The sequence below is a fragment of the Spirosoma knui genome, from assembly GCF_054780635.1.
Genome location: NZ_BAAGVY010000008.1, coordinates 113,295 through 170,965, shown reverse-complemented (window position 1 = coordinate 170,965; position 57,671 = coordinate 113,295). Strand labels below are relative to the sequence as shown.

The following is a 57,671-nucleotide window of genomic DNA, read 5'->3' as shown; positions in this document are numbered from 1 at the left end:
AGAAATTGTCGGAGCTATTTTAGCACGTAGCCAACACGTAACGCCAGCAAGGGGACAACGCCCGCACCCAGAATCGAATCGGTGCCTCCCCCTACAGCGGTGACGCTTAGCCCTAAAGCTGGCTCCAGCGAGATTTTTCGGTTAAACACCCATTGATAACCGGCAATTCCACCCAATTGAGACACAAATACGCTCTCCGAATAGGAGTCGCCGTAACTAAAGAAGCCTGACTCTTTTACCGTTACGTTCCAAAGCAGAGCCGTAGGTGCCACCCAGAAGCCTTCGGGCGCTTGTTTGGGGCTGCTTTTTATAAGCCCATAAAACCGATATTCGCCTTTCAGCCCAATCGCCGTCACCCGCGTTACATAGGCATTGACACTGTACAGACTAATACCTGCGTAGATAGATCGGTTATTGGCCAGCACACGTTCGTAGCCGAAGTTTGTCAGAGGGGCGTACTTGATAATTGATTGCGGATTGTCTATTGACTCAGTTGGTTGGATGGTTGGCCGAGATATAGGAGGATGCGTTTTCGTTCCGGTCTTAGATGGACCTGTTTCCAGACCGCTTTTGGGTACGTTGTACACATCCGATGAACCATCGGCAAAAACAACCTTCCACAGTTGTGCTTTCGCTATTTTCTGTGTGGCTGATGGAGTTGATGAGTCACGGTAGAATACGTCCAAGCTTGTTATTTCGACAACTTTTACGTTCAACGTAGTACGATCGAGCCGATATAAAACATCTGACTGGGTCGTTTGCGCGTTTGCAAAGCCCGCACTCATGCATAAGCAGCCAATGAATAGCCATTGAATAAAATAGTTTTTCATGGTTAATGGATAGAAATGAATCGAATGGAAAGATGGTGTAGATAGAAGTCAATACTGATTAGTTGAGAGTTAGACTTACTTTGCCTTCCTCCATACCGGTTACATCGAATTTGGGTGTTGGATTTTTGCCCAGAAGTTCGATCAGGTCGTCCGTTGTTCCTATGTGTTCAACATGTAACGATCCTTCTGTCCCTTTAAGCGATTTCTGGACACTCTTCACTTTCGGGTTTTTGGTCAGTATGCTGGTTAACGCCTGAAGTTTTGCAAAACTGGCATTTGCCACAGCAATGTCAGTCGCGTGAGCGGATGATCCAGTTGCTACTGCGCTGGCAGGACGTGAAACCGAAGCAGGTATGTTATTGGCAAACGTCAGATTGCGGGAACAAAGTTGTTCGAGCATGTACGTTGCCATTTTAGCACTAGCGCTCCTGATGGCTTTTTGGGCGGCAATGGATTCTGCCCTGTCATCCGCTGAGGCATTTTCGCTGTGGGTTGCCAGCACAATGGCATCTTCCGTCAGGAGTGCCCGAAGTTCGACCCGTCCCCGGAAAGAAAAATTTCCTTCCATCTTACTGGCCACCTGCTCGCTGTTGGCTTTACCCGTAATGACGATATCAGCCCCTAATTTCAGCCCAAGAGCGGCCATCTTTGCCAGATCATTCCCCTGCTCGCTATTCTGGTCGCGCAGTCGGCTGTACATGGATGGGTCGATTACCCGGAAACCTGCCTCGATAAATTGATTAATCAATGCTCCTTCGGCGGTGGCCTGTTCCAGCACCACGGTTTTCTTTGCATTATTATCGACAGCCGGTTGTGCAGCAGCATTGTTCTTTTTGCTGAGCGCACCAATAAACGTTTTCAGCATTTCCCGATTCTCCTGGCGCTCTTTGAACTCCTGTTCGCGTCGGGTAAGTTTTTTGTCAATGACAATTCCCCCCGTGGTTTGCGTTTCGGGGATCAGGATCATGATTTTGGGGCCTTTCCCATTTTTTAAAAGCGTACAGTTGGCAGGGCTAAACTTCTTGGCAGCCACCATCACGGGCGCTTCGATACGATCTTTCTGGTTCGCTAAAACTTCGGTAGCTTTAATAATCGCCTGCTCACTGGCATTCGCGACTGCCCCACTTAGCCGGGTTGTGGTAAAAATTTCCGACGAAAAACCAGTCGAAATACTTTCTCCGTTCACCGATTCAGAGAACAGAATATCGCCAGTCTGCGGGTTCAACACTTTGAGAATGAAACCCATGCTGACCTTATTTTTTTGAATACCAATCAGGCTGGTGTTCTTTTCACTAAACTCGGTCACTTCCCCTGTGACGACCAGCTGCGCGTCAATTCCGTCGTTAATATCGCCCATATTGCCGTCGGTTTCCAGTACGCGAAAGCAATTGACCTTATGCAGCGAGTTGGTAAGCATCGTAGCTAGCTCACCCCCAAATTCGCCCTGTTCCTGAGCGCGCGTATTGGAGACACTAAAACGGACTACTTTCACCGTCAGTCGTTTATCGCGCGGAAGGTCCTTGCATCTTTCAGCGATCTGTTCCAGGGTTATCTGAACGGGTTTGTTTTTTTGAGCCAGCGCAGGTTGAACAGCCAGACCAGCAGCGACACTTATCGGTAAGAGGATTCGGTAAACGAAATGTTTCATTGCTTGATCGAGTAAGGTAATTTTTGGTTCGTTGGTGATGTATACCCACGGATGGCCCGTGGGTAACGCGACATCAATAATTTTTGGGTAAATACGTTGGTCGATTAGCTTCTCCATAACTAACGGTTATTATTATACGTAGCATCAATCAGGCAACGGAGAGCAGTCATTGAAGTAGTGAATCAGGGCCTGACCAACGGCTTTTGTGACACCCAGTGCAACAACTGATTTAGCCGCCCAGCCAATACCGAGCAGGAAATCCAGGACAGAATGTGCGATTTTACTACCAATGAGCGGGGCCGCTACGGCCAAAAATACTTTCCCGGCTTTGTTCGCATCTACATTGACCCGGTAGATGTTACCAACCTGCGTAACCATTGCCAGATCGCCGACGGTCATGGCATAGTGCGAATCGGGTATCCAAGCAACTGAGGCAAATTTTAACGCCCATTTGTTAATCGCTGAACTCGCCAGCGCTTCTGCTTCCCGTTTGTTGTTTGCAGCCATTGTGATAAGAGTTTTTAACTGGTTCACGGGTATATGGTCTGCACAATCGAATTGTCGCTAGGAGTAGCAAACTTTTTTTTAGCGCCGGATAAAAATAAAATCACCGCCTTCATCACCCGCCTGCTGAACGTATCCGTACATTGGCACTTGTTTCAGGCTGCTGTTGTTGATGACTGCTTCGCGCATATTAATGAAGAGTTCGCTGGCTGTCAGGTACGATTTTGTGTTTTCAGTCAGGCGTTGTACCAGGTAGTTGATAAATACGCTCCGGTCGGGCACGACTGTATTGCCGGAACTGGTGATGGCCCGGCGGCTGCGTAAATTGTATAATTGCTGAATAGCCACAGAAGGCTGCGTTCCGCTACGTGTTGAGATGAGTTCGCCACTGAAACATGCATCAGAAATGACCAGTACGTGCTGGCATGCGAAGCGACGTAACTGATCGCGAATGGTGCTGTTGCTCAGCCAATCGTCGTTATAGTCGTTCTCAGCATCAGTCGGTAGCCAGTATCCCTGTTGGCTTTTTTCTTCCTGCCGACCGTGACCCGCAAAGAAAATGAGCAGGTTATCTTCCTTTCGCAGTTTGTACGTTAGGTCATCGAAGGCCCGGAGGATGGCTTTACGCGTCGGATTGCTTAACGTTGTTACGTGGCGTTCGTTAAAGGTATACTGATCGACCAGCACCCGTTTTAGATTTAGGCCATCCTGAATAGGGAAGGTCAAATCCGGTAATCGGCGGTCCACGTAGTCGTTCACCCCAATGATAAGTGCGTAGAAGTTGCCTTTCAGGGTTATTTTTCCTGATGGCTTAGGGCTTTCCAGCGTACTTTCGGTTCTCTGGGCGACCACGGGTTGTTCGGGTTTCGACGTAGCGGTTTCTTCATAAAATTGAAACACCCACATATCCTGTCGCTGGCTGTCTTTTATATTAGCCGTCTCAACCTTCAGATTGCGCCGTTGATACAGGTTTTTCAGTAGACCGGAACCTCCCGTAACCGCGCCCTGGTCCTGAAAATCGAACTTGCGAACCAACTGAAATTTTAAATTCGTGGCATGCTCGGGGCTATAGGTAGCGTAAGTTAGTGAACCGCTAGTGCAGTAGTTAACCCATTCTTCATACTCCTGATTGTACAAATCGGCCTGTGTCCGTCCGTATTGGTAGCAAGTTGTGGTCGTGCCAGCAATGTTGTGTTTACCCCGAAACACAAAACCATTGGTCTGCAAAACAACCCCGCGCCGATCGGTGGATAGGCTTACTAATTCCAGTAATTGCGCCATCGAGAGATGTTGCGAAAAGGCTAGTGCCGGGCACAGGAAGAATAAACCAATCAGTAGTCGTTTCATTATCGGATATGTATCGTTTTCATTTCAATACATAGCCAACACGTAGCGCGAACAACGGCAACACGCCGGCTCCTAAACTTGAGTCCGAGCCACTTCCCACGGCGGTTATGCTTAACCCCAGCGCCGGTTCCAATGAGACTTTTCGGTTAAAAATCCATTGATAGCCCGCAATGCAACCCAACTGTGTGATAAACACGCTTTCGGTTTCATCGAAACGGTCGCTAACGTGCCAGAGCAATGCGGTAGGTGCTACCCAAAACCCTTCGGGAGCCTGCTTGGGGCTGTCTTTGATGAGGCCGTAAAATCGATATTCCCCTTTCAAGCCGATGGCAGATACGCCAAAACCTAAGCTGTAGAGGCTAAGGCCCGCGTAAATGGAGCGTTTGCTCGATAAAACATGCTCGTAGCCAAAGTTCGTTAAAGGAGCGTATTTGATAATTGAATGTACTGGCCCACCTGCTTCCACCGATTCACTTTGCTCCGACGCTACGTCCGTAATGATGGTTCGGCTTGGGGTTGTAGCGTTCGTCGGCGGTTGGGTGCCTTCGCCCGAATTACTCAACATCACTACGTCGGGTCGGTGGCGGCTGCCATCGGGATACTCGACGTAGCCAATGCCGGACGTCGGTACGCGCGTGAGGGGAGCGTTCGCGTTGGCGCGGTAACTGATGGAGCGACCGTCGGCCCCAATGACCATATACGTAGCAGGAATCTTCTGGCCACTTTTGGTAACAATGGTGTAGACATCGTTTGTCAGTCCGACAAACCGCATTTCCACCCGGCGATTTTGAGCTCGACCCATATCCGTTTTGTTTTCGGCAATGGGTTGACGGCTTCCGTAACCCGCAGATTTAATACGTCGGCTCAATACCCCCCGGCTGATAACGTATTGCATCACCGAATTGGCCCGCTCCTGGGACAGTTGCAGGTTTGCCTTTTTGTTCCCGACATTATCAGTGTGACCGGCAATTTCCATGACCACCGTTGGTACACGGGTTAGAAAAACAGCGATTGTATCCAGGTATTGTTTATCCTCAAACGTCAGGTTGCTCGTTCCGCTAACGTAGTGAATGACACGTAGCGTGATCTTCTTGTTCTTCACGGCATCATAGCCGTTCGTTTGCAGCTCTTTGATTACGCCGTCCAGTTCATTCTGACGTGCTGTTTGTGCATCCTGAGCAAATATTCTAGTTCCCAGGAGCGTCAGAAGTAAACAAAGTAAAGTTGATCTCATGCGTTTTGGATTAGCAGCGGTTGGTTAGTGATTTTTAAAAAGGTATGGTGTAGATAGAACCGGTTCGTACTGTTATATGACCACGCCCCGGAAAAGGTCACGCTTGAAATCCGCATTTTTCTTTTTTGTTGACGTTTCTTTTTGGGTTCGGGTGGGAATACCAGGTAAAATCACCCGCAGACAAGTATGAGACAATTGGTTTATTACGGTTTACTAATCGTTTTTCTGAATGGCCTTTTGGCTCCGAACCTTCGTGCGCAGTCGTCTCATCTATCCTCAACTCATTATAAGTACCGTGTCGTGGAACGGCTCTGCCAGCAACTCAGTGCATCATTTGGCGAGAGCCGGCTCCCCCGTTTGATCATCATTAGCGATCCGAAAAGCCGACGCATTGCTCAGTTTGTGCCCAAACCAGAACCTACACTCTTTCTCGATGAGAAATTGTATGACCTGTGTCGGCAATTTGAGCCGGATTCGCTGTCTGCTCTGGCCTTGGTGTTGGGCCATGAATTGACTCATTACTACGAGAAACACGCAGACTGGTTTGGGTTTGCTCAGATGAACGGGGCGAAAAAGCCTACTAAAGCGCAGTATGAACGAACGCAGTGGCTGGAAGCTCAGGCCGACTTGCTGGGCTTTTACCATGCGTTCCTGGTAGGCTACGATGCGCGTCCGGTTAGTCGTAAACTGTATACGGCTATTTACGAGCAGTATCAATTGCCCGATCAGATGGCCGGTTATCCCAGCCGCACCGAGCGAATCACTCAGTTGGCGGCACAAGCCGCTAAAGCCAATACGTTGGGTATGGCCTTCGACGCGGGCGTTTTCTTCTTCCTAAATCAGCAATATTCGATTGCTGAGCGGTGTTTCACACACGTATTGGATGAATTGCCCACAAAAGAGTTGCTCAATAACCTTGGACTATGTCGGCTCTTATCAGCATCGCACGCCCTGACCCTGCGGGAAATGCCGTTCCGGTTACCATTTGAACTGGCTACTGACAATCGGCTCCGTCCAGAAGATAATCGGGGAAGCGCTCTTGATAAAGTCGATGCACTCAAACGAGCCGTTTCGTATTTTCAGCATGCCATAGAGCTTGACAATCAGTACGTAACGGGTTATATTAACCAGGCTTCGGCGTTGGTACTACTGGGACGTAACGGTAGTGCGAAAGAAGTGATCGACGAACTGGAAAGCGTACTACGTCAGACCAAAAAATCGTTGCCAGCCAACGCCCGATTGGTTCGTGCCATTGCGCTACTGGAAGCAGGCAAAGCAACGGATGCCACCGCCGAACTGGCCCTTAGTCGCGGAGCCCATGAACTAGCTTACAATCAAACCGTCGCCAACCAGTACGCTCAGCTACAAAAGGCTGACCCCACAACCGCGACTCTAACCCTAAATACGCTGGCGAACCATTATAAAAAAAAGGCACGAGAGTCAGCAACTTCTCCAGAGCATCGGGGCGGGGCGGTTTCGCTGCCTTTGTCGGCATCCGTTGCTTTTACAGAACAAGTAACCATACCGGAACCTCTGCTCGTTCGTATTCAGGGCGGTCATACACAGAGTGGTTTTGTTTATCGAATTCGACTGGCTGATGTAAGTATTGACCTGCTACGTTCGCAACCTGGAACTGTCACCCGTAGTGTAAGAGGTATTAAATCAGGCGATTCGGTTCAGGCGTTAATCGCGCAGTATGGTGAACCGCAACGGCTGGTGTCGGCAGGAAATGATGTAACGTATTACTGCTACCATACTTCCCAGTTTTTCGTAGCCGTTCAGTATGGGCAAGTGCGAAACTGGTTTGTTTTCGCAACCCAATAAAACCGCTACGTTTCTAGGGGGCCTGTTTTAGTGGCTGCTTACCTTGCAATCCTTTCACAATTTCGTAGCGCGTTTTACTTCTAATTAGATAATACGTATCAGTGTCCTGGCTGTAGACAAGAGACCATGCGGGATCAGCAGTTGGGAGGGTTGGCAGATAGATTTTTAGGGTGTCCTGAAATTCATAAGCCGGCTCTGACCCACGGCTGAACACTACAGTTTGATATTGCTTAACTTTCTGGTCTTTGCCAAAGCCAAAGCTCATGTCGTCGATTTCATAATAAGGCAGACGAGTTGGGCCTTGTAGTAACTTAGGCTTTATAGGTTTGTTCGCAACCGGCCCCTGAGGCTGTGGAAGCGGCATGGGAATTTCTGTAGGTTCAAGACGCTGCGTATCTTTTGGGACATTCGTTTTAACCGAATCGCGCCCATCCTTAGCAATGGGTTTAGGGTCGTATTTAACTAACTGCCAAACTATTAGCCCGAGCAGAGCGGCCAACAGGAGTGAAGCCGCTACCCTTACCCAGGGCCGTTGCCTGAAAGGTATAACTAAGGGTCCGGGACCGGCTTCTTCGGGATTCGGTTGAAACGGTACGTTAGGAATGATATTCGTTTCGTCGGTTTCAGTAAGCTGCTCGCGTTTAAATTCGGTGAACATACCGAGCAACTCCTGTCGTCGATTCAGTTGAACCTGTTGCATGAGCCTTTCCTGAAATTCATATTCCTGGCGAAACAGAGAGTCGTCGCGCCGGAGTTGCTGAACACGGGCTTCGTCAGTCGCGTCTAGTTCTTTCAGCAACGATTTTTCGATGAGTTCATCACGTTCGGCGTCGGTCATACGTCAATGATTGGAGAAGGCGTATTGGTATAACGTGGTTTGCTAGTAATTGCCTTTATTCAATTCGGTAAAAATAACCTTTAATTTTTCTTTGCATTTATAGAATTGATCGCGCACCCGACCATACTCCATCGGATACGCAACGGCAACCTGCTGATCCGTTAATTCCTCCCAGAATCGCATCCTGAAAAGCCTCCGACACTTCTCCGACAGTTTTTCCAACGCTTGTTGCAGTAGATTGTCACGGTCATACTCTCCCAATAACGCATTATCCTCAAAGGCCAGTTGTAGCAGTGCTAGTTCAGTTGCTTCGGCCTCGTTGTCTCCCAGGGCCTGCTGATCTAACTTGTCAAAATCATCCGTAAGTTGGGTAGGGTTTTTGCCCTTCTTTCGCCAGTGATTTTTCAAAAGCCGAATGGCGATGGAAATTAGAAAGACCGACAGTTTAGCTGTTAATACTAAGGTCTGCTTTCGCTTATCAAGTACGAGCAGCGTTTCATGGAAAATAACTTCAGCTAAGTCCTCCGGTGTATCCCGTCGACGCAGGTAGTTGATCACCTTTGACCGATTGTCGCTGTATATTTTCTTCCAGGCTTGTGGGTTGTCGGTACGTAAGTAATTGATAAGTTCCTGATCGGCATTCTCCGAAACATCGGGTGAATCCATATATAAAGTCGGGTATGGGTAGATCAAATATACCTACCTTCCTCATTAACACAAGAGCAGGCCCGAAAAATCAGACCTGCTCTTTACAGTACTAAGGTTTCTTGCCATCATCCACATCTTTAGGCGGATGGTCATCATCGTCGTCGTCCTGAATAGTGTTGTTAGTTTCAACTTGAGGCTTTGGCTGAACCGGCTCCGGTTGGCAGGACGTAACAGTCAGGGCGAATACGATTAGACAAAGTGCTCCCAGCCGACAAAATGCCGGTATTTTCACTAGCTTGAACATGATTTGATTGGGTTGAACGGAAATTAATCAGCTTACCAAGCCTGGGGCCCCTGTCTTGTCTGCTGGCTCTGTGCTTCAGAGTCAGAGGTGTATGGCGGGACGTATCGAATTGTCGCCAGCGAATTGAAAGTTTTTTTTACTTGGGCGTAACCTTCAGGGTAACTCTGGGAAGTAGGTAATAAATCATTGGTCTATGTCACAACTGCTACCCACTTCTGTTATTATCGCCAAGCTCCAGCGAGGAGAAGATGTCGACGGTATTACCCGGTATCTGTATAAAAATTATGGGCAGACCATCAAACGCTACGTCCAGAAGCGCGGTTGTCCGGCCGATGATGCCGACGACATACTCCAGGAGGTGATGTTGACCTTTTTGCGGCAGGTTCGGAGTGAACGATTTGAACAGCGTGATAATACCGATCTGGGTTCGTATCTGATTGGTATTACCCGCCGAAAATGGTTGAAAAAGCTGGAAGGCGATGGCCGACGAGCGGATCGGGAGGACCGTTATGCGCAGGACACCCTTGCCCCCGAAACGCCTGATGTCATTGTGGACAATGCCGACTATCAGCAGTGGGGGTGGTCACGTTTTCAGCAGTTAGGCGAGGTTTGTCGACAGATTCTGACGGCTTATTATCGGGATGAACTCTCGCTGGAGGAAATCGCGGTTCGCTTTGATTTAGGAACCGTGGGAGCCGTAAAGATGCGCAAGTTCAGGTGTATGCAAAAACTAGTAAAACTTGTTGACGTATGATATCAGAAGATCCAATGGAACGCTGGGAACAATTAGAAGACTATTTGATGGGTCGTATGGAGGAATCGCGAAGTCGTCAATTGGAAGAACGGATGAAAATAGATAGACAACTGACGGATGATTTCGACGAGGTACGCCGGGCACATTCGATGCTCAACGATGCTTTCGTTGAACAGCAAATGCGTGATACGCTCCAGCAACTCCGAACCGAACAACATCGGCAACCCACCGTATGGTATAACCACCTGAAGTGGAATCAAGTAGCTGTATGGACAGCTGCTGCCTGTCTGCTTCTAGTAGGCTATTTGTCGTTATCGCCGATTACGCTGCCCGACGCGGGCTATGACGTGCGCGCCTTGCGGGGTGTCGATACAACGCAGCTTCCACCCCAACAGCGAGCAGCCTTCGCCAATTTTTTTGAAGGCCAGGTAAGGATGGTCGAGGGCGACTACGTACTGGCCGCTCACCACTTCGAAAATGTGTTGCTTGTTGACGACCTGCGCCCGTATTTTCGTGAAGCTGCCGAGTGGCATCTGGCCGTATCATATCTCCGCAGCCGCCAGATTAACCGCGCCAGCCAACTCTACAAACGCCTGAAGGAATGCGAGCCCTGTGCGTATAAAGTAGGCTGGTTGGAACGGCGGAAAATGGAATGGCAACTGTTAATTGCCGATCTGACCCTGTAGCCGACCTGTTTGCTCCCATCGACCTTTGTACCTTTGCCGAACAACCCACACGCCAATCAAGCAGATCATAAACGCTAAAAGGCTCCAGATCATCGAGCTAGATAACCAGGGAGATTCGTAGACGGGTTGATTTGCCCCAATCAGAATGAGGTTAGCCCAATAATGCGGATGACCTGATTTTGAGTACAGATCGGATTCAAAATAATCCATTCGCATTCGCTGCAACGCCACATCAATGGGCAGGCCAGCTTGCAGATGTTTATATAACTGCTGGGCCAGGTATGCCGTGCTTTCATCATTGGCCTTCCAAAGCGTTGACACTACCGACGGGCAACCGGCATAAGCAAAAGCCTGCGCCAAACTGATAATTCCTTCGCCAGGCTGTAGTTTCCCATTGCCAGTCTCACATGCACTTAGCGTCACCAGCCGAGTATGGGGCAGCAATAGATTATATACTTCGCCAGCATAGAGCTTATCTGGTCCCCCGTTCGGATAAAAAGCAATAAACGACCGGGCCGGCTCTATATTGTCGGCGTAAGCATGAGTAGCTAAATGCAGGATATTGTAGTTGGCGTAACCGCGTATAAATCGGCCTTTCGTAGCGGCCTTTCCCAGCAACGTTTCGCCCGGCAATTGTTCAACTTCCGTTTCCGAAGCGGGCAGATAAGCTAATGACAACGGAGGATCGTTTGCATTAATAGGTTCGATGAACGGTGCCAGCCCCAATAAACTCGGTTTCTCCCTGACCGCTACGTCATTTGGGCGGTTGACCAGCGAATGAGCTGATGGAACGTAGCTTATAGCATATTGCTTAAAGAGAAAATCATCGACAACCCGGCCTGTCTCAAGTACGTCGAAGGGTAAACGGTGCAAATCGCTATCTTGGGAAATCAGCAATCTATTACGGTTTGTTAGAAAATGGACAATCGGCTCAATGAGCCAACCATACCCTGTAATGGCTGCCGACGTGCCGTTGTATTTACCCAAGCCTGGATTGGTATATAGCGCATTATCAAGCGTTTTTAAGGCCTGGGTCAATGTATTTAAATCACCGCTCTTCCTAATTATTGTTACATCATCGTGTGTCACAACAGCCATGTAGAGGGCATCCTGAGTCATTAGATAACTCAGATAGGCCATACGGGAATCAAGCGCGGTCTGCACTTTTCGGATCGATAGGGGTTGGGGTTGGTATTTTGCACGGTAATAAACTGGAAACTCCTTTTCAAATTTCTGTTGCAACTGCGCTAACTGAATTTGGGCGTCGATAAGCGTTGACGATGGCGCAGTTGCCCCTTCCAGCTTTTCTGTCGTTATGATACGTTGTAGTTTCTGCTCTTTCGCGAGTAGATCGGCAGGAACGTTGCCGGGTTTGATCTGTAGTTCTCGGGCAATATCCGCCAACGTGGCCGCTTTCGACCGTTCCATTAACCTGAACGCCCGTTCTTTATCAGCCGGTTTTCGGGTTTGGCTATACAGCAAATAAGCTGTTTCAAAGGCCTCCAGATAAGCCGGTCGAACTTGATTGGCAAAAAACCACTTTGTCTCCAGCACATTATAACTTTTTCGCATCGCATCCGCAACCGTAAGTGCCCGTTCGTAGGTTATACTGGCATTATGGAGGTCCGCTATTTTTTTTGACGCGTTGAAACGCTCTAAAAACAAGGTTGCTTTGAGTGATAAGGCCATAAACAAACCCTGTTCCAGAAGTGCCTGCGCTGAAGTAGGATTTGTTGCGATGTCCGCAGCGGTGAAATCTGTGCAGGAAGCTACGATTGCCTGCTGACAATAAACCAGTGCGCTGTCTATCTGTTGCTGACTTTGCTTAATACGAGCTAGCCCTATATAATTTTCGGCAACATTGCCTTTGTTTTCAGAATCCTGTAAGGCTTTTTTAAAATAGGTTTCGGCCTGGGTGAATTGCCCGACAGCATACGCACATTTCCCTAGGTAGTTTAAGGCGATACTTACGGATCGGCGAGTCGCTTGCGTGGACGTAGCCCGCATGATTGCTTTTGCGAGGGCCATTGCTTTGTTGGCGTACAAAATGGCTTCGTCATAGGCCTTTATTTGAAAAGCATCGCCGGCCAGACCATTATAAATTTTACAGACATACTCATCTTTTTTGGAATAATTATTCAAGGCTAATTTTCGAAGGTCGAACGCTTTCTGGAACTGACCTAATCGCTCATATAATCCGCCCAGATTATTCTGTAAGATCGCAACATCTTCTTTAGAACCGCCCTGTTTTTTCGTTATGGATAAGGCTTTACTTAAATAACCGAGTCCTTCTGTATAGGCATTGTTTCGTATATACATCATGCCCTGATTATTGTAGTGGTAGATTACGTATTCGGCGATGCGGCTTTCTAATTCAGGATGTTGCTGAAGAATGGTATTCGCACGTGAGAAATAGAGATAGCATGAGTCTGGTTTATTCAGCTTTTTATACATTTCACCCAAGCTGGAATTCAACTTAAACCACACCGAATCGGGCTGAGTCCGTGCTCGCCTGAGCAGCGCTGCTCCTTCATGACAAATGGCGGCCCCGCGTCGGTAGTCGTCCTGCATGTGATAAATAGAACTAATATCGACTGCCAAATTAGCCGCCTGCACAAAATCAAGGCGAGCCGCTAAACGATAGGCATATAGGTAATTCGTATAAGCGAGATTGTAATTACCCTGACTGTATTGTTCTTCCGCCCAATTACGATACCGATCAATATCGGCAATGGATTGGGCCTGTATAGTTGAATAGAGAGAAATTAAATAGATAAGTACCTGATAGAGAATGCTAAAGGTGTAGAATCTTTTCATACAAACGGAAGTAAAGATCTATACAATACAAGAGTTGACTGACGAATATATGTATTTTGACAATAGAAATAAGTGACGTGTGTCGTCGAGAAAAGGTTGACCGTTTTTCAAGATAGGTAGCCAGTTCGTTAAGGCCCCTCATTTACCAGACCACTCAACTAGTGAGGAAGAAACGTTGACCCGTCAACGTTTCTTCCTCACTAGTTGAGTGGTCTGGTAAAGCTATGTGATGATTCGTTGTCAGCGTTCTTGGACTGCCTTGTTGCGGCCTCATCGGAGTGCCGATGCGTCAAAACTATGGTGCCGGACAAGCGGCCTATCTGCCGAATGAAGCAATGGTCAGAGCGAGGGGCAATCAGGCTACCGGAGCAGTGACCAGAATCGAGCTCGTTAAGCGGGAGAGGTGTGGTCGAGCCAAAGGGGGCACTAGTCCCGATTGGGCAGCATATCAATGGTTTCCAGAATGTAGGGCGATAAGATTATGCCCCCAATGACTAATCGTTCTTTCCCGATGAGCACTTGTACGCTCACTAATCCAATGATCTGTTGAAAGCCTTTTGTGTTGTCGTACACTGAATTTCGCAACGTAAACGTGCTTATATTATACACGGGGCCTCCGCTATTCCCCTCGAATATTTCGGCATCATACAGGACGAGCGGATAGCGCTTTACCGGAAAAATGGGATAGGATGCGATGCGTCCGGTCCGGAGAATGGGGAATCCTTCTTCGTTGGCCGAAAACCCTTTTGGAAACCCTAAACTCAGTGATTCCTTACCAGGCTGTAAATCAAAATTTTCGATCAATTGCTTCTCGCTGGCCAATATGTTTGTGTTCAGCCAGGTAACGTAAGCCGCTGCCGGCAGAAAAACATACATCACCGCTACGTCCGCCGTAGGATGCCTTGTCCACAAGGGTACGCCATTCTTACGAACTGGAATTGAAACCGGAAAAATGACGAATGTTGAATCAACTCTCTTTTTCCGGAGGTATAAAACCGCCGAATCAGCCTTGATATTATCCAGAACGTGCGCAGCCGTAATCATAATTTTATAGCCTGACAAAGAATCCCGCTTCGATGGCTTGAGTAGCATGAATACGGTGCCTTTAGTGATTTGATTGCCAGTGGTATAACCCGCAATCTTGAAGGTAGACTCCATGGCCCAGGTGTTCATATTCTGGGCAAGCAGCGCGTTTGCTTTAAACAGCAGGCATTGACTGATTACGAAGCAGCAGATTAATCGACATAAACTGTTCATGCGTTATTGATGGACTTATCGGTGGACAGTTTTTAAAAGGCCAATAAATGGATGATGGCCTGATACGTAGCGTGGAGAAATTAGTTTTATTTCTTCTATAGCCAGAGTCAAGTTGACTAATCGCATACTGACGAGTAAGTACTTCTGTTAACGAGAGACTTCGGCCGTTACCACCCCAATAACGTCAGCGCTTTCGACAGCGTATATTCTCGACTCAGCCGAGGGGATACGGCCGGGCGGTACGTTACTTCATCTGTAAACCGCCTAGTCGGCCTTCCAGCAGTTTGATATAGTAACCCCCAATCACCGACCGGGCCTGAAAGCCGACCTGCTTCGCATTGGTCGTTTCGTGCCAGTCGGATAATGGAACGCGGGAAGGCGTTTCGTTGGCATACCGCCAGACGGGCTGAATCAGTGCCCGGAAATCCGCGTCTGAATCGGCTAACGTAGCGGTCCAGACAATCCAGTCCGATTTGGTGTACGTCTTGCGGCTATCCAGCGGTAATCCGTACGGTTGCTGTTTCGTCAGGTAATACGCAATTTCACGCTGCGCCACGGCCTTCGGAAAAATGTTTAAATTGAGCAGCTTATCCCAGACCAGGTTGTATTTCTGACTCCAGCTATCGGCTGGATTTTCGAACGTCAGGTCGTAGTGTGTAGCAGGTTCAGCAGTACGGTCGAGTGCAAGTTGCTGCCATTTGGCGGCCATGTCCTGCGCCATCTTCTGATACTGTTGCGCAGCTGCGTTATCGCCCAGCTTGGCGGCTAACTGGCCGTAGGCAGCAATACCCAAGATGGCTTTTACCGATAAATTGGCATTGCGGGCTAAATGACCGGCAAAATCGTCCGTGCAGAGCTGGTTTTCCGGATCGAAGCCTGCCTTGCTGAGGTAGTCAACCCAGGTTGTCAGTGTTTTCCAGTGTTGTCGGGCGTAGTCAGCATTGCCTTCGGCCCCGGCGATGGCCGCCGTCAGCAAGAGCATATTGCCGGACTCCTCAACGGGCATGTCTTCGCCGTACGTTTGTCCGTTGGCCTGCGGATACGTACCGACATCATGGGCGGCAAAGGGCTTTGTCCATGTACCGCTTTCAGAATAGTAAAAAATAGGCTCCATCATGCCTTTCAGCAAGGTGGGGTTGTAGCGCAGAAACATAGGAGCCGATGGGTACGTGATGTCGACGGTACCGATCGAGCCGTTGCTGAAGTTTTCTTTGGACAGAAAGAGGGGCTGCGTTTCATCGCCCGAATAGACGATTTTATGGGCAGCAATGGTTTGCCGGTATGCAAGTACACACAAATCCGCGTACGCTTTTCCGCCTACTTTCTCGGTTTCGGCCCTCAGTTGCTCGTCGAACTGGGTACATTTCTGACGGAGCCGGTCATAGTCCTGAGTTGCGGTTTGGAGCAGGGCAGAGACGGTTGTCTGCTCGTTCCGTCGCCACCACGGCCGCAGATTTTTGCCAAAGTACTGAACCGAGTATAGGTCGTCATAGGCTAGCATGAGGTACTTGGGGACCAGCTTCGTTCCGTCGCTCAGGTTCAGGACAGTAGCCATAGCCATCGACCGGGCCGGTATTGCCGTTGTCTGCGTCGAAGAAGCCGGGAGTTGACCACTGCTGATGAACCCCTTTTTTAAAGCAGCGGGCTCACCGGTGGTTAGCTGGGCATTGGCTGTCGATTGCTGCGGAACGGCCAGATACGCATACCCCCAGTCAATACGGATGTTGTCGCCTTTCTTAGCCAGTACCGGCTGCTCTTTCGTCCCGACAGCGGTATAGGTGAGCTTCGGTGCCTGCCCGGTCTGCGTCACTACGTCCTGATTAGCTGTATTTGTCGCCAGGGTAGCGGCAGCACTGAAGAAGACCTGCACCGCGTGCGACCTACCGTCCTGCGCGCGGGCTTCACACGTTACGTACGTAACCGGCCGCGCGGCCACATCCAGTTCGTCCAGCAGTAGGGGTGATAGGAACGTAACGGTCAGCGCAACCGGTCCCGCGGTGAATGTATACTTCGTTTGGGTAGCCGTTACCGTTACGTTGGTTTGGGTAGCAGCTGTGACGGGCGTTGCCTGGACGGGAAGAACCAGACCAGCATCAATAAACGAACCGCCCCGCGGACTAACGCAGTGAACGGCCAGCACATTTTTTCCTTTGCGTAAGGCACGCTGCCCTTCCGCCGACAAAGGGAGGTATACGTATTCGTGGATGTAGCCGGACTTTTTCAGGATTTGAACCCCATTCAGGTAGATGTCTACCGCATCGTCATGGTTAAGCGCCAGTAGCAGTTTGGCTGGATCGGCTTTGCCATCGTACGTGAACTCGCGCCGGACGTAAATGCCATCGGGGTCAGACTCACTGTTCCGCCAGCGCGTACGGGCATCGGGTGTGTCGCCAAAGGGACCCGGACCGGTTGACCAACCGGTGGCTTTAAAGGTGGGCTGCTCCCAACCGGCAGCGGGTTTAGTGGTCGTGTATTGAGCGGTGTAGGAACCCGTTTCCGCCGTTGGCAGGATTGGGACATACGTAGTAGGCGTAGCCCCTAAAAACTGGTACGCTTTGCCATCCACCCGCACAATTCCTTCGAGCGATTGGGTCGTTCCGGTCCAGTGGCGGGTAGGGGAGTCCGTCACGTTATCGGTCGTACTCCAGATACTAAAATACGGATCATGCGTAACGAGTGGGTAAGCGGGCGGGCGAAGCGATTGGGCATAACTCCAGCCAATGCAAAGAAGAACAACTAGGAGCGAGGCCGCAAAACGTTGGCGAATTGATGGATGCATTGAAGAAGAATGGCTTAGGTATCTAGAAGCATGTGGGCTAAATCGTCCTACTTATCGGCTAAAAGCGGATAAATGCGCTGATCGTGCCAAACCTGATTTTCGGCACGGGCAATATGTGGTTTAAGCGATAGTATTACTAGAAGCTAACACTGTTAAGTACTCAATTATACAGCGCTTTATATCTCTTATTCTATTAGCTTACTTGGCTGAGCTACTGACTTGCTGCTTGCTCTGTAACGCTTCTAAAGCGGCTGCGAGGTAGACTAAGGGCGCATTCCAGTTGATCGCAATTTCATTGGATGCGTACGAACAGTCGGCATCCAAGTATACCTCGTCGGCAATGGTTGTCGTGTAGCCGGGACATTTATCCTGACGGGCTGCATTGGCATTCGTGCCGCCCGAAAGTAAACCCGGCACGGGCGCTTCAATGCCATCGGCAACCGACGGACGGTGGTGCGGATGCATGGGCGTCTTGTCTCCGAAACCGGTCACGAACGAATAGCCCACTGCGTTACGTCCCAGCAGATAATCCAGGTTACCCAGCGCGTAATGCAGGTACTTACCCCGGTTCGGCGAATCAGTCAGGCGGTATGCTTCCAGCAGGGCGATACCCTGATTGGCTGCTTCCGAACTGCTCCCCCAGATGAAATCTTTGGCCGTTTTTCCCATCACCGTCTGGAATGCCTGCCGGTCAGCGCCCTGTATCAGCGAGTCGGCTAAGGCGGTCAGGTGTTGCTTTACCTTGGGTAGATCGGTTTTGCCCACTGCTGTCAGGGTCTTGCCCGAGCGGGCCAGCGTGTAATACGCCAGCGTTCTGACCTGCGGCCAGGAAGGCAATGGTGTTTTGTCGTCGGGAAACAAGTTTACCGCCTTGTAGTACGAATCGTCTTTTGTTGTTACGTACAGCTCGGCCGCGGCCCATATCCATTCGTCGGCTGCGCTCCGGTCTTCGTAGCCGCCGGTCGTTACGTCGGGGTCGAACGACGTATTCATCGCGCGTTGGTTATACATCACCGTCGGATTCGCCTTGGCCCAGGTCCATGCATTGGTAGCGGCTCGCAGGCACGAATCGGCCAGACCGGGCAGGTTGCGGTTATAAGGTTTCAGAACCCGGCTGGCCTGTGCCATCACCGCGGCAAAGTCGAGGCTGGCAGTGATACTTTTTTGAACAACGTACCGGTCCTTCGTTGCTTTGTCGGGCATGACCATCCCGTCGAAGCCAGGATTGGTGAGCTTGTGGTAGACGCCACCATCGGCGGGGTCCTGCATGGTCAGCATCCAGCGGAGATTCCACAGAATCTCGTCCAGTACGTCGGGTACTGCGTTTGTGCTTTCGGGAATATTGGTATTAAGCGCTTTTACGTAGTCCGGAAATTCTTCGCAGAGCGAGAGCAGCGTCCCCATCGTAATGCCCGAATTGACAATGTACTTGTTATAATCCCCCGCATCGTACCAGCCCTTAGGGGCCGAAATTACGGTACCCGCTGGCCGACCGGGTGAAGCTGCTGACGGGTGAACGAGCACCCGTGTGTCGGGGTGACCAGCCGGGCGGGCCCATTGACCGGCATAGGCTGCCGGTAAGTCGGTCGACATGCGTTGGTAATAAAACCCTTTGATGGCGCCAATGGCCAAAGCCCGGTGAACGTTGGCCTGAATGTCGAACGGGTGGGAGTGGCCCAGGCCCGGAATTACCACCACATACGTACCTGGTTTGGTAAACGCCGAAAAGTCGGCCGTATGGGTTGTTTTGCCCGAGATCGCATTTTGCCGGGCCGCACCCAGCGTTCCGGTGAATACCGTCTTTTTTAAGTCGGCAGTGACCAGTTCGAATTTTCCGGATGCGTCGCCGACCACAACGGCAATCTTGGGCGCGTTGGGATAATACCCTAACTGGTTTAATCGGATGAATTCTGACAGGGGCTGACCACTAAGCGGTTGATAGCCGACAACCAGGGCAATCAAGAAAACTGATAAGCGAATACAGGGAAATGGACGCTGAAAAGGCATAGGTTTATACTGGACAGGAACAGATCGTGCCTGCAACCAACGTTGGTTGCAGGCACGTACAGATCAATGGAGATAACTCGACGTCAATTTACTTAACGACTTTCATTACGCCCTGCATGACGTAGAAGTGCCCCGGAACCGAACACTCGTACATGTAATCACCAGGTTTGTCGGGCGCTATGAAATAGATCGTTTCGTTGGTATTAGGCTGAAGTAAGTTCGTGTGGTGCAGCACCTTGTCGGTTTGCGGAATGTAATTCCTTTCCTGCCCTTCGAGACCTAATTTCATCGCTAACTCGCCCACCTGAAGAGCCGAGCCGGGCGCAACCACCACAAAGTTGTGCAGCATATCGTCTTCGTTGTTGAAGACCACCCGAACCTTACTGCCTGCCTTCACCTGGAACTGCTCCGGCGCGAACTTGAGCCCCGGCTTCGTACCCATGTTGATGGTGTAATCGGGTTCGCCCCAGCCCGCGGGCATTTCGGTAACGCGTTTCGCCATGGCGGTGCCGCTGGGCTTCGCCGTTGTACCAGTTTTCGCAGACGTTGCTGGCTTGCGCGTCGTTGACTTTGTATTGACGGGCGGAGTCGACGATGTAGAGGCCGTAACCATCGCGGAATGGTCATGCTTAGGGGCTACGTTGGTAATAGCCAGTTTTTCGCCGTCGGGGATATTGTTCAGCGTGTAGTAACCCACAGAATGCAGCAAGGCCCGGCCATTGCTCGACCGAATACCCGCGGTGTTGATCTCGTGGATGTAGCCTAGCCGGAGGCTGTCAACGACCAACCGGGCTTTCAGGCCATCTTTCGAGACCTCAATGCCCCGAATTGGGCAGTTCGCCCGGTTGATAACCGGACTCCCGTACGTAGCGTGGTATTTATAGTTGAAGCCGGTTACTTTATACGAAGCCGGATCAGCCGCTAACTCCGGGTCGACAGGCATGGTAAATTCGATCTCAAAGCCGTCGGGCTTGGCCCGGATCGTTTTCATTTCAAACGGCATCTTACCCGTCCAGACCACGCGTTGCAGACTAAACAATTCTTTACCCGTCGACGACCAACCCCGGCTGGTCATGCCCACGAACATGGAGGCATCGTGGCCCCACACCATCCGTAAAACCCCCGACGAGAACCCTTCGCGGAAGGGGAAAACAACGCCCTGGTATTCGCCTTTGACCTTCTCGAAATCAACGCGGGAGAGGATACTCTGCCCCTGGTCGCCGATAAACAACTGATTTTCGAACGGACCAAACTTCCCTTTCGTATTATCCGTGATTAGTCCCGACGTGGAAATGCCCAGGATACCGTGTGGCAGCCAAACGGCCGGAGCCTTCAAGGCGGTGAATCGTTTCGATACGTCGTAGAGCGGCTCGCCGGTGTTCGGTACGTCCTGCGGCTTTATTTTTAGCGGTGAGCCAGGCAGGTCAGTCCAGCGAAGACTTTCGGCATTCCCCAGGAAATCGCCTTTTTCGACCCGCGAGATCCGGCCCGAACCCACCCAGTCGCCCTGGTTTTCGGTATAGAAGTAATCACCGATTGCGTTCATGCCGTACCCGGCGGGTGAGCGCATACCCGCTGCAAACGGCGTCATCTTGCCATCGGGCGTAATTTCCAGCGTCCAGCCCCGCCAGGGAACCAGACTAACGCCATGCCCTAGGCTGTTACTCCAGCCGACGTTCAGCGTAACGAGCATATTGCCGTTTGGCAGAAAGGTAGGGCCGTACGAATATTCGTGATAGTTACCCGACAACGGCCAGGAATACACTTTATCGTAGGAATCGGCGCGGCCGTCCTGGTCGGTATCGCGCAGACGCGTCACTTCACTGCGCTGCGTTACGTAGATGTCGCCGTCTTTATAGGCCAACCCCAGCGGCTCGTGCAGGCCGTAGGCAAAGCGTTTGTAGGTGGGGCGTTCGGAACCGCTGATGTAGGGATTCGATACGATCCAGACTTCGCCCCGGCGCGTACACACGGCCAGGCTACCATCGGGTAAAGTGACCATACCGCCTACTTCCAAAATAATGTCTTCTGGCACCGGCAGCGAGATCAGTTTATAAAAGTCGTCTTCTTTTTCGGGATCCGCTTCGACTTTGGTGAGACCTTTGGGAGCCGGAGCGGGCTGTTTGCTGCTTGAACTAACCGGCTGACCAGTTTTCGATTGAATCTGCGCCAGGCTGGGGCGGATGCTCAGACAAGCCAGGCCCGAGGCCAGTAAAGCCGCCTTGGCCAGTTGATGTATAGAATAATGAGTCTGTTTCATGACAGAGAACTAGGGGTAAGTTGAGCAATTACCAGATGATTGAATACGTAAGAAGCCCGGCATTATCTTTTCCGCTGATGGGCAGCAACAGTTCTTTGGTGTTCTGCGCCGTACTGCGGATAACCGGCTTCTGCTTTCCGGGTAATTCAATCAGGTATTGCTTGTCGTTAATGGCGTATAATCCGTTTGGAAGCTCGGTGATGGTGCTGCCTTCGGCAACGCGGCACCAGAGTTCACCGGCTGTCGTCGCGGTTGAGCCGGGCGTTACCTGAAACGTGTGCGTCAGCTTCTGCCCGTCGTTCTCAGCGGCAAATGACTCCCGAACAGTGGCAGCTCCTACGCTGTATTTGAATACCGGGCGACCACTTTTATCGACGTCATACCCCATGTTCGTATACGTAGCGTTGGAATCGGGCCAGGCTGCGTTTTTATCGGCCAGGTACGTCAGCGACGGCTTACCCGACAATTCGATCACGCTGCCCATGGGTACCGAGAGCTGGGTTTCACCCCGGCCGTACCACATGGGCGTCGTTTCCAGAAAATCACCCCGCCAGATCTGAAGGAACTCACCTTTCGCCAGATCCACGGTATAATTAACGAATCCCGGTTCGCCGACCGAAATTGTATGCGTGTGCTTTTTGCCACGGTGATTCACAAAGCCCCGCTGCATCACCGGCTCACCCTTCACGGCTAACGAGATCTCGCCAACCGGATCGGCCGCCCGGATGATGGGATTGAGCACCGTATACTGCACACCGGGCCCTTCGACGGCCAGTGTAATGTCGTTGCTGCGGGCGTACCACAAACCAAAGTTTTTGTAATACGCCAGTTCAATGGGGAAGTCACCAGCCTGTAAGTTCAGTTTAGTCGAAGCGGTCCCGCCATCTTCGGTGTCGATCGTGAGGACTTTCTTACCGGCGATGGTCAGTTCACCGGCTCCGTTACGTACCGACTTATTCACCTCGGCGGGAATCCAGGGCAGGTTGAGCGACAGCAGGTATTCGCCCGACCGGGGAATGTGAAGGGTTCCCGTGATTTTACCTCCGAAATTATCGCGGCTGCCGGGAGCTGAGTGCGCCAGTACGTCGATGTCCATTTCCCGTTTGGGCGTAAGCGCGTTGAGGTCGGCTACCGATTTAAACTTGCCGTCGTAGGCCCGCAGCTTCAGATTCGTAAGCGTAACGGGTTCAATGCCATACGCCTTATACTGGATATTTCGAATGGCCACCGCACCATGATCGCCCTGAATCATGAGTGGGCCGGTGGGTTTCTCGTCCTGGAATGCCGACGCGCGGGTTGGGCCGGTTACTTCGATGTTCTCGTGGATGGTTACGCCGTTCTGAATCACTTTAATGAACCGGGCGTTTGCCAGTTTTTCGCCTTTTTCATTGAAGCGGGGTGCCCGAAACACAAGCTTAATGTGCTGCCAAAGACCCGGTGCCTTACTGACAATCTGCGTGGGTGGGTGCCCTTGGTATCCTTTCTGACCTTCGGGCTTGCTTTCATCCCAGCGTTCGTAGATGGCTCCGCAGTCGGTTGAGCGAGGCACTTTTACGCCCCAACTGTCGAACAATTGAACTTCGTAACGGCCCTGCAGATAAATCCCCGAGTTCGAGCCCTTCTCCATCATGAAATCGAACTCCAATTCAAGATCACCATGTTCCATCTTTGTGAACAGATGATCTTTACTTTTTCCGGAGAGATCATTGACGAGAACACCCGTACCCGATCCGGTTTTTCCTTTCCCGGCGGTGTTGAGATCGTAGAACATGTCACCCACAATTTTCCAGTTGCTGCCAGTGGGTCTAAAATCGTTCAGGTTCTGGAGGTTAGCGGTGGTATAGGGTAACTCGTTGGTTTGCGCCGACACCCGGAATGCGGTGAGGACAAGGCATAAAAGGAAACAACGGAAATAACGTTGCATAAGGAATTGTGAGAAAAAGTAAAACGCATTAAGAAGGAGAAGTCGGGCAGATTGGGCAGCCGTCATACGTAATGCACTCAGACAACCTGCAAATGTACAAATACCACGAATACTGTTCACCATAACCGCGCGGAGACGAGCCGCTTCGTATTCAATTTTAATCCTATTAGTTGTAGATGAACGGCTTTACCCATTCAAGAGTCTTATAGGTTTAAGAGAGGATATTTGAAAAACTTAGACATCGTGCGCCTTCGACGGTATCGTCTATACAACGAATGAATCGGCTGCATTATGATCGTTTTCTGAGCGGAACGAAGGGGTAATCTGCTTTGTGATCGGTATTAGCAATGCGCCTTATAGATAAGGGGCGTCCCTTTTGGAAGGGACGCCCCTTGAGTGTATTCTTACACAGCTTGTAACCGACGTAACGGCTTAAATCGTGGGGCTGCCGCCTGTTACCTGTACGGTGCTGCCGGTCATGTAGCTCGACTCATTCGAAGCCAGCAATACGTAAATAGGCGCGAGTTCGGCTGGCTGACCCGCCCGTTTCAGCGGTACGTCCTGCCCAAAGGTTTTCACTTTTTCTTCGGGCATGGTCGAGGGAATCAATGGCGTCCAGACGGGGCCGGGCGCTACGCAGTTCACGCGAATACCTTTCTCAGCCCATACCTGCGCCAGATTGGCCGTGAAGTTCTGTATTGCGGCTTTGGTAGCCGCGTACGCCAGTAGGCCAGGGTTTGGTTTATAGGCGTTTACGGAAGTTGTATTGACAATGGTACTGCCGGGCTTTAAGTGCTGTTCGGCCGCCTTACAGAGGTAATACATAGCATAGATATTGGTCCTGAACGTATGATCCCATTCCTCGCTGGGCACCTCCTGAAGCGACTCGCGGGACATTTGAAACGCAGCGTTATTGACCAGAATATCCAATCCGCCCAGTTCATCGACAGCGCGCTGAATAAGCTGCTGACAGTGTGACTCCTCACTGATGTCGCCCGGCACCAGCAGGGCCTTTCGGCCCGCTTCTTCGACGTAGCGGGCGGTTTCGCGGGCATCTTCGTCTTCGTTCAGATACGAGATCAGCACGTCGGCCCCTTCGCGGGCAAAGGCGATGGCTACGGCCCGGCCAATGCCCGAGTCGCCCCCGGTAATGAGTGCTTTGCGGCCGGTGAGTTTGCCTGAGCCCTGGTACGAAGTTTCACCATGATCAGCTGTGGGCTGCATCGACTTTTCCGTACCGGGTGTGCTCTGCTTTTGATCCGAGTAGGGTGGTTGAGGGTATTTAGTTAATGGGTCCTGTAGCGTTGGGGTAGCGTGCTGAGGATTCGTTGAGTTCATGATGTTCAGAATTATCGGATGGATGATGTCTCAACGAACATAACCGCTACAAGTGGGTATAAGTCATGGAAGTAGGGTCCGGATTAGTCAATGGCCCCTGAAAGACTACGGCCAGCGGGTAACGAAAAAGCGTATTGGTACAGCGCCCGACTAGCCGGTGCAATACCAATACGCTCGTTTTTGGATAACAAAGCCTAATTGCGTGACCTACCCCTTGGCGTGTTCGGCGTTACGTTTCCGGGTGGCTGCCGCTTTCTTGGCCGAAGCCGAACGCTCTTCCGCCGTTCGCGAAGCGGAAGCGGCCCCGCCTTTCTGGCCTCCTTTGTGAGCCGGTTCTTTGTTTTCGGCGTGACCGCGGCCTGAACCGCTTTGTTTGCCGCCCCCCGATGTTTTATTAACGGTTGCCCACGCCCGTCGTTCGGCTTCCTCTTCGGGCACACCACGGTTCTCGTAACCTTCTTCGATGTGCTCAGCCTGACGCTTTTGCTTGTCAGTATACGCAGATTTATCTCCCTGTGGCATAACGATGATAAATTAGACGTTGAACAATCATTTACGGCTCATTCAGTGCAGGATGAGCCGTAGATGCAACCTAAAACAATCAATCAGCCGTTGTGTTCAAACGACTAAACTCGGCCTTTTATCTGTAACTCACATTGTATCGAGGAGGCCAGTCACGCTCTAAACCAGTTAAGCGGTTTGCGGAGCCGCTTCGATCTGGTTTACAATCGACCAGCCCGCGCCAATCGCCAGGGCGTCCTCCACCAAGGCGACGGCCAGATCGGGTAGCCCTGCTTCGTGCGTGAGCCATTGCCGCAGGTGAAAGAACGCCAGCGTACCCACCGCTGCACCAAGGCCACCCAACACGGCTCCCACGGGCGCACCAGCTCCTTCGACCTGACTCACAAATGCCCCGCAGGTGGCTCCTGACGCAACCCGACCACTAAACTGAGTGGGAAGGGTACGATTCGGCGTGCCGGGTAGTTTGTCGCCAATCAGTTCGCCAGCGGCCAGGACATTGAGGACCATGGAGGTGGTTGGCTGAGCCAGATACTGAACAGGAGTAGCGGGTTGTTTGGTTGGAATGGTACGTACCAGTTTACGACTTAACAGAGCCGGAGCAATGACAGCGCGCATGCCAGCGATGACGCCGATGCCAAATGCCTTTACATAGGTTTGGTTCATAACAGAATTCTTTGATTAGGGATACGTCAGTAGCCTGCACAGATGCACAGGCTACCTGGTTGATTACTCTTCGTCTTTTAGCGATTGCATGTCGATCACAAACCGGAACTGGATGTCGTCATCCATCATCCGGCTGAAAGCTTTATTAATGTCTTTCATGGCAATAAGTTCTGTTTGGGGCTGAATGGCGTGCTCAGCGCAGAAATCCAGCACTTCCTGCGTTTCGGCAATGCTTCCAATAATCGAACCCGCAACGCTACGTCGGTGCATGGCTACGTCCATATTGTTAAGCGGACTTTTGTACTTGCCCAGTAAACCGACCGTAACCAGTGAGCCATTTTTCTTGAGCAGGTTGACGTAGGCACTCACATCGAACGGATCGGGGATGGTAACCAGGAGAAAATCGAAGGCAAGTTCGTGGGCTTCCATCGCTTTTTTGTCACTTTCAATCAACACCTCGTGCGCGCCCAGTGCTTCGGCCGCAGCCCGTTTTTCGTCGCTTCGCGTAATGGCCGTTACCTGTGCGCCCATGGCTTTGGCCAGTTGAACAGCCATGTGCCCGAGGCCGCCGATGCCGACAACGCCGATTGAATCGCCTTCTTTTACGTTCCAGTGCCGAAGCGGGGAGTACGTAGTGACACCCGCGCACAGAATCGGCGCGGCCCGGCTGATGTCGAGGGTATCAGGAATTCGGAGCACGAACGACTCTTTCACGACGATGCTGGTTGAGTAGCCGCCGAACGTGTTGAATCCGTTGCCGTTGGGTTTCATGTAGCCGTTATACGTAGCGGTCCAGCTTACGGGGCCTTCGCAGTAGTTCTCTTCGCCTTCCTGACAGGATGAACACTGACCGCAGGAGTCAATCATGCAGCCAACGCCCACTACGTCCCCAATGCTGAATTTCGTGACGGCGCTGCCCGCCTGTACCACTTTTCCCACGACCTCGTGGCCGGGTATGCAGGGGTATACGGTGTTGGCCCAGTCGTTTCGGACCTGGTGCAGATCCGAATGGCACACACCACAGTACAGAATATCGATCAGGACTTCGTCTTCTTTCGGCGCGTTTCGCTCAATATCCATCCGTGACAGACGGCTAAGCGAGTCGATAAGTGAAGCTTTGGCTCCGTAGGCTTTAGTTTTTATGGCTTCCATACTATTGATACAAAGGGCTTAACCCTGACGAACAAGTAAATGATTACAACAACTACTCACCTGTTCGCAACGGGCAAACAGTCCGCTTCTAACAACGTATCTGCCCATAAGTTTAGAAAAGATGTTAACCGGTAAAATTAGTAGGATAATACTGCGCGCACTGTGATGACCACCTGTGCCTGATACGTTGCCTAAGGCCATAAACCACCCGAGCCACGCTTCGAATTAACGGGCGTGGCTCGGGCGTGTATATACTACGTAGTGAAACGGCGGCTACGGACTGACCCAGAGTTGCCAGTCGGCTCCGCTCTGTACTTTGTATTTCTCGGAGAAATTGCGCTGGTTAACGGCCAGCGAAAAATTAAGCAGGCTGTTAAAATACGCTACGTCGGTACCTATGGGCACTTCGCCAAACGTATTAACCAGTCGCACCCGCTTATCATATAGCTTCTGCCGACCGTGGAAAACCTGTACGTGTACACTGTTGCCAGGTTTAGCAGCTAATTGCGCAAAGAGACTGCGGGGGATGTTGCTCCAGACGTTGCCATACTGTGGATCAAGGACAGGTATGTTGCCTTTCAGGACGCCCTTCGCCAGTTCCGGTTTCTGGTACGGGATACGTACTACGTTGCTGGGTAGCGCCGGACCGACCTGCTCGAACGTAATCGTATGCGAGGCCAGTCGGGCGGCCGTGTAAGCATATACATCGCGGCCATGAAAGGTGTAGGACTCGTTCGACTGTTTCAGCCGGTTCACGGCCTCGTCGATCTGTCGGACTTCGTCAATACCCAGCTGCTCGGCAATAAGCGTGAGTGTACCGTTGTCGGGTGTGACCACATAATGACCGGACTTCGTACGTAGTACAACCGACTTACGTTCGGTGCCCACACCGGGATCGCAAACAGACACGAACACGGTACCGGCCGGGTAGTAAGGCACGGTTTGATATAGCCGATACGCGGCTTCCCAGATGTTGTAAGGTGGAATCTCGTGCGTCAGATCGACAAGTTTCAGATCAGGTGATACGCCGAAGGCTACGCCTTTCATGGCCGAAACGGCTCCGTCTTTCACGCCGAAATCGGACTGGAACACAAGAATGCCGTTCTGACCGTAGGCGGTGATGGCAACGGCTATCGAAAGAAGAAAAAGAGACAGATTACGCATGGTGGTCTTCTTTATAGATCAACGGGTACAGCTACGGGCTTAATCAGCGGAATGCGCACCGTAAACGTATCGTCATCGACGAGCACATCCGGAGCGGGTTGGTTGAGCGTTTGGTACTGGGTCAGTATCGTGGACAGCCCGACGCCATTTGACAACACCGCCGTTCGCTTGCGTTGCAGATTATTAGTTAACGTCAGATACCCGTCCGGATCCGTAACGATGGTGATGTGTAACGGCCGTTTTGCCAGGATGACGTTATGCTTAACGGCGTTTTCGACCAGTAGCTGCAGCGTCAATGGAGGAAGAAGTCGGGAAGTGTACGCCGGATCAACGCGAATGCTGACGAGCAGGCCATCACCGTGCCGGGTTTTCAGCAGATGGCAGTACGACTGAATGAAATCGAGTTCGTTTGCCAGCGTTGTCAGTGGCTGTTCGTTTGCCCGAAGGAGGTAGCGGTACACCTGACTGAGCTGATCGACAAATTGAGTGGCCCGCTCCGGATTGTCGTCGATCAGCGACGACAGCGAGTTGAGGCTGTTAAACAAAAAATGAGGATTAACCTGCGCCTGCAACGCCCGCAATTGCACATCGGTCTTTTCCTGTTCCAGCCGACGTACCGCCAGCTCGGTTTCCAGCCGTTCCTGAATCAACTGCTCAGCCTGGCGCGTTTGCTCAACGGCCTGGGCAATGGCAAGCTGACGCTGCCGGAAGACCAGACTCAGCGAAAAGCATAACAGTTGCAGGATGCGTCCACCACCCAGTATCCGGATGTGCATTTGAACAGAAGGCTGATCAGTAGGTAATGTCCAGGGGTAGCCAATGTAATAAAACAGGTTGTTTAACTCGTGCATGATCGACAAAATACTACCGATCAAAAATAGCCAGCCGACCATATCCCGGCGTTTAGCCGCTACCCAGCCTCCGACCAGGCTCGTACTCATGAGCAGGCACCAGTAGATCGCCAGGGTAAACCGACCGCTGACCGACTGCTGCCACGGCTCATCGACTAACATGACTACCACCGTTACCAGCATAAACAGACCAATAGCCAATTGCCCCCAGCGAAGCGAACGCCTTAGCCGGAAATGGTGCTGAACCGAATCGAAGAGCCGGTTGACCAGCCCCAGGTAGAGGATGCGAACTGAACCGTACGCGGCCGTATAGACCGCCATGTTCTGAGACTCGCTCAGGGGAACGTCATCGCCGGATAGTCGATTAAAGGCTGAATGCGCAAACCAGATTAGGGTCTGTAGGGTGAAGAGCCCATACACCCAATCCCGGAAAAAGCTCCATTGTACGGCATTTAACAGAAAGATCGACCCGACCGCACCCAGGTATATATATAGTACTGCCTCTCCGGACATATAAACGCAAAAGTAACGACGCTAACCACCACGAATATAGGCATAGATTAAGAATCGGTACGCCATTTGGTCAGCTTCGCGCATCGTCAGCTCGATCAGCTCGTTGCGGCTGCGAGGACTATGTACGCTTTCTTTCTACCTTTAGCGATCGACAAACCCGAACCAGTACGTTGTATGAAAGCTATTTTGTGCCGAGCCTATGGGCTACCTGATACGCTAACCTTTGAAGAGATTCCGTCACCAACGGCCGGACCCGGACAGGTGCTAATTGCGGTTAAAGCATGCAGCCTGAATTTTCCGGATACCCTGACCATTCGTAATTTATACCAGTTTAAGCCGGCCCTGCCTTTTTCGCCGGGGAGTGAATCGTCGGGCGTGGTGAAAGCCGTAGGCGAGGGGGTAACGCATGTTAAACCCGGTGATCGCGTTTTTGCCTTCGGTTCTCATGGTGGCCTGGCCGAAGAACTGGTTACTGACGCCCAGGTTGTGGTACCCATTCCGGACCAGATGGATTTTGTGACGGGCGCATCGACGATGTATGCCTATGGTACGTCCTACCATGCCCTGAAAGACCGGGGACAGCTTCAGCCGGGCGAAACCGTATTAGTGCTGGGAGCTGCCGGGGGCGTGGGCTTAGCCGCCGTTGAATTGGCTAAGCTGATTGGCGCTACCGTTATCGCGGCTGCATCGACAGACGAGAAACTGGCGGTTTGTCAGGAAAAGGGTGCTGACCACCTGATCAACTATTCGACGCAGGATCTCCGCGAACGCATCAAAGAAATCACGCAGGGTGAAGGAGTTGACGTTGTCTATGATCCTGTTGGCGACAAATGGGCCGAACCCGCCATCCGGTCGCTGGCCTGGCGAGGGCGTTATTTAGTAGTTGGCTTCGCCGGGGGCGACATTCCACGCATCCCCCTGAATCTGGCTCTACTGAAAGGAAGCGCGCTGGTTGGCGTATTCTGGGGGCAGTTTACCCGGAAAGAACCCGAGTTAAGCATCAGCAATATGCAGCAGATTGCGTCCTGGGCAATACAAGGCAAACTAGCTCCGCATGTTTTCAAGCACTACAGCCTAGCTGAAGCTCCGCAAGCACTTACCGATATGATGGAGCGCAAGGTAATTGGAAAAGCAGTAGTGGTTATGTGAGGATAATAACGTGTTGCTGACGCGCAGCCCCGTGACGACGGGCCGCGCGTCAGCAAGCAGCTCATCAACTTTGACAAGGATGGTGCGAAATCGCACACCGTTTAGCGAAATCGCACGCTTTTCAAATGGTGTATCTCGCATAATCTTCTGAATAGTAGTTGTTTGTCTGCTGGTACGCTATTTGGCTATCTATATGCAAAGAGTATAAGCGTATGGATAGAGAACTTGCTCCTGAACTCGTAACCCGTTCCCGTAACCGAAATCTGCTCATCGCCGGAGCCGCCATCGCTGTCGTGGCCGTCGCCCTGACCTGGTTCCGGGATGCCCTGAAAACCTCCGTTGAAGCCGATAAAATCAGAACCGTAACGGCCGAGATAGGCTCAGTCGAAAATTCGCTGAACGCAACCGGCGAAGTGATTCCGGCCTACGAACAAATCATGACCAGCCCCATCCGGGCCAGTATCCGGCGGGTGCTGCTTACCCCCGGCACGGCCGTTAAACCCGGTCAGGCCATACTCGACCTCGATAAGTCGCTCACCATTATCGAACAGGAAAAACTCAACGATCAACTGGCCCTCAAACGGAACAGCATCGATCAGCTGCGGATGCGGTTGAACAAGAACCTATACGATGCCGAAGTGAGTGACCAGATCAAATCGCTGAACATCAACCGGCTTCGGGCCGAAGTAGACGATGCCCGTCGGTTGCAGAAAGTAGGAGGAAACACCGCCGAAGATGTTACCCGCGCCGAAAATGCCCTGCGCATTGCCGAATTAGAGAAAAAGCAGCTGGAGAACGACCTGACCTACAACCGGCAGTCGATGAGCGCCAGCCTCCGCGAAACGGCCCTACAGGCGCAGATCGAAGAAAAGAATCTCAAAGAACTGACCCACAAGATCAAACAGGCCGATATCGTAGCCGACCGGCCGGGCGTGCTGACGTGGGTCAACGAGAACATCGGATCGTCGGTCAACGAAGGCGAAATGCTGGCTAAGCTGGCTGATCTGGCCAGTTTCCGGGTCGAAGGGTCCTGCTCCGATACGTATGCCGATCAGGTAAAAATCGGCTTACCCGTTATCGTCAAAGCTAATGAGACCACTCTGCGGGGAGTCATTACGCAGGTAAAACCCTCGGTAAAGAACGGGGTACTGCAATTTGTCATTCAACTCGATAATAACCGCCACGCATCGCTCCGGCCGAATCTGAAAGTCGACGTATTTGTGGTGACTGATCGGGTGGCTAAAGCCGTTCGGGTGGCCAACGGGCCGGCGTTTAAGGGGAAACGTAATCAGTACGTTTATGTGCTGGACAAAGGAGGGAAGGTGGCGCATCGGCGCAGTGTGGCGGTCGGCTTGTCGAATTTTGACTTTGTCGAAGTGAAGAGTGGGTTGCAGGCAGGCGAACGGATCATCATAACCGATCTGAGCCAGTACGAGCACCTGGAGGAGATCACCATCGAGCCAACCGCAAAGCCCTGATCGCTATGAACCGCTTTTATATAGTTTTTATCGGCTTGTGCTTCGCGGCTAGTCAGGTGCTGGGACAAACGCAGCCGATTACGCTTCAGGAAGTGCTTCAATTAGCCCAGGCGCAGTCGGTTGCCGCCAAACGAGCCAGTACCCAGCTACGTACCAATCGCTGGCAGTTCCGCTCGTTTCTGGCGACGTTCAAGCCACAGTTGAGTCTGGACGGATCGCTGCCGAATTTCACTCGCTCATACGTGCAGGTGGTTCAACCCGACGGCAACATTCGCTTTGAGCCCATATCGAACAACAACTCCATCCTGAATCTGTCGCTAAGCCAGAATATTTCCCTGACCGGGGGCAGCATTTTTGTGCAGAAACAGCTCCAACGGTTCGATAACTTCATTCAGGGAAGTACCCTCTACAACGGTATTCCGTTCGGGATTGGCCTGAATCAGCCCCTGTTTCAGTTTAACACCATGCGGTGGGACAAGCGCATTCAGCCCCTCCTGTTCGCCGAAGGGAATCAGCAGTTCATCGAGTCGCTCGAACAGGTATCGCTGACGGCCACGAGCTTCTACTTCGATTTGCTGGTGGCCCAGGTGAATCTGCAGATTGCCGAAACCAACCGGACAAACAATGATACGTTGTACCAGATTGCGCTGCATAAACTGAACCTGGGCAAGATTTCGCAGAACGATCTGCTGCAACTGCAACTGAGCGTACTAAACGCCGAAAAAGATCTGGCCTCGGCCCGCCAGACGGCCGCCGTTGCTACGTTGAAACTAAAGTCGTTCATTGGGACGCGCGACGAGAACAACGCGCAGCCCCGACAGCTTGAACTGGGTATACCAAACCAGATCCCTGATCTACAGGTCGACGTAAAGCGGGCACTCGACGAAGCGTTTGCCAACCGCTCGGGGTCCATCGGCTTCCGTCGGCGGCTGCTGGAATCGGACCGGGATCTGGAGAAGGCCCGCAAGAACAATGGCCTGAATGCTTCCTTAACGGTTGGGTATGGCTTGTCGAATCAGGGGCCGAACCTGGGCGATGTATACGCCCGGCCACAGAACCGCGAATACGTATCGCTTCAGTTTACCTTGCCCATCATGACCTGGGGACGGGCTCAGGCACTGGTCGAGACGGCAAAAGCCAACCGTGAATTAACCCAGCAGTCGGTCGAGCAGGACAAGCTTACGTTTGAGCAGGAAATCTACACCCAGGTGACCCTGCTTCAGATGCTGCGCCAGCAGGTTGCGCTCACTGCCAAAGCGGATCAGATTGCCCAAAATCGCTATCAGATTGCGCAGGATCGGTTTAAGTTGAGCGACCTGAGCGTAACCGATTTAGGCATTGCTACCCAGGAAAAAGACCGCGCCCGTCGCGATGCAATTATTGCGCTGCGTGACTACTGGCAGGCGTTTTATATGCTTCGTTTATTAACCCTGTACGATTTCGAAACAAACCAGAAAATTAAATAGCGTTGGGCAAGGGGCTGAGGGCGTGGGGTAACAATAAACCCTTAGCCCCTCGCCCTTAGCCCCAAACCAATCAAGCCATGATAACCCTGCAAAACATCGAGAAAGTGTACCGCACCAGCAACATCGAAACGCTGGCCCTGAACAACATCAACATCAACATCCGCGAAGGCGAGTTCGTGTCCATCATGGGCCCGTCGGGATGCGGCAAGAGTACGCTCCTGAACATCATGGGGTTGCTCGATGAACCCTCAAAAGGAAACGTCGCCATCGACGGTCAACTGGTGCAATCGTACCGCGACAAAGAGCTGGCCCGGCTGCGGAATGAGAAAATTGGCTTTATTTTCCAGAGCTTCCACCTGATCAATGATCTGTCGGTGCTGGATAACGTCGAGATTCCGCTGCTGTACCGCTCGGCGAATGGCAAGTCACGCCGGGATTATGCCCGGGAAGCCCTCGAAAAAGTAGGACTGAGCAACCGCATGAAGCATTTTCCACGCCAGTTGTCGGGTGGGCAGAAACAGCGGGTAGCCATTGCCCGCGCCATTGTCGGTAACCCCGAAATCATTCTGGCCGATGAACCTACCGGCAACCTCGACAGCGCTATGGGCAACGAGATTATGAATATTCTGCAGGACCTCAACCGCGAAGGGGCCACGATCATCATGGTGACGCACGACGAGTCGATGGCCAAGAAAACGCACCGGCTGATCCGTCTGTTTGACGGTACGCAGGTCGGCGACTCAGTGCTTAGCGCAGGGGGAGTAGGACACGGGGATAGCATAGCCTCCGCCCTGAACCCTATGCCTCAAACCCTTAGTCCCAAGTTCTAACCCCCACGCCCCATGCTTACGAACTACATAAAAATCGCCTGGAAGGTCCTGCTTCGGCACCCATTTTATACCTTCATTACGCTCTTCGGTATCAGCCTGACCTTAACGGTGCTGATGGTGCTTACTTCGTTTATCGATCATCTGGTCGGCACGCACTACCCCGAAACCAAGCGTGACCGCTCGCTCTACATCATGCAGATGGTCCAGCGCGACTCCGCCCGGTCGGGGCGAAATTCAGGACCGATGAGTTTTAAGTTTCTGACGGATTTCGTGAAAACGCTGAAAACGCCCGAACGCGTAACCATCAGTACGTTTGTCAATAGCTCCAACGCTTACGTCGGCTCGCAGAAAATCAAACTCAATACCAAGTTTACCGATGCCGATTTCTGGCGCGTCATGGACTTTGAATTCCTGGAAGGGAAGCCTTATAACGAGCAGAACATTGCCAATGGGGAGAACGTGGTCGTGATTAACGATGATCTGAGGAGACAGTATTTCGATGAAGCCGCCGAGTCGGTTGTGGGCAAAACAATCGACATCGAAAGCATCAACTACAAGGTTATCGGGGTTGTAAAAGGCAGCCCGGCGACTCGCCCCTTTACGTACGCGGACGTGTATTTTCCGTACACCGCTCCGAAAAGCAATTACCAGCGGAGTGGGATGCGGGGTGGCTTTGTGAGCGTTGTGCTTGCTAAAGACAAATCAGATTTCCCCGCTATCCAGGAAGAATTTCAACGCCGCATCAATCGGATTCCGCTGCCGGGCGTAGAAAACGGATGGAAATACTACACACTGGAGGTAAAGGCGGAACCGTACGCTCAAAACTTCATCGGCACGTTTCTGGACGGTGGCCCCGGTTTGAGAACGATATTCTTCGGTATCATTTTCTTTATTCTGTTTATGTTACTGGGTTTACCCGCCATCAACCTAGTCAACGTGAATGTCAGCCGTATTGTCGAACGGGCTTCGGAAATTGGTATCCGCAAAGCCTTTGGCGCGTCCGTTCGTACGCTGGTCTGGCAGTTTATCGTCGAAAACATTTTCATTACGTTCATTGGTGGAGCCATTGCCTTGCTTCTGACGGCCGTTGTAATTTATTTCATCAACGCCAGCGGCTGGATTGCCTATGCCGATCTGACCATCAACCTAAGCGTGTTCGTCATCAGCATTATCGTCTGTCTGATTTTCGGATTTCTGTCGGGCGTATTACCCGCCCTCCGCATGTCGAAACTAACCATCGCTGAAGCACTAAAAGCTAACTAGTGAATGAGCGATTGAGTGAATTAGTGATTAAAGAACAAACATCGTATCACTCGTTCACTCGCTCATTTACCCAATCACTCATTAAAGCCATGATCTCGCATCTGTTTAAACTCATCTGGAATAAGAAAAAGGCCCATACACTGCTGATCGTTGAGATCTGGGCTTCATTTATGGTCCTGTTTGGTCTGGCCACCCTGATTGTGGTCAACGTCGGGAACTACCGCGAGCCGCTGGGCTTTACCTACGAAAACGTTTGGGCAATTGACCTGAACAGTAACCAGGACACCACCGAAGTCGCCGAGAAACTGCAGCGGATTGTTCAACGGCTAAAGGCTTATCGGGAAGTCGAGTCTGTTTCGCGCATGAGCAGTAACTTCCCGTTCTCAGCCAATCAAATGAACGAAGGCATCGAATTCAACAAGCGAAATGTGCTGGCTGACCATTACCTAACCGACGAGAATTTTGCCAAAACGCTCGAAATGTCCGTAGCAGAAGGAGCGTGGTATCAGACGGCCGACAGCGTGGGTAAGTACCAGCCAATCGTTCTAAATCGGAAGGCCAAAGAAGGGCTCTTCGGCGACGAACAAGCGTTGGGGAAAGTGATTAACGATAAGTACCGGGTTGTGGGGGTCCTGGATAACTTCAAGGCGAAAGGCGAATTCATGACCAACAAACCCGCTTATTTTGAGCTGGTCCGCCCCAAAGACACCTGGAACAACATCATGCTGGTTAAAGTAAAGCCCGGTACGGATGCCGTGTTTGAAGCTAAAGTGGTGAAGGACGTAGCGGCAATGGTGAAAGGCTGGAGTGTTGAGGTCAACTACCTGACCGATTCGCGTAAAAACCAGCATAATCTGGTCATGGTTCCGGTAATCATTGCCTCTATTGTGTCGGGTTTTCTGCTGATCAACGTAGCGCTGGGTTTATTTGGCATCCTTAATCTAAGCATCGCGAAACGCCGGGGCGAAATTGGTTTGCGTCGGGCAATCGGGGCTACAGGGAAAGGCATTTCAACGCAATTTATTGGCGAAATCTGGGTGCTGGCTACGTTCGCTATGTTGATCGGTCTGCTCTTTGCCGCTCAGTTTCCGCTGCTGAACGTATTCGATTTGGCATCAGGCGTTTACGTAATCGCCATCCTGATCGCCATCCTGATTATCTATGCCATCGTTACGTTATGCGCCTTATTCCCCAGCCGCCAGGCCGCGCACATTCAGCCCGCTGTTGCCCTGCATGAGGAGTAAAAGCATGGTTGGCGGGGATGCTGCGCGCTGGGATGGCAGGGAGTAGCAAGGATGGCGGGGCTAGGTGCGAATCGATTGCTGAAAGTTGTATATTTTGCGGCTCAGATTCGCTAGACCGATAAACAGGCGTTGTTTTTCTTTCCCATCTATGTGGTTACGTCGTTGAACAACTACCAGAATATTGGCACATTCATAACATGACCGGCGAGCGTAGTTAAGAAATTGGCGGAACTCGTTGGCAGAAGCAGAGCCAGATCCTTCTGCTATATTATTGGATATACTCATGGCCGCACCCCGAAGTTGCTCTGCAAACCGGTACAAACGTATTGCTTCTAATGTGTCCGCAATGTTATATAAGTCATCGCCTACTTCAATAGCCGTTTGCCAAATAGCCAGGTCTTCAAATCGAAATAATTTTTGATTCATGCTGTTTTGTACAAGTTAATCGTTTGTCGGCAAGCTACGATACGCCAGCCGTACGAGCAACCCCTGCTATCCCAGCCAACCAAGCAATCCCTGCCCTACCCCCCATGCTTCTCATCATCGACGACGACATAGCGGTTCAAACGTCTCTTTCGCTGCTGTTTCGAAAAGAGGGCTTCAACGTGCGCGTCGCTGATGGGCCGTTCGAAACCCGCGAGGTACTGGCGGAGGAAACGCCCGAACTGATTCTGCTCGACATGAATTTCTCGGTCGATACGTCGGGAGATGATGGCCTGCGGCTGTTGCGGGAGATTCGGGAGCGGGTCCCGAACGTACCGGTCATTCTAATTACGGGCTGGGGCAGTATCGACCTGGCCGTGCAGGGTATGAAAGCCGGAGCCCGCGATTTCATTACAAAACCCTGGCAGAACGACTACCTGCTTCAGTCGGTGCAGACGGCGCTGAATCTGTCGCAGCCCAAGCCCGGATCGCCAAACCGTCGTCGGCTGGATCAGCAGTACCAGTTTGAGCACATCGTCGGCGACGACCCGAAGCTGCTGGACATACTGGCGACCATCGGCCGCGTAGCGCCAACCGATGCTCCCGTCCTGATTACGGGGGAGAGCGGCACCGGTAAAGAGTTGATTGCCGAAGCCGTGCACCAGAACAGTAAACGGAAAACGAAGCCGTTCGTGAAAGTCAATCTGGGCGGTATTTCCTCGACCCTGTTCGAGAGTGAGCTGTTCGGGCACGTTCGGGGTGCCTTCACCGACGCCAAATCCGACCGGGTGGGGCGCTTTGAACTGGCCAACAAAGGCAGCATTTTCCTGGATGAAATCGGTGATCTGGACGCGTCGAGTCAGGTGAAGCTGTTACGTGTCCTGCAGGATCGTACGTTTGAGCCGCTGGGCAGCAGCAAAAGCAGAACGGTTGACGTGCGGGTGATCTGCGCCACCAACCGGAATCTGGAGGAAATGGTCGCTAAGGGCACGTTTCGTGAAGATTTGTTTTACCGCATCAACCTCATCACGGTGAAACTGCCTGCCCTTCGCGAACGCCCGACCGACATCCCCCGGCTGGTCGAGTATTTTGTTAACAACCTCAAAACGATCTATGGCCGCCCTGATCTCACCGTCAGCGCCGACGCGTTGAAGTGGCTGCGTAACCAGGCCCTGCCGGGTAATATCCGGCAGCTTAAAAATGTGGTTGAGCGAACGGTGCTGCTGTCAGCTGCCGATGAATTACGGATTCAGGATTTCGAGTCGAACCTAACGGTAACGCCTTCTCAGTCGCCGGGCCAGAGCCACGGTTCTGCGCTGCCCGCCGTGGGTACAATGACTCTGGAGGAAATAGAATATCAGATGATTCGCCGGGCAATGGACGTGCACAACAACCGCGTTAGTAAGGTGGCGCGGGCGCTTGGCATCACCCGGTTTGCATTGTACCGGCGATTAGAGAAATTTGGTATTCCATATACCACTGAGGAGTCGTAACGGCAACTTCAGAACAAGCCTGCCCGACGCCCTTTGCCCTAACCCCATGCATCTGTCTTTCCGTAGCCGCTTTTTGCTGTATATCATTGCCGTTCACGCGGTTATCGTTTATCTCACGTTTCTGGTATTACGCGAGAACAAGCCGGTATTCATTGCCGCCGAAGTCGTAATTCTTCTGTCGGTGGTGTGGGCCATGCAATTGTACCGCCAGTTCCGGGAGCCCGCCGATTTTATTGCGTCGGGTATTGAAGCCATCAAAGACAAAGATTTTACGATCAAGTTCGTGCCGACCGGCAAGCGCGAAGTCGATGAGCTGATAACGGTCTACAACCTGATGATCGATCAGCTGCGGACGGAACGTACCCGGCAGATGGAGCAGCAATTTTTTCTGGAAAAACTCATCGAAGCCGCGCCCATCGCTATTCTGATCTTTGACTTCGACGATCGCATTGCCTCCATCAATCCTAGGGCAAGTCAGCTGTTGGGTGTAAATCCGGACGACGTATTAGGGAAACGATTAGATGAAATAGGCTTTTCGCTGCTGGCTCACATGGCCGATCTGATCGATGGGCAGTCACGCGTGATGAAGCCAAATGGCATCGAAACGTATAAAGTGTTACGTTCCTATTTCATGGATCGGGGGTTTCGGCGGTCGTTTTTGATGATTGAAGAGCTGACACCCGAGATTCTGGCTACCGAGAAACAAGCGTACAGCAAAGTCATCCGGATGATGGCGCACGAGGTCAATAATTCCATCGGGGCGGTCAATTCCATCCTCGACGTATCGAAGGCGTATATCAGCGAACCCGATGTGCAGCACGCCGTGCGGGTAGCCATCGAACGTAACGACCGGCTGAATCGATTCATGCGCCGGTTCGCCGACGTCGTGCGGCTACCCCAGCCCCAGAAACGGCCCGCTGATTTGAACGAGATCAGCCATAATGTGGTCCGGCTTATGCAACCACAGGCCGAAGCCCGTGGCGTTACGTTGGTTGGCTTATCTGGAGAAGTCAACCAACGTTCGGTTGATGTTGAGCAGATCGAACAAGTGCTGGTTAACGTCGTGAAAAATGCCATTGAAGCCTGTCAGGCCGGGCAATGTGTTGAGGTAAGCACCACTGCCTATCAACTGCTTATTCGCGATAACGGTGAGCCTATTCCGGACGACGTAGCGGCCAATCTGTTCAATCCATTTTACAGCACCAAACCCGACGGGCAGGGTATCGGGCTGACTATTGCCCGCGAGATTCTGCTCAACCATCAGTTCACCTTTTCGCTGAAAACAAAGCCTGACGGATGGACCGAATTTGCGATTTCACCTGCTTAAGGCAGGTTGGTTAATACCGCATTGTTCGACCTGTCTGAACGTGTTTTTGTCTATGAGCTACGCGCCATCTTTTCGTGCGTACGCCGGATTGTATGAACAATTGATCGACGGTTTTAGCGAGTTTATGTGCCAACTCTTCCGGTTCATGTCGTTGGCGCTTCCCGAACTGCGATTTAACGTTGAATTTTGTTGCCACAGACCGGCGAAAAGCCGACGAACAGAACCAGAAACGACCCTATCGCAAACGATCTAAAAACATCATCAATGAAAACGCTTTATTCCCTTGTCTTTTTACTGGCTGTCGCAGCGACGTCATTCGGGCAAATTGCCAACGACAATACGTTCGATGTGAAAATCGACGGTAAAGATTATCACACTCAGCCCCGTCGGATTCGGATTGGCAATTACTGGTGGGTGACGGCCAACAGCATCAAGCCCGATAAGTCGCTCAGGATCTGGCTGGGAAGCTACAACAACGCTGATATGGTTGAACCGGGTACGTATTTGGTGGTCGATGCCGACCGGCCCGACACCAAAGAGAACAAGAAAAAAGTGCAGGACCTGGGTACGTACAAAGGCATCGCTGTGATCAAATACGTTGAGGAAACCCGCGAACCTCGTATGGAATACCACGTTGGTAAATCGCAGAACAATGACGAAACCATTACCGTAACCAAAGGCGCTGATGGCTTCCTGGAAGCAACCTTCAACAGCACCCTGGCCGGATCGTACTGGAAAGAAAAAGGCAGCGCGACGGTATTCGGTGGTATGGGGCGGCTCATGAGCAAAATGGAAGATAAAGTCATTACCAAAACCACCGGCTACGACTCGTCCATCGACCCCGAAGGAAATGGCTACAAAAAACAGGACAAAACCGACACCATTGAGTTGAAAAACGGGAAGTTTAAGCTGAAACTATAGGCCTCTGCTTCTATCCGCATCTGATCAATCTGAAGCCACATCCAAATCGGGTGTGGCTTCTCTATTTCAGATTCGATTCAACAAAAACAAAGCGAATCCATCCCCTGAATAACATTTTCGAACACTTACCCGAATAATGTGTCAATAACGAATAGGATGTCCATACTTTTTGATTGCGTGTCAATAGTCTAAGCCAACTCATCATGATACTTACTTTATTGACCATAAATCAACAGTCGCAATTTCAGCATTTTATGTGTTCGTTGGATGCAATTGAAAATGGATTTGAATTGCTGACGAGTATAGTAGGCAAAGGCGACGTACTGATTACGGCTACGCTTGTCGAGGAAGGAGAAGCTACTGAACTGCCCACCGAAGTATTTGATGGACAATCGTTTCTCGAACCCATTCAGCAGCTTGAAATGCAGTGGCAAGCTATCCTGAGCCCTCCCATCGACCCGGTGATTGATCGGAGCGAGCTACTGGCCTGGACACGTAAGCGCATCCAGCACTACGAACAGCGGCTGACTTGTTACGAACTCACCATCAGCCGACTGGAAGAGCTTATCGATAGAACTCAGGAGTCGTTTGCGGCAGGTTGTCGACGGGATCGGCTCATCAGCCGCTACCGGGGTTTAATTGACCAGAATCGACAATATGCCCTGAAAACGAAGAACGACTGTCGGTCGACCGTTGAGCGGTTGGCGCAACTCTCTAAATAATAGCTACCAATCAAGCCTCACTACGGCAAGGCCGCCGTGGTTAAGGGCGTAACAGGTGTCTGATCCGGAATGCGGCCCTGGAGCTTCGCCATCGAAACGTTTGGCAACCGGGGTAATACGTACCGGGCAAAGAGTTGACCTTCGTCCAGCAGTGGGTAGCCCGACAGGATAAACGCCCGTATGCCCATGTCCATATAACGGTTTAACTTCTCAATGATCTGATCGGGATCGCCAACCAGCGCACCACCGGCCCCCGAACGGGCCTTTCCTATATCTGTCCAGAGCAGGGGCTCCACAAATCCGTCGGAGTCGGCCTGTTCGCGCAGGACATTCTGACGTTGCACCCCCAGCGACCATGAACTCTGCGATTGATTTTTCAGAGCCGCTCCCCGAACCGGGTCAAATTTCGACATCAGCCGTTTGGCGTAGGCGCGGGCTTCGGCCTCGGTTTCCCGCACAACGACGTGAATGCGTAAGCCAAAATCCACCTGACGGCCGTAGCGCGCGGCCCGGGCCGATACGTCCTGCATATTCTCGTACAGCATTTCTTCGGTTTCGGGCCACATCAGAAACAGGTCGCAGTACCTGGCGCAAACGTCCCGCGCTCCGTCGGACGTGCCGCCGAAGTAAAGCAGGGGGCCGCCATTCTGCTGATACGGTCTAACGGGGGTGGTCGACAGCGCGATTTTGCCGTAGACCGGACCATCGTGTTCGATACGTTCGCTCGTCCAGGCTTGTTTCAGGATGTCGATGGTTTCGGCGCACCGCTGGTAGCGAAAGTCGGCATCTTCGCGGTAGCCCGGCAGATCTGAATTAATGATGTTGATCGTCAATCGGCCTTGCAGCATGTGATCCAGCGAAGCCAGAGCCCGGGCCAGCATGGGCGGATGAAGCTCCCCGCACCGAATGGCGGTTAACAGGTTAATACGTTGCAATTCGGGGGCAATGCCCGAAGCAAAGGTCAGCACTTCCTGACCAACCATATAGGAGGTAGGCAGGAGGAGATTGCTGTAGCCAGCCTGATCGGCCATGAGCGCAATGTCGCGGCAGTGCGCGAACGTGCTGCGTCGGTTCGGGTCCAGTACGCTGATGTATTCGGTATCTTCCCCGCAGAGATCGTCAAACCAGGCTACTTCGCACACGCGCTGCGGGGTTCGGATGCTGACGGATTTTATGGGTTGATGAAGCATGAACTCGGGGTTAATTTATCAGGCTGCAAAGATGGGAGAGAGACGCGATTTAGACCTAGCCGGTCTGCGGTATTTGTTAGTCCGTACAGCACTACGTGGGTATATAAGGCAATCACCTAGCGCTTGGTCACCACTTTCGGTACGTAACACCCGCGTAAATAAGCAGACCGACGCCAGCGGCAATGCCGACGTCCCGGGCTTCCTGACCGGAGCTATTGCTGAGTAGCCAGAGGCACAAAGCAACCGACAGCACGGCAATGGAACCTCCGCCCGCTATTCGAAACGCTGCCCTTGGTGTTTCCGATGAGGTTGTCTTATCGCTGTTACGTAATACCGGAAGGGCTGCGCAGGTCAACGCGAAGTAAGATAGCCGGATAATGGTGCTCAGGGTGAGCGCATATATAAACGTACCCGTTACCGCCAGCAGTAACTTCAGAGCCGCCGTTACCAGGATCGCTACGTGTGGGGTCCTGAATCGAGGATGGGTGGCGGCTAGAAAGGAGGGAAGCTGACCTTGTTCAGCCATGGCAAACAGTAATCGGGGACCGGTGAGCATGAGCGCATGTAAGGTGCCCAGGGCCGTAACCAGAGCAGCAATCGTGATGAATAAACCACCCGCTGGACCAATAAACTGCTGAGCCGCGTCCGCCAGCGGGCGTTCCGAATGTGCCAGATCAGGCAGTGTACCAATGCACACAATCTGAACGGCTATAAACAAAACCGTTACAAGGCCAATCGCTATGAATAAAGAGATCGGTACAGTGCGTTGCGGCTGCTGAATTTCGCCCGAGGGAATGGCCGCTACGTCGAAGCCCGAGAATGTAAAGATCAAGAGAAGAACCGCCTGCGAAAACGGTGAATAATCGGGTAAGGCCGGGAACGTAAACGCTTGCCTGTCGACAAAAAACAGGCCAACGATCGTAAAGAGCGTAACGACTAACAGCTTGCTGATGGTAAACAGGTTATTGACCCTGGCCGACCGTTGCACTCCCACCCAGTTGATAGCCGCCAAGCCAGTGACTAAGGCCGTAATGACGCCGATACGTCCCCAGCCGCCGACAAGTTCCGGCCAGAAAAAAGCCGCGTAGCTGACAAACAGATTACAGATCGACGCAAACGAAGCCACCCGCGACAGCCAGAACAGCCAGCCCACTTCGAAGCCCACCAGCGGACCAAAGGCAACTCGTGCGTAGAGATAAGGCCCACCCGTACCGCTGAATCGGCTGCTGACTTCGGCGAAACACAGGATAATGAGCGTAACAACGGCTGCACTGACACCGTACGCCAGTAGACTGTACGTACCGACGAGGGCGTAAATTTTCGAGGGTAATCCCAGGATGCCAGCGCCAATGGTAATATTGATGATGAGCGCAATGAAGTCGAACCGACGAATGCCCCGAACCAGGCTGGTTTGTGGGAGAAGTTTCAAAAGATGTTGACGTTAAGCGAACGGCTAAAATACGCCATTCCCGTTGTTGCGTCAAAACTAAAGGCAGGCCCTGCGGAATTCACTCAGGCTTACTAAATCTATAATCGGGTTGTCAAGCCGGGGGCAAATCAAGCAGTAGGAGCAGGGCATCGTTGGATAATGCTTCGAATTCGAGCATTCCCGTTTGCTCATATACCAATGCCAGACTATCTTTTTCGTGGAGAAGCCGGTTGGCTACTTCAAACACGCCCTGTACGACAAACACAAAAATTCGTCGGGGAAGACCATCAGAGGCTGGGGCAACTGGGTACGTTCCTTCCTGCCTTCCGCCAAACCGGCCAATAAAACCTTGGTAGCCAGCATCTGATGCACCAAGAAAGGATACGAGATGGTTTGGCTGTTGTAAATCAAACTCGGTTTGCCGATTGACCGGTGAGAAGTCGCTCTGGGGCTTCTTCAGCCGGCATTGCACACAGCGAATGGATTCGGATGGGTAAGGGTTCGTGACCGTGTACGTCGTCCCGGCCGCCAGCGACAAAACCCCCGCCTGACCCGGCTCGAGCGGGGTTGTTACTTCGGCGTAGGTGTAATCAAGCCCGCCTACAATAGGCAGCAGAATTATTTCGGTCGGCGCTTCGACCTGCCGGGTCAAACTGGCACCGGCTACCAGACTGTCCTCGCTGAACAGATTTAGGGGCCCAAATGGCTCCCGCCCTTCGGCCGCGTAGGAGCCAAAATTGAACGTATGAATGCTCTGACCAGATGCTGAGGATACGTGCCCCCGCTGATCGGCCGGGTAAATCTGTGCTTGCGATTGCGTATCCATTAGTTGGGCAGTCATTTCGTTTTCATTGGATGGCCGTTACGGTATCATTTATCGCCTAAAGCCAGGACAACAAATGACTATAAAGACCATCTAATGACAACAAATGACCAGTGGATTATGCTTTAACGACAATCGTGTGGGTTAGCGCGTAACCCGCCGAATTACTCCCCGATACGGTCGCTAATTCGGTGGTAAAACCATCGCTGAATACGTTGTCCCGTTCGTTTTTGGTGTCCTGTGCGCCTTTGGTATACCCCTGCGCCTGCCCCGTAGTATAAATCGTGTTCGTAATGTCGTAGGGGAAGGCGATCTGAGTAACCAGCAGCGATTTGCCCGACGCACTGTAAATGTGCACATGGACATGCGGAGCGCGACCTGAATACCAACCCGGAAAGATGGACGTAAAATTAACCAAGCCGTTTGTGTCGGTTGTCTGCCGACCCCTCAGGAAATCAACGTTCTGTAAGTTCACACTTTGCATGCCGCTGCCGCCGTATTCAGAGTAATACCCATCTTTGTCGCAGTGCCACACGTCGACAATCGCACCCGACAGGGCGGCACAACTCGCGCTGGCGTTTTTGATGGTGATGTTCATGGTCAACAGAATGCCGGTCCGCCCGTCGGTAATGTCTTTGCGAACGAAGTTAGCCGGTGTTTTGGTGGGGAATGGCCCTTCGGTTTCGGAGGGTGTCGCCGAGCAGTTGCTGGATGAACTTCCGTTGGTTGAACCCGTTGCCGTGGTAGTGCCCGAAGACGTACCGCTCGTGTTTGTTGAACTGGTTGGGTCAATGGTGGTGTCGCTACAGGCGCTCAGGGCTGCAAGGCCTAACAGGCTGGTGAATCCGCGTTTCAAAAATTCTTTGCGTTCCATGGAATATCTTCTAGAATGTGAGGGGTTAATTCGGATGATTTTTAGAGTAAGAAGTAGGCTGATTTCAGCCGGGCACAACTTTGAATTTATTGCCTGATCGTTGCTTGCTGTACAGTTATAACGCAGTCTGTCAGCGCCTTCGTTACGTCGGATAGGCACTTAGCGGTGAACCTGATCAATGTGTCGATAAATGATGAATAAGCCGTATTCAGCCGCAAAGCGGTCGGGTTACAGGAAGCGGTTTTGCCAGTCATTTTGCTCTTTATTGCCAATACGAATCGGCGTATAGTCCCGTTGCAGGGCGCTATACTTTTGATACGGTTTGCGATAAATCCGCTAAATATGCCGGTAAACGGATGCTTACGGTCGGAAGGCGTTCAGGACAGCGGATTCAAAGCTGATCCCGATCGGGATATCACGACCGGCCAGGTGAATGGTTTTGTTGCGAATGCCTTCAATGCGGTTGAAGGGAACGATGAAGGATCGGTGCACCCGAATGAATGGGCGCTTAGGCGCATTTATGCCCGGAAGTTTTTCGAGCATCGACTTCATGGTCATTCGGGCAACGATGGGCCGCGCAAAGGCCTGACCCGGCTCTGGTTCCAGGTGAATTTTGAGATAATCGTCCAGACCTTCGATATAAAGAATATCAGCTAAGGCGATCTTATATACCGTATAATCCGCTTTTACGTAGAGGTAGTCGTCGGCGGGGGCAGTACGTTGCTGCCAGCGGAAGAAATCCTGGGCTTTGGTAACCGCCTGAAGAAACCGCTCGAAGGTGAACGGCTTGAGCAGGTAATCAACGGCATTGAGCGTGAACCCCTCCACGGCGTATTCGGCGTAGGCCGTCGTGAAAATGACCATCGGCTGGGTTCCGCTGGCGCTGATCGCCCGGTAAAAGTCCGTGCCCGACATAAACGGCATGTTGATGTCCAGAAACAGAAGGTCGGCTCCCGTGTCGGTAAGGTAGCGTTGCGCTTCATCGGTGCGCGTGAATGTCTGTTGCAGGTCGATAAACGCCACCTGCTGACAGAAGTGACTCAGGACCCGGAGCGCTGGCGGTTCATCGTCTAACGCAATGGCGCGGATCATGAGAGAGTCAGAGAAAGTTCAACCGTAAAACTATCCGGTACGTCGCGGATTACCAACGTATGCTGACCGGGATATAAGAGTTGTAAGCGAGCTTTGGTGTTGGTCAAACCAATGCCGCTGCTGGCGGCTGTCGACTCGGCAACCCGGACTTTCTGGTTAAATACGTAACAGGACAACTGATTCTCACGAATCTCGATCCGTATGTCGATCCGCGAAGGCTCCTGCGGACTAACACCGTATTTAAAGGCGTTTTCGATGAATGAGATCAGCAGGAGTGGCGCAATGAGCAAGCCGTTCGGGTTGCCCAGCGTCGTGTATTGAATCGGTACGGTATCTGATAGCCGCAGTCGTTGCAGCGCTACGTAATGGCCGATATAAGCGAGTTCATGGGGCAGCGAAACGCGATCCTGGTGCCCTTCCGAAATAACGTAACGCAGGAACGACGATAGCTGAATAAGGGCATTGGCCGTCGCGGGTGACTCAACAATGGCTAAGGAATAGATGCTATTGAGCGTATTGAACAAAAAGTGGGGGTTGATCTGCGCTTTCAGGTATGAGAGTTCGGTATCGAGCCGCTGCCGCTCCGTTTCGCGCCAGCGGTTGTTGATGCATATCGCGAGTGATAGCAGCAGTCCGGCCAGAAACAGGAAAAACGTCTGGCTGTTTTCGGGTGGTAAGCCGGGCGGTTGCAGACTCCCAGGGGGAGGACCCTGATTGGGAAATGGGGGTGGGGGCAGCGAACGTTCGTTGGTCGGCCCAAATGGTGGTCGGATACCTTGCCGATTGACCGTGGTCAGTAAACTCTGAATAATCAGGAAGCATATCAACACGCACACGCCGTACCCGACGTATTTGCGCGTAAAATAAAGCCGGGGAATCAGGACGTAGGCGTTCAGGTAGAAAAAACCAATGGTCAGCAAATACGACAGCAGGTTTCGCTGCTCATGCGGATTGTGGAGAAGCTCGGCTAGCTTAGCGAAGCCTTCGTCGGTGAAGAGGTACGGCAGGGCCAGAAAAATCAGGCAGCCCAGTATATGAATGAGAACAAGCGTTGTGTTGCGAGCCATAGGCGTTGGCGATACGGAAAGATAAGGCATCTCCGCCAACGATAACGCAAATCGCGGTGAACCAGGCTAAACTATCGGTAAACGCTACGTAGTAATACACCTCAATCCTGACCGAAAATGCGGATCATTCCGTTTTCGACAGTGAAGACACCGTGCGGATCTTTATTCAAACCGATGGGTGTTTTGTTGGTCGCGGCTTGAGACGGGCGGAGGTAGGTTTCCAGTCGCTCTGCTGGTCAATAGCGAAATAGACAGTGACGATTTTTTTACAAAACAGGAAAGCTAACGTCATGCGAAGGTGAGCAGTCTGGCTAGAAAACTGAGTCGATCTTGGGTTAAAAGTAGCGGAGCAGATAAGGTAGACTATGGTATAAATCGATTTTCGGCCGGTATACTTCCGCCATTCTTTGTACATTTCCAGTATGAAGCGCTATATCCAGCACGAGCCCTTTAACGTATACCTGTTTTCGGTCAGTGAATGGCCGCACCCCGTTCACAAACACAGTTACTTTGAAATCATCTTCATCCGGACGGGCAGCGGACGACATTTTCTCAATGGCAACACGTTCACCTACGCGCCGGGGGATGTTTTTCTGCTGGGGCCGGAAGATTACCACTCGTTCGATATCGTTGAACCCACTACGTTCTGTTACATCCGTTTCACGGAGGTATTTGTGAAAGAACACACGATGGCAAACGCCCTTCACTGGTTGAGGACGTTCGAGTTTTTGCTGAACACACCCTATCAGGCCACGGGCAGCATCGTGACTGACCAAACCGAGAAAGAATTGCTGGACCATCTGCTGATCGTGCTGATTCATGAGTACGGAAACAGCGATGGTCACGACGAACTACTGATCAATGGGCTAATGAAGGCCATACTGGTGATACTGGCCCGGAACGTAGTGCGGCAGCGCTCGGCGGGGCTCGACGAACGAACAAAGCCCCGGCTGATCGAAGAGGTTCTGCTGTACATCTGCCAGCATATTCATGATCCCGAGGCCTTACGGCTGGAACCGCTGGCCGAACGATTCCACCTGTCACCAACGTACCTGAGCGCGTTCTTCAAAAAGCAAACGGGCGAGTCGCTGCAACTCTATATCGTGAAGTATAAGCTCAAGATGATTGAGAACCGGCTGCGGTTCAGCACCCGAAACGTAGCGCAGATTGCCGATGAATTTGGCTTCACCGACAGCAGCCACCTCAATAAGCTGTTCAAGAAATACTACGGGGTGCCTCCGCGGGCGTTTCGGACTACAAAAGCAGACAGAACGTAAATATCGTACCCCTCCCAACCTCCCCTACAAGGGGAGGAGCTGAAAATGGCCGTCTATAAAACTCCTCCCCTTGTAGGGGAGGTTGGGAGGGGTACCACACGGAAGCAGTACTAAAAAAGGTTCGAAGCTAGACAGCTTCATCATTTTACGTCCTCGCCCTTCCCGAATTTGGACCCGAAGAAATCCCCTTTGTTCCAGACGGGGCGCTGATCGGCCTGGGCGGTTAGGTAGCCGATCAGGAACTGCAATTGTACGTGTTTGGCAGCCGCTTTGAAATCGAACGGCTGGTTCATGTCGTCCTGGGGTGAGTGGTAAATGGTTGCCCGCCAGTCGAGGTTGAGTTTGGTGCCGTCGAGGTTGGGGTTGCCCGTTTGGGAGCCGCTTTTGATGTAGATAGCCGGAATCCCCTGCCGTACGAAGCTAAAATGATCGCTGCGCATGAATACCGTTTGCTCCGGAATTGGGTCTTTAGCGATCTGTACCCCAACGAATGCAGCTGCTGCGTTGACTTCCCGAACCATACTCGAATGTTCGGAGCCATAGGGCACAATATCGAGCAGCGAATGAAAGAAAAACGGCATGTCCAGACACAAATTCGCGACAATCTTTTCTTTGGGTACCGTTGGATTGCTGGCAAAATAATCGGAGCCAAGCAGCCCCATTTCCTCGCCCGTTACGGCCACGAACAATACTGACCGGCGGGGTGCTTTCGGCAAAGCCGAGAAAAGCCGGGCCGTTTCTAGATTGATCGCTACCCCCGACGCGTTATCGTGGGCACCATTGTAAATCGAATCGCCTTTAACGGGCCGACCAATGCCGAGGTGATCGAGGTGGGCGACATAGACGACGTACTCGTTTTTCAGGGTCGGGTCGGAGCCGGGCAGTACCGCCACCAGGTTCTGACCCGCTACGTCTTCGACTACGTCGGTTTGGGTATGCATCCGAACCCAGACATTCAGCGGAAACGCCTGCGCCTGGTTCCGGCGGGCTTTTAACAAGGCATCGTCGAAGCTGACGCTGGCACCGGAAAACAGCATTCGGGCCGTCGAGTCGCCGAGTGAAGCCGTTCCTTTCAGGGCGGGAAACGTGCGCTGGGGCTTGCCCTGCTTGTCGAGCCAGCGGTAAATGCCCTGTCGGGCGCGCGGTGCCGCCGATTGAATGCGGTTCTGGAGGTCAGTTGGCAAGTTAAAAGACAGGACGCCTACGGCCCCGTGGGCAACGGCGTTCTCGGCCTTGCTCGACGCGTAATAAGCCCGCTGGTTCGAGGGAAACGTAGCGGGAGCACCATTCACATAGGCTACAATCTTGCCCGTTACGTCGATACCCGCGTAGTCGTCGTAATCCAGTTCGGGGGCCGATACGCCGTAGCCGACAAAGACTACCGGGGCATATACATCGCTGTTGGGAAGATCGGGATTGGGGCTCAGTATGAACTGCCTACCGTATTCCAACGGCTGTTCTTTCCCATTCCGCGACAGGGCCATTGTGCTGGCGCTTTCCCGAACCTGCCACCGGCGCAGGGGCACCGATTGCCGATACGTCTTGTTTTCGCCCGCGGGTTGCAGGCCAAGGGCTTCGAGTTGCGCCTGCACGTAGTTAGCGGCCAGGGCAAAGCCGCGGGTACCGGGTTTACGGCCTTCGAGGGCATCATCGGCCAGAAAACCCATGTGCGCCCGGATCGCATCGGGCCGAACGGACCGGGCTGCGGACTGGGCTTCGGCGGGAATGGCGTTGGGTTGGGCAACCAGCGACGTGCTGGCCAGCAAACCAATCAGACAGGCAGCGATAGGAAAGGAAACACGAATCATCCTGCAAGATAAACAAAGACCTCGCTCGCTAAAAGAAGGGCAACCATTCCGATTGAACTATGAAAAATGGCTATGCCGATGTTCAAAAACGAAACAGCTTTAGATTTTCTAAAAACAATGCAATTAATCTATAGGCATAATTATAAAAGAACTAATTTCAATTTTAATCCAAGCACGTTATAGCCTCATTTTACTAACCTTATGAATTACTTGCCTATCACAAAAGCACTGGCTCCCCGCTTGCGTTGCGGGCCCATTCTGGTGGTTGACGATAACGACGATCATTGGTTTCTGATTCGATGGGCCTTGCTCCGTACGCTGCCCGGCGTTGCGGTTTATCGGACGAAGACGGCCGACGAAACGCTGGCGTATTTAGAAACCTGCCTTGCCGAAGCCCGAAAATTGCCGGAGTTAATTTTGCAGGACTTGTACTTACCGCAGCGTGAGACCGGCTGGCAACTGCTGGAAGCGATTAAGCAGCACCACACCTTTCGGCGGTTGCCCGTTGTTGTGCTGAGCCATTCGGATGATCCCAAGGATATTGAGCAGTCTTATTATCTGCGCAGTACGTCCTACATGGTAAAGCCAGTGAATTATGCCGATTGGATTAGGTATTTCGAGGATTTTCGGCGCTATTGGTGGGAGGCTGTTACCTTACCTAATCAAACGGATTTTTATTGGGATCGCCCCGTTTTGGATGATTCGGCAAGCTAAAGTTGATTGATCATCGCAAAGGAACTTACCAGTGGACCGGTCAAGGAGCTTCGGGTCCCATTGAAGGGAGCGTGTTGAGGTCTAGCCAGTAGTGGCAGACCGATCGCATGACCGCCTGCATCTCATTCATGCCGACGGGTTTACGCAAAAACGAGTTGGCACCCGCCCGAAAACATAGGTCCAGGTCATGGTCCGATACCATATTACTCATCATGACTACCGGCACCTGCTTCTAGTCGGTGTGTTGCTTTAACAGGAGTAAGGTATCGTAGCCGCTCAGACCCGCGGGCATGTTCAAATCCAGGACGATGAGGTACGGCCGCTCCGATTCAATACGTATACACTCCGCCAGGGCTTCCCCGCTGGTGAAGAAACGTACCGGATACTGTGTAAGGAACCGGGTAAAGAGTTGTTGTAGCAGAAACAGATAATCTGAACTGTCGTCAACAATGTAAATTACTTTGTTCGTAGGCATTGAAAAATAATCCAGGCTACCGATTTATAATACGCGGGTAGTTAATCCGCTTTCCGGACAAATTGTTCAATAAACCAGCCTCGTGGGCCGTATCCTCTCCCGGCAGGGCACCTACCCAGGAACGGGATGCGGGTACCCAGTAAAAACAGATCAGTTTTTTTGGGATAGATAATCTTTAAACTATAGACTGTTGATCGACTCGGAAGCGAGTCGATCCGCAAGTTTGCTCATTCCGACCGCAGCCAGCCTGATGTCACCGTGAGAGGAATCAGGTACTTGTCCCGTTAGTCTGAAAATTTCGGACAGGCTCCTGACGAATCCGCGCGTCGGTTGTTAAGTCGGGAAATGAATTCGGATCAGGGTTCCCTGGTTAGGCTGGCTTTCCACCTCAATCGTCGCATTCAGTAGCTTACACAACTCTTTGACAATGATCAGGCCAATGCCTTCGCCAGACACTCGGTCGGACGCTGGTTTTGGGAAAGACACGTTCGCCCGTTCAGGAAGCGTGCCGTTCGTGATCAGAAACTGACTTGCTGCTGCGGGAATTCCCGTTCCGGTGTCCTGCACGCTGAATTGCCAGCCCGCTGTTTCGGCGGTTCCCCACGACAGGGTGATGCTGCCTGATGGGGTGTTCTTCACCGAGTTTAGTAACAGATTCTGCGCAATACGCTGAATTTTGACCGAATCGCTTTCAACCAGTAAGTGATCAGGGCCGTCCAGAACCACCGTCAGCCCTTTTTCCGAAGCCATCGGCTTTATACTCTCGCCCAGTTCACACAAGGTGTCGCCAACGTCAAATGAGCTGAGCTGCACTTCTTCCTGACCAGCTTCCAGTCGGGAGTAATCCAGCAACTGAGTCAGCATCTGCGTGGCCTGCTTCAGATTGCGTTGCAGCATGGTCAGCATCTGTTTGCGCTCTTCTTCCGTGCTGCTCATGTCGATCAACGTAGCGGCTCCCTGAATAACGCCGAAGTTCCCCCGCAGATCGTGAGAGGTGGCCCGCAGGAACTTACCCCGTTCGCGGAGCTGATGATGGAGCTCTTCCAGCCCCTGAATGGTTCTATTCGACTGATTCAACTGATTCAGCCACTGTTCCTTTTCCTGTTCGGTCTGTTTCAGAAGCGTAATGTCGAGCCCGGAAATAACCACTCCGTCGTCGTATTTAACAACAGACGTACCGAACCAGCGTAACGTCTGGTCGTAGTCGATGGGCTGTTCTCGATACGACGATACGCCCGTTGTCACCACACCCTCCAGCACTGAGAACGTTTCATCGCCCCATAAAGCGCTGGCAAAGAAACGGACCGGTTGACCAACCAACTGGCTGATGGGTTTGTGCGTCATGTCGGCAAACTTCTGGTTGCAGACCAGAAGATGAAAATCGATGACCGTTGCGTGGTCGTCGCGAATGGCCTTGAACAACCCAATTGCCGCGGGCGAACTGTTCAGGATACCCTGTAAACTCATGGCGGTCTGCTGGATGTCTTCTACCAGTTGCAGGTCGCTGATGTCACGGGCGATGGCCAGCACACTTTTTACGGACCCATCCGAAGCCAGTTCGGGCACCATCGTGGAATAGTAATAGGCAACGCCGTTCGAGGTCGGAAACGTATTATAATGACTTTGCGGCTGACCGGTCAGAAACGCCATGCGCAGCTTTTGCATGTACGGCAGCGCAATCTCGTCGGGCTGTCCCATCTCCTGATACGTTTTGTTCAGCAGCTCGCTCAGCGGCAAGTCGGCCTTTTTCTCAAAGGCTGAATTCGCAAAAGTTAGCTTCAGGTCGGAGTTCCAGCGGGTGATGGCGTCGGGCGTGTTTTCGACCAGCGACCGGAGCAGATTCTGATTATCCTGTAGCTGCTCTTTCACCTGTTGAAGGGCCTCGTCTGTTTTAGGCGTTTCCAGCTCGTGCTGACTCCGCTGCACCTGCGCGTTCGCTTCCACCACCTGCAGCATCCGCTGCCGGGCCCGGATGTCGAGAGACTGCAGCAGAGTCGTCCGGTTGTAGAGTTCGGCGCAGGAGCCAATGTAGCCGTCGTAGCTGCCGTCGTAGCGCATGTTGGGTTTGCCGTTGAGCAGCATCCAGCGGTATTCGTTGTCGTGGCGCTTAAGCCGGAACTCAGCCTGAAAGGGCTGCTGTTTGGCAAACGCAGCATTATAGGTCGTCAGGTAGCTTTCCCGGTCGTCGGGATGAATATCGTGTTCCCAGCCCAGGTTCGTTTCTTCATCGAGTGAACGGCCCGTAAAATCAAGCCAGGCTTTGTTAAAAAACGTATAGCGGCCACCGGCGTTGGTGACCCAGATGAGCACGGGGGCGTTGTCGATCAGGTTATGAAGCCAGGCCTCGCGTTCGGTCAGCATGCGCTGCACCTGCCGGTGGTCAGTGATGTCTTCAAGGGCCAGCAGCACAGATTCGCTCTGGCGAACCACCCGCCGGGCACTGAGCCGCAGGACTTTCTCGCCGATTTCGGCAAACGTGTGGGTAACCTCAAACGCTTCGATCTGAGCGTCTTTGACGAGTACGCTGCTCAGCAGATGCCGGAGCTGCGGGATGTCCCACTGGCGGTCGCCGAGTTCATAAATCAAACGTCCTTCGGTACTTTCCTCGCTAACTTTAAACAGCTTATAGAAGGCCTTGTTAGCACTCTTCACCCGCAGGTCTTCGTCCAGCACCAGCGTGGCTTCGCGAATGGTCGAGAAAATCATCTCCGAGAACTCGTGAGCTTCCGAAAGCTGATCGTTACGTACCTGTAGCTCCTGGTTAATGGTCAGCAACTCTTCGTTGGTCGATTCAATTTCTTCTTTGCTGGTTTCCAGCTCTTCATTCATGCTTTGCAGCTCTTCGTTGCTGCTGATAATCTCTTCGTTGGCCGATTGAAGTTCTTCGTTAGAGGCTTCCTGTTCTTCAATGATCGAGCGCATATCTTCCCGGAGAATGGCCAGTTCTTCTTCCAGCTGCTTGATGCGGAGATTGCGCGAATCGGCCAGGTCCGACCCGGCAGTAACGAGGGGCGTAATCTCCTCGAACAGAATCAGAAACAGCTGTTCTTCGGTATCGGTCCGGAGCGGAACGGCTTCAATGGCTACGTAGTGCAGTTTATCCTTGAGCCGGATTTCCAGGTCGGATTTACGCACGGGCTGGTTACTCTTGCGGGCTTTATGCACCACATTCCGCAGCTCGAAGGCCAGAGAAGGGCGGGCCATTTTCAGCAGATTCAGGCTGGCCTTGCCCGGTGCCGGTTCCAGAAACAGACCGGTCGAACCCCGGAACTGAAGAATGTCCAGATCCTGGTTGACAACCACGCTGGCCGGTACGTACTGCTTCAGCAGGACATTGTCGACGAGCCGTTCCAGATCGTTGAAGGGAGTAGGCTCTTTAGCCATAGGTGAAATTTGAATAGATTCCGCCGGACGATCGTCCGGCGGGCGGACGTTCATCTCGAAATTGATCCGGCTCGTAACGTCATTCTTACGGGCATAGATCTTGTAGTTTTTTTCGAGCTGAGAGAAGAGCGGAGCCGCAGAACCTACCGTCTCGGATTTGCCCAGCAACAGATAGCCCGTCGGGTTGAGCGCGTAATGGAACGTAGCGATGGCTTTCCGCTGTAGCGGGGTGTCCAGGTAAATCAGCAGATTCCGGCAGCTGACAAAATCCAGGCGTGAGAAAGGCGGATCTTTCAAGGCATTGTGCGGAGCAAACACGCACAGGTCGCGAACGGATTTATTGATCCGGTAATTGGCGTCAATTTTCGTGAAAAAACGGTCGAGCCGATTCGGCGATACGTCGACGAGTTCACTCGGCGTATAACTGCCCTGCCGGGCTTTGGCCACGGCGATTTCGCTCAGGTCGGTGGCGAAAATCTGGATGGATAAATTAAGCGACCGGTCGTTGAGCAGTTCTACCAAAAGCATGGCCAGCGAATAGGCTTCCTGGCCCGTGGAGCAGGCAGGAACCCAGATCCGGATGGAAGCCCCGGCCGGTTTCTCTTTAATGATTCGGGGAAACAGCACCTTCTTCAGGTAATCCATGGTGTCGGTATCCCGAAAGAATGTCGTTACGTTAATCAGCAGGTCGTTGTACAGCAACCGGACCTCGTCCGCGTGCTGGTCCAGGTACTGGGCGTATTCGTTGAGGTTGTCGAGTTTATAGAGCACCATCCGCCGGATGATCCGACGCCGGATGGTAGACATTTTGTAATAGGTGAAATCGACCCCAATGACGCGACGCAGAATCTGGATAATGGTCTGTATGTTCTCGGCTGCGCTCGTATCTGCGTTCGTCTCTTCCAGAAGAGCATCAACCGTCGCGATCTGCCTTAACATCTCGGGTTGCTGACTCAACTGCTCCAGTTCCTGGGCAATGGCTTCGGGCGACAGCACCTTATCGACAACGCCTTCGCTGATGGCTGAGCGCGGCATACTCTGGAACTTCGCCGATTCGTCCTGAGCAAACGTAAAGCCGCCAGCCGCTTTTATGGCGCGCAAACCCAGGGTGCCATCCGTGGCTGTACCCGACAAAATAATGGCAATAGCCCCATCTTTTTGTCGATCGGCCAGGGAAATAAAAAACTGGTCGATGGGCGAGTGAATGAGCGATCGGTCCGGCCTGAAGTTCAGTTCCAGCGCTCCGTCCACAACGGCCATGTCCTGGTCAGGCGGAATAATGTATACCTGATTGGGCTTAATACGCATGCCCTGCTCGGCTTGAGCCACGGGCATGCTTGTCGATCGGCCCAGAATGG

General features: G+C 52.1%; 46 protein-coding genes (1 of these 46 only partly in view). 15 read left to right on the top strand and 31 right to left on the bottom strand.

Annotation, left to right across the window (positions count from 1 at the left end; all coding sequences use genetic code 11):
- Positions 1–14: 14 nt before the first annotated feature.
- From ACYVIY_RS17475 to ACYVIY_RS17455, 5 genes are all read right to left on the bottom strand, one after another.
- Complete coding sequence (locus ACYVIY_RS17475; RefSeq protein ID WP_460977669.1) at positions 15–830, bottom strand: hypothetical protein; 816 nt, start codon at positions 828–830, stop codon at positions 15–17.
- A 58-nt stretch (positions 831–888) separates the two neighbouring features.
- The gene (locus ACYVIY_RS17470) at positions 889–2,595 is read right to left on the bottom strand and encodes a CsgG/HfaB family protein (RefSeq protein WP_460977668.1); all 1,707 of its coding nucleotides are present in this window, start codon (positions 2,593–2,595) and stop codon (positions 889–891) included.
- 27 nt (positions 2,596–2,622) lie between these two features.
- Complete coding sequence (locus ACYVIY_RS17465; protein ID WP_460977667.1) at positions 2,623–2,985, bottom strand: hypothetical protein; 363 nt, start codon at positions 2,983–2,985, stop codon at positions 2,623–2,625.
- 78 nt (positions 2,986–3,063) lie between these two features.
- Complete coding sequence (locus ACYVIY_RS17460) at positions 3,064–4,329, bottom strand: caspase family protein (protein ID WP_460977666.1); 1,266 nt, start codon at positions 4,327–4,329, stop codon at positions 3,064–3,066.
- Between the two features lie 19 nt (positions 4,330–4,348).
- Positions 4,349–5,563: an OmpA family protein gene (locus tag ACYVIY_RS17455; RefSeq protein WP_460977665.1), complete on the bottom strand. Its 1,215-nt coding sequence runs from the start codon at positions 5,561–5,563 to the stop codon at positions 4,349–4,351.
- 186 nt (positions 5,564–5,749) lie between these two features.
- Here ACYVIY_RS17455 and ACYVIY_RS17450 point away from each other — a divergent pair, with 186 nt between their 5' ends.
- Positions 5,750–7,387 (top strand): hypothetical protein, encoded by a 1,638-nt coding sequence (locus ACYVIY_RS17450; protein WP_460977664.1) that lies wholly within the window; start codon positions 5,750–5,752, stop codon positions 7,385–7,387.
- 13 nt (positions 7,388–7,400) lie between these two features.
- Here ACYVIY_RS17450 and ACYVIY_RS17445 read toward each other — a convergent pair whose 3' ends face one another.
- From ACYVIY_RS17445 to ACYVIY_RS17435, 3 genes are all read right to left on the bottom strand, one after another.
- Positions 7,401–8,225 carry a hypothetical protein gene (locus tag ACYVIY_RS17445; RefSeq protein ID WP_460977663.1) on the bottom strand — a complete coding sequence of 275 codons (825 nt, stop codon included), beginning with the start codon at positions 8,223–8,225 and terminating at the stop codon, positions 7,401–7,403.
- Positions 8,226–8,267: 42 nt separating this feature from the next.
- A complete protein-coding gene (locus tag ACYVIY_RS17440; RefSeq protein ID WP_460977662.1) occupies positions 8,268–8,891 on the bottom strand; it encodes an RNA polymerase sigma factor in 624 nt (207 codons plus the stop codon).
- Positions 8,892–8,982: 91 nt separating this feature from the next.
- Entirely contained in the window at positions 8,983–9,177 is a 195-nt protein-coding gene (locus tag ACYVIY_RS17435) for a hypothetical protein (RefSeq protein WP_460977661.1), read from the bottom strand.
- Positions 9,178–9,370: 193 nt separating this feature from the next.
- Between ACYVIY_RS17435 and ACYVIY_RS17430 the strand changes: the two genes are divergently transcribed.
- Both ACYVIY_RS17430 and ACYVIY_RS17425 read left to right on the top strand, forming a co-directional pair.
- Positions 9,371–9,931: an RNA polymerase sigma factor gene (locus tag ACYVIY_RS17430; RefSeq protein ID WP_460977660.1), complete on the top strand. Its 561-nt coding sequence runs from the start codon at positions 9,371–9,373 to the stop codon at positions 9,929–9,931.
- Positions 9,928–10,617 (top strand): hypothetical protein, encoded by a 690-nt coding sequence (locus ACYVIY_RS17425; protein ID WP_460977659.1) that lies wholly within the window; start codon positions 9,928–9,930, stop codon positions 10,615–10,617. The genes ACYVIY_RS17430 and ACYVIY_RS17425 overlap by 4 nt, the downstream gene beginning before the upstream one ends.
- Here ACYVIY_RS17425 and ACYVIY_RS17420 read toward each other — a convergent pair.
- From ACYVIY_RS17420 to ACYVIY_RS17365, 12 genes are all read right to left on the bottom strand, one after another.
- On the bottom strand, positions 10,594–13,434 hold the full coding sequence (locus ACYVIY_RS17420; RefSeq protein WP_460977658.1) for a CHAT domain-containing protein: 2,841 nt from the start codon (positions 13,432–13,434) through the stop codon (positions 10,594–10,596). The two genes, ACYVIY_RS17425 and ACYVIY_RS17420, sit on opposite strands and share 24 nt — an antisense overlap.
- A gap of 426 nt (positions 13,435–13,860) precedes the next feature.
- Positions 13,861–14,691, bottom strand: coding sequence for a S1 family peptidase (locus ACYVIY_RS17415; RefSeq protein WP_460977657.1), 831 nt, complete (start codon positions 14,689–14,691; stop codon positions 13,861–13,863).
- A 244-nt stretch (positions 14,692–14,935) separates the two neighbouring features.
- Positions 14,936–17,470 carry a glutaminase family protein gene (locus ACYVIY_RS17410; protein ID WP_460977655.1) on the bottom strand — a complete coding sequence of 845 codons (2,535 nt, stop codon included), beginning with the start codon at positions 17,468–17,470 and terminating at the stop codon, positions 14,936–14,938.
- A 198-nt stretch (positions 17,471–17,668) separates the two neighbouring features.
- The gene (locus ACYVIY_RS17405; protein WP_460977654.1) at positions 17,669–19,477 is read right to left on the bottom strand and encodes a glycoside hydrolase family 9 protein; all 1,809 of its coding nucleotides are present in this window, start codon (positions 19,475–19,477) and stop codon (positions 17,669–17,671) included.
- An 88-nt stretch (positions 19,478–19,565) separates the two neighbouring features.
- The gene (locus ACYVIY_RS17400; protein WP_460977653.1) at positions 19,566–21,737 is read right to left on the bottom strand and encodes a plastocyanin/azurin family copper-binding protein; all 2,172 of its coding nucleotides are present in this window, start codon (positions 21,735–21,737) and stop codon (positions 19,566–19,568) included.
- A gap of 28 nt (positions 21,738–21,765) precedes the next feature.
- On the bottom strand, positions 21,766–23,661 hold the full coding sequence (locus tag ACYVIY_RS17395) for a 3-keto-disaccharide hydrolase (protein WP_460977652.1): 1,896 nt from the start codon (positions 23,659–23,661) through the stop codon (positions 21,766–21,768).
- Between the two features lie 432 nt (positions 23,662–24,093).
- The gene (locus ACYVIY_RS17390; RefSeq protein WP_460977651.1) at positions 24,094–24,999 is read right to left on the bottom strand and encodes an SDR family oxidoreductase; all 906 of its coding nucleotides are present in this window, start codon (positions 24,997–24,999) and stop codon (positions 24,094–24,096) included.
- Between the two features lie 207 nt (positions 25,000–25,206).
- Positions 25,207–25,521 (bottom strand): plasmid stabilization protein, encoded by a 315-nt coding sequence (locus ACYVIY_RS17385; protein ID WP_460977650.1) that lies wholly within the window; start codon positions 25,519–25,521, stop codon positions 25,207–25,209.
- Between the two features lie 168 nt (positions 25,522–25,689).
- Positions 25,690–26,184: a DUF4126 family protein gene (locus ACYVIY_RS17380; protein WP_460977649.1), complete on the bottom strand. Its 495-nt coding sequence runs from the start codon at positions 26,182–26,184 to the stop codon at positions 25,690–25,692.
- A 63-nt stretch (positions 26,185–26,247) separates the two neighbouring features.
- On the bottom strand, positions 26,248–27,336 hold the full coding sequence (locus tag ACYVIY_RS17375; RefSeq protein ID WP_460977648.1) for an NAD(P)-dependent alcohol dehydrogenase: 1,089 nt from the start codon (positions 27,334–27,336) through the stop codon (positions 26,248–26,250).
- A 273-nt stretch (positions 27,337–27,609) separates the two neighbouring features.
- Positions 27,610–28,500, bottom strand: coding sequence for an SAM hydrolase/SAM-dependent halogenase family protein (locus ACYVIY_RS17370; RefSeq protein WP_460977647.1), 891 nt, complete (start codon positions 28,498–28,500; stop codon positions 27,610–27,612).
- Between the two features lie 11 nt (positions 28,501–28,511).
- Entirely contained in the window at positions 28,512–29,864 is a 1,353-nt protein-coding gene (locus tag ACYVIY_RS17365) for a sensor histidine kinase (RefSeq protein ID WP_460977646.1), read from the bottom strand.
- 174 nt (positions 29,865–30,038) lie between these two features.
- On the opposite strand from ACYVIY_RS17365, the gene ACYVIY_RS17360 reads away from it, so the two are divergent.
- The 6 genes from ACYVIY_RS17360 (at position 30,039) to ACYVIY_RS17335 (ending at position 37,294) form a co-directional block, all read left to right on the top strand.
- Positions 30,039–31,013: an NADPH:quinone oxidoreductase family protein gene (locus ACYVIY_RS17360; RefSeq protein WP_460977645.1), complete on the top strand. Its 975-nt coding sequence runs from the start codon at positions 30,039–30,041 to the stop codon at positions 31,011–31,013.
- Between the two features lie 212 nt (positions 31,014–31,225).
- Complete coding sequence (locus ACYVIY_RS17355; RefSeq protein WP_460977644.1) at positions 31,226–32,491, top strand: efflux RND transporter periplasmic adaptor subunit; 1,266 nt, start codon at positions 31,226–31,228, stop codon at positions 32,489–32,491.
- Positions 32,492–32,496: 5 nt separating this feature from the next.
- On the top strand, positions 32,497–33,957 hold the full coding sequence (locus ACYVIY_RS17350) for a TolC family protein (RefSeq protein ID WP_460977643.1): 1,461 nt from the start codon (positions 32,497–32,499) through the stop codon (positions 33,955–33,957).
- A gap of 77 nt (positions 33,958–34,034) precedes the next feature.
- Entirely contained in the window at positions 34,035–34,787 is a 753-nt protein-coding gene (locus ACYVIY_RS17345) for an ABC transporter ATP-binding protein (RefSeq protein WP_460977642.1), read from the top strand.
- A 12-nt stretch (positions 34,788–34,799) separates the two neighbouring features.
- On the top strand, positions 34,800–36,050 hold the full coding sequence (locus tag ACYVIY_RS17340; RefSeq protein WP_460977641.1) for an ABC transporter permease: 1,251 nt from the start codon (positions 34,800–34,802) through the stop codon (positions 36,048–36,050).
- Positions 36,051–36,139: 89 nt separating this feature from the next.
- Entirely contained in the window at positions 36,140–37,294 is a 1,155-nt protein-coding gene (locus ACYVIY_RS17335; RefSeq protein WP_460977640.1) for an ABC transporter permease, read from the top strand.
- A 60-nt stretch (positions 37,295–37,354) separates the two neighbouring features.
- Here ACYVIY_RS17335 and ACYVIY_RS17330 read toward each other — a convergent pair whose 3' ends face one another.
- Positions 37,355–37,720: a four helix bundle protein gene (locus tag ACYVIY_RS17330; protein WP_460977639.1), complete on the bottom strand. Its 366-nt coding sequence runs from the start codon at positions 37,718–37,720 to the stop codon at positions 37,355–37,357.
- Positions 37,721–37,824: 104 nt separating this feature from the next.
- Between ACYVIY_RS17330 and ACYVIY_RS17325 the strand changes: the two genes are divergently transcribed.
- From ACYVIY_RS17325 to ACYVIY_RS17310, 4 genes are all read left to right on the top strand, one after another.
- Positions 37,825–39,210: a sigma-54-dependent transcriptional regulator gene (locus ACYVIY_RS17325; RefSeq protein WP_460977638.1), complete on the top strand. Its 1,386-nt coding sequence runs from the start codon at positions 37,825–37,827 to the stop codon at positions 39,208–39,210.
- A gap of 46 nt (positions 39,211–39,256) precedes the next feature.
- On the top strand, positions 39,257–40,537 hold the full coding sequence (locus ACYVIY_RS17320; protein WP_460977637.1) for a sensor histidine kinase: 1,281 nt from the start codon (positions 39,257–39,259) through the stop codon (positions 40,535–40,537).
- Between the two features lie 264 nt (positions 40,538–40,801).
- Positions 40,802–41,458 carry a hypothetical protein gene (locus tag ACYVIY_RS17315; protein ID WP_460977636.1) on the top strand — a complete coding sequence of 219 codons (657 nt, stop codon included), beginning with the start codon at positions 40,802–40,804 and terminating at the stop codon, positions 41,456–41,458.
- A gap of 203 nt (positions 41,459–41,661) precedes the next feature.
- A complete protein-coding gene (locus ACYVIY_RS17310; protein ID WP_460977635.1) occupies positions 41,662–42,180 on the top strand; it encodes a hypothetical protein in 519 nt (172 codons plus the stop codon).
- Between the two features lie 20 nt (positions 42,181–42,200).
- On the opposite strand, the gene ACYVIY_RS17305 is transcribed toward ACYVIY_RS17310, so the two are convergent.
- From ACYVIY_RS17305 to ACYVIY_RS17280, 6 genes are all read right to left on the bottom strand, one after another.
- A complete protein-coding gene (locus ACYVIY_RS17305; RefSeq protein ID WP_460977634.1) occupies positions 42,201–43,370 on the bottom strand; it encodes an LLM class flavin-dependent oxidoreductase in 1,170 nt (389 codons plus the stop codon).
- A gap of 127 nt (positions 43,371–43,497) precedes the next feature.
- Positions 43,498–44,799: an APC family permease gene (locus ACYVIY_RS17300; protein WP_460977633.1), complete on the bottom strand. Its 1,302-nt coding sequence runs from the start codon at positions 44,797–44,799 to the stop codon at positions 43,498–43,500.
- Positions 44,800–44,911: 112 nt separating this feature from the next.
- Positions 44,912–45,640: a pirin gene (locus ACYVIY_RS17295; RefSeq protein ID WP_460977632.1), complete on the bottom strand. Its 729-nt coding sequence runs from the start codon at positions 45,638–45,640 to the stop codon at positions 44,912–44,914.
- A gap of 100 nt (positions 45,641–45,740) precedes the next feature.
- Entirely contained in the window at positions 45,741–46,496 is a 756-nt protein-coding gene (locus ACYVIY_RS17290) for a dioxygenase family protein (RefSeq protein WP_460977631.1), read from the bottom strand.
- A gap of 360 nt (positions 46,497–46,856) precedes the next feature.
- Positions 46,857–47,588: a LytR/AlgR family response regulator transcription factor gene (locus ACYVIY_RS17285; protein ID WP_460977630.1), complete on the bottom strand. Its 732-nt coding sequence runs from the start codon at positions 47,586–47,588 to the stop codon at positions 46,857–46,859.
- Complete coding sequence (locus tag ACYVIY_RS17280) at positions 47,585–48,655, bottom strand: sensor histidine kinase (RefSeq protein WP_460977629.1); 1,071 nt, start codon at positions 48,653–48,655, stop codon at positions 47,585–47,587. Before ACYVIY_RS17280 ends, ACYVIY_RS17285 begins: the two co-directional genes overlap by 4 nt.
- A gap of 422 nt (positions 48,656–49,077) precedes the next feature.
- Between ACYVIY_RS17280 and ACYVIY_RS17275 the strand changes: the two genes are divergently transcribed.
- Positions 49,078–49,932, top strand: a complete 855-nt coding sequence (locus tag ACYVIY_RS17275) for a helix-turn-helix domain-containing protein (RefSeq protein ID WP_460977628.1) — start codon at positions 49,078–49,080, stop codon at positions 49,930–49,932.
- Between the two features lie 140 nt (positions 49,933–50,072).
- Here the strand turns inward: ACYVIY_RS17275 and ACYVIY_RS17270 are convergent, their stop codons facing one another.
- Positions 50,073–51,740: a M28 family metallopeptidase gene (locus ACYVIY_RS17270; protein ID WP_460977627.1), complete on the bottom strand. Its 1,668-nt coding sequence runs from the start codon at positions 51,738–51,740 to the stop codon at positions 50,073–50,075.
- A 201-nt stretch (positions 51,741–51,941) separates the two neighbouring features.
- Here ACYVIY_RS17270 and ACYVIY_RS17265 point away from each other — a divergent pair, with 201 nt between their 5' ends.
- Positions 51,942–52,454 (top strand): response regulator, encoded by a 513-nt coding sequence (locus tag ACYVIY_RS17265; RefSeq protein WP_460977626.1) that lies wholly within the window; start codon positions 51,942–51,944, stop codon positions 52,452–52,454.
- A 40-nt stretch (positions 52,455–52,494) separates the two neighbouring features.
- On the opposite strand, the gene ACYVIY_RS17260 is transcribed toward ACYVIY_RS17265, so the two are convergent.
- The 3 genes from ACYVIY_RS17260 to ACYVIY_RS17250 all read right to left on the bottom strand — a co-directional run.
- Positions 52,495–52,668, bottom strand: coding sequence for a hypothetical protein (locus ACYVIY_RS17260; RefSeq protein ID WP_460977625.1), 174 nt, complete (start codon positions 52,666–52,668; stop codon positions 52,495–52,497).
- An 18-nt stretch (positions 52,669–52,686) separates the two neighbouring features.
- Positions 52,687–52,929 carry a response regulator gene (locus ACYVIY_RS17255; protein ID WP_460977624.1) on the bottom strand — a complete coding sequence of 81 codons (243 nt, stop codon included), beginning with the start codon at positions 52,927–52,929 and terminating at the stop codon, positions 52,687–52,689.
- A gap of 333 nt (positions 52,930–53,262) precedes the next feature.
- Positions 53,263–57,671, bottom strand: the 3' portion of a protein-coding gene (locus ACYVIY_RS17250; protein ID WP_460977623.1) for a chemotaxis protein CheB. The gene runs 190 nt beyond the window's last position; 4,409 of the gene's 4,599 nt are visible here — the last part of the coding sequence; its start codon lies beyond the right edge, outside the window; its stop codon occupies positions 53,263–53,265.

Coding starts and splice junctions, on each gene's coding strand:
- ACYVIY_RS17475 (WP_460977669.1), bottom strand. CDS start 830: ATGAAAAACTATTTTATTCAATGGCTATTCATTGGCTGCTTATGCATG.
- ACYVIY_RS17470 (WP_460977668.1), bottom strand. CDS start 2,595: ATGGAGAAGCTAATCGACCAACGTATTTACCCAAAAATTATTGATGTC.
- ACYVIY_RS17465 (WP_460977667.1), bottom strand. CDS start 2,985: ATGGCTGCAAACAACAAACGGGAAGCAGAAGCGCTGGCGAGTTCAGCG.
- ACYVIY_RS17460 (WP_460977666.1), bottom strand. CDS start 4,329: ATGAAACGACTACTGATTGGTTTATTCTTCCTGTGCCCGGCACTAGCC.
- ACYVIY_RS17455 (WP_460977665.1), bottom strand. CDS start 5,563: ATGAGATCAACTTTACTTTGTTTACTTCTGACGCTCCTGGGAACTAGA.
- ACYVIY_RS17450 (WP_460977664.1), top strand. CDS start 5,750: ATGAGACAATTGGTTTATTACGGTTTACTAATCGTTTTTCTGAATGGC.
- ACYVIY_RS17445 (WP_460977663.1), bottom strand. CDS start 8,225: ATGACCGACGCCGAACGTGATGAACTCATCGAAAAATCGTTGCTGAAA.
- ACYVIY_RS17440 (WP_460977662.1), bottom strand. CDS start 8,891: ATGGATTCACCCGATGTTTCGGAGAATGCCGATCAGGAACTTATCAAT.
- ACYVIY_RS17435 (WP_460977661.1), bottom strand. CDS start 9,177: ATGTTCAAGCTAGTGAAAATACCGGCATTTTGTCGGCTGGGAGCACTT.
- ACYVIY_RS17430 (WP_460977660.1), top strand. CDS start 9,371: ATGTCACAACTGCTACCCACTTCTGTTATTATCGCCAAGCTCCAGCGA.
- ACYVIY_RS17425 (WP_460977659.1), top strand. CDS start 9,928: ATGATATCAGAAGATCCAATGGAACGCTGGGAACAATTAGAAGACTAT.
- ACYVIY_RS17420 (WP_460977658.1), bottom strand. CDS start 13,434: ATGAAAAGATTCTACACCTTTAGCATTCTCTATCAGGTACTTATCTAT.
- ACYVIY_RS17415 (WP_460977657.1), bottom strand. CDS start 14,691: ATGAACAGTTTATGTCGATTAATCTGCTGCTTCGTAATCAGTCAATGC.
- ACYVIY_RS17410 (WP_460977655.1), bottom strand. CDS start 17,470: ATGCATCCATCAATTCGCCAACGTTTTGCGGCCTCGCTCCTAGTTGTT.
- ACYVIY_RS17405 (WP_460977654.1), bottom strand. CDS start 19,477: ATGCCTTTTCAGCGTCCATTTCCCTGTATTCGCTTATCAGTTTTCTTG.
- ACYVIY_RS17400 (WP_460977653.1), bottom strand. CDS start 21,737: ATGAAACAGACTCATTATTCTATACATCAACTGGCCAAGGCGGCTTTA.
- ACYVIY_RS17395 (WP_460977652.1), bottom strand. CDS start 23,661: ATGCAACGTTATTTCCGTTGTTTCCTTTTATGCCTTGTCCTCACCGCA.
- ACYVIY_RS17390 (WP_460977651.1), bottom strand. CDS start 24,999: ATGAACTCAACGAATCCTCAGCACGCTACCCCAACGCTACAGGACCCA.
- ACYVIY_RS17385 (WP_460977650.1), bottom strand. CDS start 25,521: ATGCCACAGGGAGATAAATCTGCGTATACTGACAAGCAAAAGCGTCAG.
- ACYVIY_RS17380 (WP_460977649.1), bottom strand. CDS start 26,184: ATGAACCAAACCTATGTAAAGGCATTTGGCATCGGCGTCATCGCTGGC.
- ACYVIY_RS17375 (WP_460977648.1), bottom strand. CDS start 27,336: ATGGAAGCCATAAAAACTAAAGCCTACGGAGCCAAAGCTTCACTTATC.
- ACYVIY_RS17370 (WP_460977647.1), bottom strand. CDS start 28,500: ATGCGTAATCTGTCTCTTTTTCTTCTTTCGATAGCCGTTGCCATCACC.
- ACYVIY_RS17365 (WP_460977646.1), bottom strand. CDS start 29,864: ATGTCCGGAGAGGCAGTACTATATATATACCTGGGTGCGGTCGGGTCG.
- ACYVIY_RS17360 (WP_460977645.1), top strand. CDS start 30,039: ATGAAAGCTATTTTGTGCCGAGCCTATGGGCTACCTGATACGCTAACC.
- ACYVIY_RS17355 (WP_460977644.1), top strand. CDS start 31,226: ATGGATAGAGAACTTGCTCCTGAACTCGTAACCCGTTCCCGTAACCGA.
- ACYVIY_RS17350 (WP_460977643.1), top strand. CDS start 32,497: ATGAACCGCTTTTATATAGTTTTTATCGGCTTGTGCTTCGCGGCTAGT.
- ACYVIY_RS17345 (WP_460977642.1), top strand. CDS start 34,035: ATGATAACCCTGCAAAACATCGAGAAAGTGTACCGCACCAGCAACATC.
- ACYVIY_RS17340 (WP_460977641.1), top strand. CDS start 34,800: ATGCTTACGAACTACATAAAAATCGCCTGGAAGGTCCTGCTTCGGCAC.
- ACYVIY_RS17335 (WP_460977640.1), top strand. CDS start 36,140: ATGATCTCGCATCTGTTTAAACTCATCTGGAATAAGAAAAAGGCCCAT.
- ACYVIY_RS17330 (WP_460977639.1), bottom strand. CDS start 37,720: ATGAATCAAAAATTATTTCGATTTGAAGACCTGGCTATTTGGCAAACG.
- ACYVIY_RS17325 (WP_460977638.1), top strand. CDS start 37,825: ATGCTTCTCATCATCGACGACGACATAGCGGTTCAAACGTCTCTTTCG.
- ACYVIY_RS17320 (WP_460977637.1), top strand. CDS start 39,257: ATGCATCTGTCTTTCCGTAGCCGCTTTTTGCTGTATATCATTGCCGTT.
- ACYVIY_RS17315 (WP_460977636.1), top strand. CDS start 40,802: ATGAAAACGCTTTATTCCCTTGTCTTTTTACTGGCTGTCGCAGCGACG.
- ACYVIY_RS17310 (WP_460977635.1), top strand. CDS start 41,662: ATGATACTTACTTTATTGACCATAAATCAACAGTCGCAATTTCAGCAT.
- ACYVIY_RS17305 (WP_460977634.1), bottom strand. CDS start 43,370: ATGCTTCATCAACCCATAAAATCCGTCAGCATCCGAACCCCGCAGCGC.
- ACYVIY_RS17295 (WP_460977632.1), bottom strand. CDS start 45,640: ATGACTGCCCAACTAATGGATACGCAATCGCAAGCACAGATTTACCCG.
- ACYVIY_RS17290 (WP_460977631.1), bottom strand. CDS start 46,496: ATGGAACGCAAAGAATTTTTGAAACGCGGATTCACCAGCCTGTTAGGC.
- ACYVIY_RS17285 (WP_460977630.1), bottom strand. CDS start 47,588: ATGATCCGCGCCATTGCGTTAGACGATGAACCGCCAGCGCTCCGGGTC.
- ACYVIY_RS17280 (WP_460977629.1), bottom strand. CDS start 48,655: ATGGCTCGCAACACAACGCTTGTTCTCATTCATATACTGGGCTGCCTG.
- ACYVIY_RS17275 (WP_460977628.1), top strand. CDS start 49,078: ATGAAGCGCTATATCCAGCACGAGCCCTTTAACGTATACCTGTTTTCG.
- ACYVIY_RS17270 (WP_460977627.1), bottom strand. CDS start 51,740: ATGATTCGTGTTTCCTTTCCTATCGCTGCCTGTCTGATTGGTTTGCTG.
- ACYVIY_RS17265 (WP_460977626.1), top strand. CDS start 51,942: ATGAATTACTTGCCTATCACAAAAGCACTGGCTCCCCGCTTGCGTTGC.
- ACYVIY_RS17260 (WP_460977625.1), bottom strand. CDS start 52,668: ATGATGAGTAATATGGTATCGGACCATGACCTGGACCTATGTTTTCGG.
- ACYVIY_RS17255 (WP_460977624.1), bottom strand. CDS start 52,929: ATGCCTACGAACAAAGTAATTTACATTGTTGACGACAGTTCAGATTAT.